This is a genomic window from Mycobacterium sp. E735 (assembly GCF_001666955.1).
Classification (GTDB): Bacteria; Actinomycetota; Actinomycetes; order Mycobacteriales; family Mycobacteriaceae; genus Mycobacterium.
The window spans coordinates 1-41,106 of sequence record NZ_LZIX01000052.1; the positions used below are offsets into that span (position 1 = coordinate 1).

At 68.2% G+C, this 41,106-nt stretch carries 41 protein-coding genes, 3 tRNA genes and 2 pseudogenes; 21 read left to right on the forward strand and 25 right to left on the reverse strand.

Features of this window, described 5'->3' with window-relative positions; translation table 11 throughout:
* Positions 1–15: 15 nt before the first annotated feature.
* The gene (locus A5704_RS29605) at positions 16–4,887 is read left to right on the forward strand and encodes a PPE domain-containing protein (protein ID WP_304442271.1); all 4,872 of its coding nucleotides are present in this window, start codon (positions 16–18) and stop codon (positions 4,885–4,887) included.
* A 19-nt stretch (positions 4,888–4,906) separates the two neighbouring features.
* Here A5704_RS29605 and A5704_RS04120 read toward each other — a convergent pair whose 3' ends face one another.
* The 3 genes from A5704_RS04120 to A5704_RS04130 are packed head-to-tail and all read right to left on the reverse strand — an operon-like array spanning position 4,907 to position 6,879.
* A complete protein-coding gene (locus tag A5704_RS04120) occupies positions 4,907–6,040 on the reverse strand; it encodes a flotillin family protein (RefSeq protein ID WP_067760618.1) in 1,134 nt (377 codons plus the stop codon).
* A gap of 58 nt (positions 6,041–6,098) precedes the next feature.
* Positions 6,099–6,314, reverse strand: coding sequence for a hypothetical protein (locus tag A5704_RS04125; protein WP_082954769.1), 216 nt, complete (start codon positions 6,312–6,314; stop codon positions 6,099–6,101).
* 43 nt (positions 6,315–6,357) lie between these two features.
* Entirely contained in the window at positions 6,358–6,879 is a 522-nt protein-coding gene (locus tag A5704_RS04130) for a 6-carboxytetrahydropterin synthase (RefSeq protein ID WP_067760622.1), read from the reverse strand.
* A gap of 78 nt (positions 6,880–6,957) precedes the next feature.
* On the opposite strand from A5704_RS04130, the gene A5704_RS04135 reads away from it, so the two are divergent.
* Positions 6,958–7,314 (forward strand): DUF732 domain-containing protein, encoded by a 357-nt coding sequence (locus tag A5704_RS04135; RefSeq protein ID WP_067887506.1) that lies wholly within the window; start codon positions 6,958–6,960, stop codon positions 7,312–7,314.
* 9 nt (positions 7,315–7,323) lie between these two features.
* Here A5704_RS04135 and A5704_RS04140 read toward each other — a convergent pair whose 3' ends face one another.
* From A5704_RS04140 to A5704_RS04160, 5 genes are read right to left on the reverse strand one after another with little or no spacing between them, the layout of a single operon-like run.
* Positions 7,324–8,154, reverse strand: coding sequence for an ABC transporter permease (locus tag A5704_RS04140; protein WP_067760626.1), 831 nt, complete (start codon positions 8,152–8,154; stop codon positions 7,324–7,326).
* Positions 8,151–9,092 carry a glycosyltransferase gene (locus A5704_RS04145; RefSeq protein ID WP_067760628.1) on the reverse strand — a complete coding sequence of 314 codons (942 nt, stop codon included), beginning with the start codon at positions 9,090–9,092 and terminating at the stop codon, positions 8,151–8,153. The genes A5704_RS04140 and A5704_RS04145 overlap by 4 nt, the downstream gene beginning before the upstream one ends.
* Complete coding sequence (locus A5704_RS04150; RefSeq protein WP_067268672.1) at positions 9,085–9,912, reverse strand: ABC transporter ATP-binding protein; 828 nt, start codon at positions 9,910–9,912, stop codon at positions 9,085–9,087. Before A5704_RS04150 ends, A5704_RS04145 begins: the two co-directional genes overlap by 8 nt.
* Positions 9,913–9,922: 10 nt before the next feature.
* A complete protein-coding gene (locus A5704_RS04155; RefSeq protein WP_067887509.1) occupies positions 9,923–10,429 on the reverse strand; it encodes a bacterial proteasome activator family protein in 507 nt (168 codons plus the stop codon).
* Positions 10,430–10,450: 21 nt separating this feature from the next.
* Positions 10,451–12,427, reverse strand: coding sequence for a DUF6541 family protein (locus A5704_RS04160; protein WP_067887512.1), 1,977 nt, complete (start codon positions 12,425–12,427; stop codon positions 10,451–10,453).
* A 118-nt stretch (positions 12,428–12,545) separates the two neighbouring features.
* On the opposite strand from A5704_RS04160, the gene A5704_RS04165 reads away from it, so the two are divergent.
* Positions 12,546–13,742: a cysteine desulfurase-like protein gene (locus A5704_RS04165; RefSeq protein WP_067760634.1), complete on the forward strand. Its 1,197-nt coding sequence runs from the start codon at positions 12,546–12,548 to the stop codon at positions 13,740–13,742.
* Between the two features lie 158 nt (positions 13,743–13,900).
* Here the strand turns inward: A5704_RS04165 and A5704_RS04170 are convergent, their stop codons facing one another.
* On the reverse strand, positions 13,901–14,869 hold the full coding sequence (locus A5704_RS04170) for an NAD(P)H-quinone oxidoreductase (protein ID WP_067760695.1): 969 nt from the start codon (positions 14,867–14,869) through the stop codon (positions 13,901–13,903).
* 37 nt (positions 14,870–14,906) lie between these two features.
* Between A5704_RS04170 and A5704_RS04175 the strand changes: the two genes are divergently transcribed.
* Positions 14,907–14,993 (forward strand) — tRNA-Ser (locus A5704_RS04175).
* A gap of 17 nt (positions 14,994–15,010) precedes the next feature.
* On the opposite strand, the gene A5704_RS04180 is transcribed toward A5704_RS04175, so the two are convergent.
* The 4 genes from A5704_RS04180 to A5704_RS04195 are packed head-to-tail and all read right to left on the reverse strand — an operon-like array spanning position 15,011 to position 18,457.
* The gene (locus A5704_RS04180; protein ID WP_067760636.1) at positions 15,011–16,117 is read right to left on the reverse strand and encodes a hypothetical protein; all 1,107 of its coding nucleotides are present in this window, start codon (positions 16,115–16,117) and stop codon (positions 15,011–15,013) included.
* A gap of 36 nt (positions 16,118–16,153) precedes the next feature.
* Positions 16,154–16,345: a hypothetical protein gene (locus A5704_RS04185; protein ID WP_067760639.1), complete on the reverse strand. Its 192-nt coding sequence runs from the start codon at positions 16,343–16,345 to the stop codon at positions 16,154–16,156.
* A 29-nt stretch (positions 16,346–16,374) separates the two neighbouring features.
* Positions 16,375–17,613: a lipase LipE gene (gene lipE / locus A5704_RS04190; RefSeq protein ID WP_067760641.1), complete on the reverse strand. Its 1,239-nt coding sequence runs from the start codon at positions 17,611–17,613 to the stop codon at positions 16,375–16,377.
* 19 nt (positions 17,614–17,632) lie between these two features.
* A complete protein-coding gene (locus A5704_RS04195; RefSeq protein ID WP_067760643.1) occupies positions 17,633–18,457 on the reverse strand; it encodes a crotonase/enoyl-CoA hydratase family protein in 825 nt (274 codons plus the stop codon).
* Positions 18,458–18,480: 23 nt separating this feature from the next.
* Here A5704_RS04195 and A5704_RS04200 point away from each other — a divergent pair, with 23 nt between their 5' ends.
* Positions 18,481–19,065: a TIGR03086 family metal-binding protein gene (locus tag A5704_RS04200; RefSeq protein ID WP_197505064.1), complete on the forward strand. Its 585-nt coding sequence runs from the start codon at positions 18,481–18,483 to the stop codon at positions 19,063–19,065.
* A gap of 86 nt (positions 19,066–19,151) precedes the next feature.
* Here A5704_RS04200 and A5704_RS04205 read toward each other — a convergent pair whose 3' ends face one another.
* On the reverse strand, positions 19,152–19,613 hold the full coding sequence (locus A5704_RS04205) for a DUF4334 domain-containing protein (RefSeq protein WP_067760648.1): 462 nt from the start codon (positions 19,611–19,613) through the stop codon (positions 19,152–19,154).
* 11 nt (positions 19,614–19,624) lie between these two features.
* Entirely contained in the window at positions 19,625–20,692 is a 1,068-nt protein-coding gene (locus A5704_RS04210) for a pyridoxal phosphate-dependent aminotransferase (RefSeq protein WP_067887515.1), read from the reverse strand.
* An 84-nt stretch (positions 20,693–20,776) separates the two neighbouring features.
* Here A5704_RS04210 and A5704_RS04215 point away from each other — a divergent pair.
* The 3 genes from A5704_RS04215 (at position 20,777) to A5704_RS04225 (ending at position 21,668) form a co-directional block, all read left to right on the forward strand.
* Positions 20,777–20,868: transfer RNA gene (locus A5704_RS04215), tRNA-Ser, on the forward strand.
* Positions 20,869–20,898: 30 nt separating this feature from the next.
* Positions 20,899–20,971, forward strand: a tRNA-Arg gene (locus A5704_RS04220).
* Between the two features lie 46 nt (positions 20,972–21,017).
* Positions 21,018–21,668 (forward strand): DUF1345 domain-containing protein, encoded by a 651-nt coding sequence (locus A5704_RS04225; protein ID WP_067887517.1) that lies wholly within the window; start codon positions 21,018–21,020, stop codon positions 21,666–21,668.
* 13 nt (positions 21,669–21,681) lie between these two features.
* On the opposite strand, the gene A5704_RS04230 is transcribed toward A5704_RS04225, so the two are convergent.
* Positions 21,682–22,200 carry a hypothetical protein gene (locus A5704_RS04230; RefSeq protein WP_067887520.1) on the reverse strand — a complete coding sequence of 173 codons (519 nt, stop codon included), beginning with the start codon at positions 22,198–22,200 and terminating at the stop codon, positions 21,682–21,684.
* A gap of 19 nt (positions 22,201–22,219) precedes the next feature.
* Positions 22,220–23,218: a phosphotransferase family protein gene (locus A5704_RS04235; RefSeq protein ID WP_231968777.1), complete on the reverse strand. Its 999-nt coding sequence runs from the start codon at positions 23,216–23,218 to the stop codon at positions 22,220–22,222.
* A 208-nt stretch (positions 23,219–23,426) separates the two neighbouring features.
* On the opposite strand from A5704_RS04235, the gene A5704_RS04240 reads away from it, so the two are divergent.
* From A5704_RS04240 to A5704_RS04255, 6 genes are all read left to right on the forward strand, one after another.
* Positions 23,427–24,365, forward strand: coding sequence for a class I SAM-dependent methyltransferase (locus A5704_RS04240; RefSeq protein ID WP_067760658.1), 939 nt, complete (start codon positions 23,427–23,429; stop codon positions 24,363–24,365).
* A gap of 59 nt (positions 24,366–24,424) precedes the next feature.
* Positions 24,425–24,832 (forward strand): MmcQ/YjbR family DNA-binding protein, encoded by a 408-nt coding sequence (locus A5704_RS04245; RefSeq protein ID WP_067760661.1) that lies wholly within the window; start codon positions 24,425–24,427, stop codon positions 24,830–24,832.
* Between the two features lie 103 nt (positions 24,833–24,935).
* Entirely contained in the window at positions 24,936–25,184 is a 249-nt protein-coding gene (locus A5704_RS27350) for a hypothetical protein (protein ID WP_067779589.1), read from the forward strand.
* 10 nt (positions 25,185–25,194) lie between these two features.
* Complete coding sequence (locus A5704_RS28730) at positions 25,195–25,350, forward strand: DUF6131 family protein (protein ID WP_197498930.1); 156 nt, start codon at positions 25,195–25,197, stop codon at positions 25,348–25,350.
* Positions 25,351–25,501: 151 nt separating this feature from the next.
* Positions 25,502–26,206, forward strand: a complete 705-nt coding sequence (locus A5704_RS04250) for a response regulator transcription factor (RefSeq protein ID WP_067760664.1) — start codon at positions 25,502–25,504, stop codon at positions 26,204–26,206.
* Positions 26,207–26,330: 124 nt separating this feature from the next.
* A complete protein-coding gene (locus A5704_RS04255; RefSeq protein ID WP_197508447.1) occupies positions 26,331–27,827 on the forward strand; it encodes a cell wall metabolism sensor histidine kinase WalK in 1,497 nt (498 codons plus the stop codon).
* Here the strand turns inward: A5704_RS04255 and A5704_RS04260 are convergent.
* Positions 27,820–28,296 carry a lipoprotein LpqH gene (locus A5704_RS04260; protein WP_046185294.1) on the reverse strand — a complete coding sequence of 159 codons (477 nt, stop codon included), beginning with the start codon at positions 28,294–28,296 and terminating at the stop codon, positions 27,820–27,822. The genes A5704_RS04255 and A5704_RS04260 overlap by 8 nt on opposite strands.
* Positions 28,297–28,438: 142 nt before the next feature.
* On the opposite strand from A5704_RS04260, the gene A5704_RS04265 reads away from it, so the two are divergent.
* Complete coding sequence (locus A5704_RS04265) at positions 28,439–30,340, forward strand: alkyl/aryl-sulfatase (RefSeq protein WP_067784125.1); 1,902 nt, start codon at positions 28,439–28,441, stop codon at positions 30,338–30,340.
* 4 nt (positions 30,341–30,344) lie between these two features.
* Here A5704_RS04265 and A5704_RS04270 read toward each other — a convergent pair whose 3' ends face one another.
* The 6 genes from A5704_RS04270 to A5704_RS04295 all read right to left on the reverse strand — a co-directional run bounded on the left by A5704_RS04270 (position 30,345) and on the right by A5704_RS04295 (position 35,884).
* A complete protein-coding gene (locus tag A5704_RS04270) occupies positions 30,345–31,310 on the reverse strand; it encodes an NADPH:quinone oxidoreductase family protein (protein WP_067760668.1) in 966 nt (321 codons plus the stop codon).
* Entirely contained in the window at positions 31,310–31,918 is a 609-nt protein-coding gene (locus A5704_RS04275) for a TetR/AcrR family transcriptional regulator (RefSeq protein ID WP_067760670.1), read from the reverse strand. Before A5704_RS04275 ends, A5704_RS04270 begins: the two co-directional genes overlap by 1 nt.
* On the reverse strand, positions 31,915–33,222 hold the full coding sequence (locus tag A5704_RS04280) for an acyl-CoA dehydrogenase family protein (protein WP_067760672.1): 1,308 nt from the start codon (positions 33,220–33,222) through the stop codon (positions 31,915–31,917). The genes A5704_RS04275 and A5704_RS04280 overlap by 4 nt, the downstream gene beginning before the upstream one ends.
* A 124-nt stretch (positions 33,223–33,346) precedes the next feature.
* A complete protein-coding gene (locus tag A5704_RS04285) occupies positions 33,347–34,111 on the reverse strand; it encodes an SDR family NAD(P)-dependent oxidoreductase (protein WP_067887524.1) in 765 nt (254 codons plus the stop codon).
* A 1-nt stretch (position 34,112) separates the two neighbouring features.
* Positions 34,113–35,159 carry a phosphotransferase family protein gene (locus tag A5704_RS04290; RefSeq protein ID WP_067760678.1) on the reverse strand — a complete coding sequence of 349 codons (1,047 nt, stop codon included), beginning with the start codon at positions 35,157–35,159 and terminating at the stop codon, positions 34,113–34,115.
* A gap of 62 nt (positions 35,160–35,221) precedes the next feature.
* The gene (locus tag A5704_RS04295) at positions 35,222–35,884 is read right to left on the reverse strand and encodes a class I SAM-dependent methyltransferase (RefSeq protein ID WP_067784131.1); all 663 of its coding nucleotides are present in this window, start codon (positions 35,882–35,884) and stop codon (positions 35,222–35,224) included.
* 103 nt (positions 35,885–35,987) lie between these two features.
* Between A5704_RS04295 and A5704_RS04300 the strand changes: the two genes are divergently transcribed.
* Positions 35,988–36,596, forward strand: coding sequence for a histidine phosphatase family protein (locus A5704_RS04300; RefSeq protein ID WP_067760682.1), 609 nt, complete (start codon positions 35,988–35,990; stop codon positions 36,594–36,596).
* A gap of 9 nt (positions 36,597–36,605) precedes the next feature.
* Entirely contained in the window at positions 36,606–37,652 is a 1,047-nt protein-coding gene (locus tag A5704_RS04305; protein WP_067760684.1) for a phosphotransferase family protein, read from the forward strand.
* A 108-nt stretch (positions 37,653–37,760) separates the two neighbouring features.
* On the opposite strand, the gene A5704_RS04310 is transcribed toward A5704_RS04305, so the two are convergent.
* Positions 37,761–38,111 (reverse strand): lipopolysaccharide assembly LapA domain-containing protein, encoded by a 351-nt coding sequence (locus A5704_RS04310; protein ID WP_067760686.1) that lies wholly within the window; start codon positions 38,109–38,111, stop codon positions 37,761–37,763.
* A 100-nt stretch (positions 38,112–38,211) separates the two neighbouring features.
* On the opposite strand from A5704_RS04310, the gene A5704_RS04315 reads away from it, so the two are divergent.
* The 4 genes and pseudogenes from A5704_RS04315 to A5704_RS04330 all read left to right on the forward strand — a co-directional run.
* Entirely contained in the window at positions 38,212–39,159 is a 948-nt protein-coding gene (locus A5704_RS04315) for an ABC transporter substrate-binding protein (RefSeq protein ID WP_067887526.1), read from the forward strand.
* Positions 39,156–40,290: pseudogene (locus tag A5704_RS04320) on the forward strand (ABC transporter ATP-binding protein). The gene A5704_RS04315 and the pseudogene A5704_RS04320 overlap by 4 nt, the downstream one beginning before the upstream one ends.
* The gene (locus A5704_RS04325; protein ID WP_067760693.1) at positions 40,248–40,934 is read left to right on the forward strand and encodes an ABC transporter permease; all 687 of its coding nucleotides are present in this window, start codon (positions 40,248–40,250) and stop codon (positions 40,932–40,934) included. The pseudogene A5704_RS04320 and the gene A5704_RS04325 overlap by 43 nt, the downstream one beginning before the upstream one ends.
* A pseudogene (locus A5704_RS04330) lies at positions 40,931–41,106 on the forward strand (ABC transporter permease); the annotation flags it as partial. The gene A5704_RS04325 and the pseudogene A5704_RS04330, both read left to right, overlap by 4 nt.

Here is a 41,106-nt window from a genome sequence, read left to right on the forward strand (position 1 = left end):
GGCTATTCCTCCGAACTGGCGGGCTTGACCGGGCTTTGGTTCGGGCCGTCGTCGATGGCGATGAATGCCGCGGCCGCACCTTATGTGGCATGGTTGGCCGCCGCTGCCGCCCAGGCCGGGGTGACGGCCACGCAGGCCTTTGCGGCGGCCGCGGCGTATGAGGCGGCATATCTGATGACGGTGCCGCCGCCGCTGATCGCGGAGAACCGGGCGCAACTGATGGCGTTGATCGCGACGAACTTCTTCGGGCAGAACACGCCTGCGATCGCGGCGACCGAGGCCGAGTACATGGAGATGTGGGTCCAAGATGCGGTCGCGATGTATGGGTATGCCGTCGATTCGGCGGCCGCCAGTGCCTTGCAGTCGTATAGCGAGCCGCCGCAGACGACCAACCCGGCGGGCCAGAACGCCCAGGGCGGCGCGGTAGCCCAAAGTGCTGCGAACACCGCGGGATCCCAGACGCAGTCGGTGATTCAGCAGCAGCTGACCTCGATCGCGACCCAGCAGCTGACCCCGACGACGGACACGCAACAACTGACCTCGACCGCGGCAACCCAGCAGCTGAGCTCGGCCGCGGAGAGCCAGCAGCTGGGCATGCCCATCGCGACCCAACAACTCACCCCGACGGTTTCGCAGCAGTCCGTCACGCCGACGTCGACCGCGCAGTCGGTTACGTCGACGGCGACCACGCCGCAGTCGGTTACGCCGACGTCGACCACGCAGTCGGTTACGTCGATGGCGACCACGCCGCAATCGGCTGCGCCCGCGGCGACGTCACAATCGGTCACGCCCACCGCCTCCACGCAATCGGTTGCCCCCGCGGCGACGTCACAGTCGGTCACGCCCGCCGCCACCTCGCCGCAATCGGCCGCCCCGGCGGCGTCCACACAGTCGGTGGCGCCGGCCGCGTCCCAGCCGCCGCTGTCGATCACCCACGTGATCATCAACGGCGTCGATCCGATCGACCTTCAGGGCACGATCCTGAACGGCCAAGTCGTCGAAGTCACCGCGGGCAATCCTGCCGTCACCCTGCCCGGCCAGACGCTGACCGTCGCCAGCGGCGGGCAGCTCATCATCGATGCGAACGCCAGCTACACCGACACCGGCACCCTGGCCATCAGCTCCGGCGGCGTGGTCACCGACAGCGGCACTCTGACCGTCGGCTCCGGCGGCATCCTGACCGACAGTGGCTCTCTGACCGTCAGCTCCGGCGGCGCGCTCACGGTGAGTACGGGCGGCGCCGACACCGGCTTCCTCTCGGTGACCGGCGGCGGCACGCTTACCGTCAACGGCGGCACGGTCACCGTCAACTCCGGCGGTGTCCTGACCGTGGGCACCACCACAGCCAACAGCGGCACCCTCACCATTACCGGCGGCGGCACTGTGTCCGACGGCGGGACGCTCACGGTCAACAGCGGCGGCGCCCTCAACGTCAGCACCGCGACCACCGGGGACACCGGCAGCCTCACGGTGACCGGCGGCGGCAACCTGACCGACACCGGCGGCAGTTTCACGGTCAACAGCGGCGGCACGCTCAACGTCAGCAATGCCACCGTTACCGGTGACACCGGCAGCGTCACTCTGAGCGGCACCACCCTGACCGACGGCGGGACGGTCAACGTCAACAGCGGCGGCACGCTCACCGGCGGTGTGGGATTCAGCGAGGGCGACATCACCGTCACCAGCGGCGGCACCCTGAACGTCAACAGCGGCGGCACTGTTGCCCTCAACTTCGGCGCCCTCACCGTGGACTCCGGCGGCCAGGCCTTCGACGGCGGCGCTATCACCACCGGCGCGCCCGGCACCGCGGGTGGCCTGGAGGTCTACGGCAATCTCACCGTCACCCAGGGCGGCAGCCTCACCCTCAGTTCCAGCTGCGACGCCGATATCTGGACCGGCGGCACCCTCGCCGTCAACCAGGGCGGCCAGGTCACTGCCGCCGGCGGCAATCTCATCTTCAACGGCGGCAGCCTGGTCGACAGCGGCACCGTCACCGTCAACGGCGGACAGTTCGCCGCCGGCGGCGGCACCGTGACCGTCAACAGCACCGGCGTCCTCACCTTTAACGGCGGCCAGTTCGGCCTCAGCACCAGCACCGTCAACGACTCCGGCGCGATCACGCTCAATAGCGGTACCTCCGTGCAGCTCTTGGGCACCAACACCATCACGGTCAATAGCGGCGGCACGTTCACCAACGGCATCACCCTCAACCTTCCGGTCAACACCACCATCAGTGCCAGCGGCGGGACCGTCGAAATCAGCAATGGCGGTGCCCTCACCATCCCGTCCGGCAACACCCTCGCAGTCACCCAAGGCGGCGCGCTCACTGTCGACAGTGGCGGCAGTCTGACCGTCAGCCACGGTGGTGCGGTCACGGTGGGCACGGCCAGCACCAACAGCGGCAGCTTCACGGTCGGCGGCACTGCGTCCGACGCCGGGACGGTCACGGTCGGTCACGGCGGCACGGTCACCGTCGGCACGGGTGGGACCAACACGGGCAGCCTAACCGTGACCGGCGGCGGCACCCTGTCCGACGGCGGAACGGTCACGGTCCACAGCGGCGGCACGCTGACCGTCGGCACGACGACGACCGGGGACACCGGCAGCCTTACCGTCACCGGCGGCGGCAGCCTGTCCGACGGGGGCACTCTCACCATTAATTCCGGCGGCACCCTCAACGTCAGCACCGCGACTACCGGTGACACCGGCGGCCTCACGATTACCGGTGGCGGCACTCTGTCCGACGCGGGGACGGTCACGGTCAACAACGGTGGCACGCTGACCGTGAGCACGGGTGGCACCGACACGGGCAGCCTAACCGTGACCGGCGGCGGCTTCCTGAAAGACTTCGGCACGGTCGCCATCAACACCGGCGGCACTATCACCGATAACACCGGCGGCAGCGTTTTCGTCTATTCCGGTGGCACCTTCACCGACGCCGGCACCCTCAACCTGAATGGTGGTGCCCTGACCCTCTCCGGCGGCACCCTGGACGTGGCCAGCGGCGGGGTTGTCAACGACGCCGGCTCATTCTCGGTGGGCAGTGGCACCGGCACGCTGACCATCGACAATGGCGGCACCTTCACGGTCGAGAACGGCGGCTACCTGCTCAGCAACCCGGGCACCATCACCGACTCCGGCTCGGTGGTTGTCGACAATGGCGGCTATGTGGGCTTCGCCAACAGCAGCTTCAACGTCACCGACGGCGGCTCGTTGACCATTCAGTCCGGCGGCGTGTTCAGCGACAACAGCGCCATGACGGTGACCTCCGGCGGCACGGTGACCGACTCCGGTGCGTTGACGGTCCAGCCGGGCGCCACGCTGACGATCAGCCAGGGTGGTACCGACACCGGCAGCATGACGGTGACCGGCGGCGGCACTCTGTCGGACAGCGGGACGGTCACGGTCGGTCATGGCGGCGCCGTCACCGTGACCGGCGGCGGCAACCTCTACGACGCCGGCGCTGTCACCGTGAACCAAGGCGGCACCCTGACCGTGAGCACGGGTGGCACCGACACTGGCACCCTCACCGTCTACACCGGAGGCTCCGTCACCGACGGCGGCGACGTCATCGTCAACGCCGGCGGCAACCTCTACAACAGTGGGGCTTTGACGGTCACCGACGGCGGCACGCTGACGGTCAACAGCGGCGGCAGCGTGACCGACTACGGCGCCTTGACGGTCAACTCGGGCGGCACGCTCACCGATGCCGGGAATTTCGAGGTCAACGGCGGGACGATGACCATCGACAACGGGGGCACGGTCACCGTCGACAACGGTGGCGTCTTCTCCAACTACGGCACCCTTGTCGATTCCGGCACGCTGACCGTCGACAACGGCGGGCACCTCTACACCATCGATCCGATGACGGTCACCAACGGCGGCACACTGACCGTCGATCAGGGCGGCACGCTGTTCGACTACGGACCCTTGACGGTCGACTCGGGCGGCACCCTGACCGACAACGGCACCCTGACCATCCCTCAAACGGGCAGCCTGAGCGATGCGGGCACCCTGACCGTGGGCCCCGGCAGCACCCTGGATGACTACGGCACCCTGACCGTCAGCAGCGGCGGCACCCTGACCGACTCCGGCAGCATGATCGTCTACTCCGGCGGGACCCTCGCCGACAACGGCACACTCACTGTCAACGACGGCGGCAGCTTGGGGGTCTTCTCGGGCGGGACCCTCACCGACAGCGGCACTCTCACCGTCGATGACGGCAGCTTCCTCGGTAACTTCGGCACCACGACGGTCGATGCGGGCGGCACGCTGACCGTCGAGCACGGCGGCTCACTGGGTAACTTCGGCGGCACGATGGAAGTCAGCAGCGGCGGCACAATCAACGTCAACTCCGGCGGCACGTTCACCGAGGGCGCGGCGCTGACGATCGACCACGGCGGCGCATTGATCGACAACGGCACGCTCACCGTCAGCCCCGGCGGCGTGGTCAACGACGCCGGTGCGTTCTCCATCAACTCCGGTGGTGTGGTCACCATCGACCCCACCGGTGTCATGAGTGTCACCGGCGGGACGTTGACGGTCGACGACGGCTCCTATTTGATCGTCCACACCGGGGCCACCGTGCCGCTGAACCAGGGCGGCGCGCTGATTATCGGGCCCCACGAAATGGTCACCATCGGTCAGGGCGGCTCTTTCACGCCCAACGGCCTCGTCGGCCAGGTAATCATCAGCCCGGCGGTGCCGCCGGGCCCGGTGCCTCCGGAGGCGATCGCCGGCGCGGCCTCACCCGGGCTGTCGGGGACCTCAGGTCTGTCGGGTCTCTCGGGAATCCAGTCTCAACGGGACACCAATGGGATGCTGGACATGGATCTCGACGACCTGTCCAACGTGTTGTCTGACGACCTCACCTTCACCGGCGACTAGTGCTGCAGCACAAGCGAATTCATGAATTACCTGATTCGGAGTTCGTGGTCAGCGGCGGCGCGGCGGTTTCGTCGTCGTAGTAGTCGACGGTGCCCCGCAGGGCGTCGAAGATCGCCCTGCCCTGGGCGACCAGCCCGCTGGCCACCTCGGTGAGTCCCTCGGCGCCGTTGAGCACGGTCACGTTGGCGTTGGCGAGCCCCCGCGCCGCCTTCTCGACGATCTCGGGCAGCTGATCGATCAGCGCCTTGTCCAGGGCGACCCGGTTGTGCGACGCCGCCGCCTCGGCCTGGATCTTCATCTTCTCCGCGTCGGCCACCGCCAGGATCCGCACGCGTTCGGCCTCGGCCTCGGCGGGCTTGACGACCTCGGCGACCAGCTCCTGCTGGCGCAGCTCGGCGGCGCGCTGGGCCAGCTCGGTGCGCATCTGCAGCACCTCGCGCTGGGCCTCGGCCTCGGCGAGCGGGCCGGCCTGGGCCGCCTCGGCCTGAGCCTTGTCGACCTCGGCCTTGTACTGCGCCTTGACGATCGCGGTCTCCCGGGCGAATTCGGCCTGCTTGCGCTGCGACTCCTGCTCGGCTTCGGCGGCCGCCTGGTTGGCCTGTGCCTGGGCGATCTGCGCCTGCTGCTGGATGGCCGCGTTGTGCGGCGCCGACATCGCGTTGATGTAGCCGAGCCCGTCGTCGTCGATGGACTGGATCTGCAACGCGTCGACCGTGAGGCCGATCCGGGCCATCTCCTCCTTGGAGCCGTCGAGGACCTCGGTCGCCAGCTTCTGGCGTTCCCGGATGATCTGCTCGACGGTCATCGAGCCGATGATCGATCGCAGGTGGCCGGCGAAGATGCGCCCGGTCAGCACGGACATCTGGTCCTGTTCGGACAGGAATCGCTGCGCGGCGCTGATGATGCTTTCGGTGTCGTTGCCGACCTTGAAGGCGATCACCGCACGGACGTTGAGCGTGATGCCCTGCTGGGTCACGCATTTCTCGGCGACCTCGGCCTCACACATCGCCAGCGTGAGGAAGCGGGCCTTTCGGAAGAACGGCATGATGAAGGCGCCGTGGCCGGTCACGACGCGGAAGGGGGCGTTGCTCTTGCTTCGGCCGCCGGAGATCAGCATCGCCTCATCGGGGGAGGGCACTTTGTAACCGAGCATCGGAACTCCTTTTGGGTTTCGCTGTTGTATCCCGGGCGATCCGGGTCGTCAATTCAGATCACGCGAGTTCGTGCCAGGGTTCGACGGTTACCGTCCGGGCTCCCCTGACCTCCACCACCAGCACCCGTGCGCCCTTGGGCAAGGGGTCGTCGGACCACGCCAGGAAGGCCTCCTTGGCGCCCCGCACGGTGACCAGCACCGCGCCGGCCCCGCGGTCGCCGCGGGTCGCCACGGTCAACGTCCCCACGCAGCCGATTGCCGAGGCGTCGCTCACGAACGCATACTCCCGCATCGGGATTGCAGGCGTCGGGTTTCGTCTAAACGGGACCCGCGGTGAGGGTAACGACGTTGTTGCGGCTCTCCCGGGCCTTGATCCGGGACACCCAGACGCGGCCACCGGTCGCCCGCGCGACGATGCTTTCCACCGTCTCGAACGTCCATGCGGCCGTTCCCGCCATTGCGGTGTCGTCCATGATCCGCAGGTCGATGACGCCCCGGTCGGCCAGCAGCTCGAACAGGTCGCGTTGCGGGTCGTCGACGGCGATCAGCGTGGTGTGGTCGAACTGGTCCCGCAGCGCCGTCTTGACCTCGTCCAGTGTGACTTCGTCGATCACCGCGTCGGTCCCGGCTTCGGTTTCGGCACAGGCGAATTCGATGTCGAAGGCCCGTTCATAGCCGTGCAGGAAGAAACGCTTGCCTTGGTTGGCCCACGAGCGGTGGCAGCAGGGCAGGTTGTCGAACAACCTGCGCAGGTGGAACCTGGCCGTGCGACCCAGCGGGGCGTCGGCACGGTGGATCGTGGCCACGCGGGCCCCATCGGCGAAAACGGTGTTACGCATGGTGGTCAGCGTCCGGCGCCGGCCTTGCGGGATTCTCCATGGATTCTTGGAGCGCCAACGGCGGCCTATCGTGGTGATATGAACGTCGGTCCGGGAACGAGGTCGACATTCGCCGCGGCCATGCTGGCCGCCGCCGCGCTGCTTTCCGCGGCCCCGGCGGCCGCCGACCCGTCCGACGACGCCTTCCTGGGCGCCCTGGCGGACAACGGGATCGTCGTGAACGACCCGATCACCATGGCGCGCTCGGTCTGCGCGGGGCTCGACAGGAACCAGAAGACGAGCGTCGTGGCGATGAAGGTGATGAAGGACACCAGTCTTTCGGCGCGCCAAGCCGGATTCTTCGTCGGGCTCTCGGTGTCCGCCTACTGCCCGCAGTACAAGGGGCAGACGGACGGTTCGTTGGACTGGCTGAATCCGCTGCCCCCGCTCATGTGAGCTGAGCGGCTAGACCCAGTACGGGACGCGGGCGCGGTACTGCCGCATCGCGAACGCCGCCAGCACCCAGCCGACGGCGGTCAGCGCCGCCACCACGGCCCAGTGCCGCAGCTCCTGGTGGGCGCCCAGCAACGGGGCCCGCACGATGTCGAGATAGTGCAGCAGCGGGTTGAGTTCGACGATGCGCGACCAGCGCCCAGCGCCCTGCTGCCGCAACGTGTCGTCGTTCCAGATGATCGGCGTCATGAAGAACAGCAACTGCACCACCGAGAACAGCAGCGGACCGATGTCGCGATAGCGGGTGGCCAGGATGCCGAAACACAGTGACACCCAAATGCAATTGAGCACGATCAGCCCGAGCGCCGGGATGACCGACAGATCCGCCCACGACCACGGCTTGGGGTAGATGACCGCGATGACGGCGTAGATGACGATGTTGTGCGCGAACAGGATCATCTGCCGCCACACCAGCCGGTAGACGTGCACGGACAGCGGGGTGGGGAGTTGCTTGATCAGTCCCTCGTTGGCCACGAAGACGTCGGCACCCTCCAGGATGGCCGCGTTGATCAGGTTCCAGACGATCAGGCCGAGCGTGACGTACGGCAGGTGCACGGCGAGCTCGAGGTGAAACAGCTTGGAGTACAGGCCGCCCATCGCGACGGCGGTGGTGCCGGTCGCGATGGTGATCCAGAACGGGCCCAGCACCGAGCGGCGGTAGCGCTGCTTGATGTCCTGCCAGCCCAGGTGCAGCCACAGCTCGTGCCGGCGGAAGCCGGCGACCAGGTCGCCGCGGGCGCGGGTGAAGGTCCGCGACTGGGCGGCGGCGTCCAGAAACGTCATCGCGATCCTCCAGGTTCCGACGGTGGCGACCCGCTTCGAGGTTTGCCGAACTGTTCGCGACGGCCCAAGCGCCGCAAGCGAATCCACTCAGCGAGGCCCTTGGGATCGCGGCGGGTCACCACGAAGTACCAGCCGAAGCGAACCCACTCCTGGAGCTGCAGCTTGCGCAGGCCGGGCTGCGACAGAAGGTAGCCGCGGTTGCGGTAGGTGTAGAACCGCTTGGTGGGGTCGTCGGGGTATTGGGTGTGCATGCGTCCGCCCAGGATCGGCCGGAATTCCGCCGAGCCGCAGGGGTGGAGGTAGATCGCGTCCAGGCAGGTGCCGAACGGCAGGCCCGACCGCACCAGCCGGCGATGCATCTCGACTTCGTCGCCGCGGATGAACAGACGCAGGTCGGGAACGCCGATCGCCTCGAGCGTGGCCGCCCGGAACAACGCACCGTTGAACAGAGACGCGATTCCGGGCAGCAGGTCCTGTCCGGCCTCGGTGCGCAATTCGCTTGCCCGCCTGCGCCATACCAGCCCGCGGCGCAACGGAAACGCCAGCCGCTCCGGGTCGTCCATGTTGCACACCATCGGCGACACCTCGGCCAGGGCGTGCTTTTCGGCGCACGCCAGCAAGGTGGCCAGCACGCGCGCGTCCTGCGGCCGCCCGTCGTCGTCGGCCAGCCACACCCAGTCGGCGCCCTGCGCCAACGCATGCAACATGCCCAACGCGAAACCGCCTGCGCCGCCCAGGTTTCGGCGCGAGGGCAGGTAGGTGGTCGGGATCGGCTGGCCGGCCACCAGGTCGCGGACCCGGCCGTCACCGCCCCCGTCGTTGTCGACGACGATGAGGTGGTCGGGTACCCGGGTCTGGCTGCTCAGGGTGCCCAGCGATTTGGCCAGTTCGTCGGGACGCCGGTGGGTGACGACGACGGCGAAGATGGAGTCACTCATCCCCGGACGCTCTTTGTGCCAGCGGATTGTCCGCGGCCGTCTCGGCGAGCACCTCGCGCACGTGCCGGGCCGCGTCCTCGCCCTCGTAGGCGCGCACCACGTCTTCGATGCCGCCGGACATGCGGATAACGCCGTGGTCGATCCACATCGCCGTCTTGCACAGCCGGGCGAGGAATTCGTTGGAATGGCTGGCGAACACCAGGATTCCGGACCGCTCCACCAAACTCTGCAACCTGGATTGCGCCTTCTTCATGAAGTCGGCGTCGACCGCGCCCAAACCCTCGTCGAGCAACAGGATTTCGGGGTCGATGCTGGTGACCACGCCCATGGCCAGCCGCACCCGCATCCCGGTGGAGTACGTGCGCAGCGGCATAGACAGGTAATCACCGAGCTCGGTGAACTCGGCGATCTCGTCCACCTTGGCCATCATCTGCTTGCGGGTCTGCCCCAGGAACAGCCCGCGGATGATGATGTTCTCGTAGCCGGAGATCTCGGGATCCATGCCGACGCCCAGATCGAAGATGGGCGCGACCCGGCCGGTGACCTTCGCCCAGCCGCGGGTGGGTTCATAGATGCCCGAAAGCAGTCGCAGCAGAGTCGATTTGCCCGCGCCGTTATGGCCGACCAGGCCGACACGGTCGCCCAGCTCCAGCGACATGGTGATGTCGCGCAGCGCCTCGACGACGACCACGTTGGAACTGTTGCGGCCGATGGTGCCGCCCGCCTTGCCCAGGAAGGCTTTCTTCAGGGAGCGCGACTTCGCGTCGAAAATGGGGAATTCCACCCACGCGTTGTGCGTCTCGATGTGAGGACCCGCCACCGTGCTTCGCTTAGAGGTATTGGCCGTGTCCGGAGCCGCCCGGCTTGCCGACGCCGGGGGGCAGCGCGCCCTGGCGCATGTTCTCCAGCTGCGCGCGGGCGGCCATCTGCTGGGCGAACAGCGCGGTCTGGATGCCGTGGAACAACCCCTCCAGCCAGCCGACCAACTGGGCCTGGGCGATCCGCAATTCGGCGTCCGAGGGCGCCGTGTCCTCGTTGAACGGCAGGGTGAGGCGGTCGAGCTCCTCGCGCAGTTCGGGCGCCAGGCCTTCTTCCAGTTCGCGGATGCTGGTCGCGTGGATCTCGCGCAGCCGGTTGCGGCTGGCCTCGTCGAGCGGTGCGGCGCGCACCTCCTCGAGCAGTTGCTTGATCATCGTCCCGATGCGCATCACCTTGGCGGGCTGCTCAACCAGATCGGTCAGGGAGCGCTCGTCGGCGTCGTCCTCCGCCACCGCCGTGATCCGCGGGTCGACGCCGCCGATGATCTCGATGCCGTCGTCGTCGTTGCGGGTACTCAATCCTTCACCATCCTTTGCGGACTAAGAGTGCGGCGCCGCGCCGATTCCGCGCCATTCGTAGATTCGGGCTCCACCGTTGTCGTAGATCAGCGCCCACGACTTCGATTTATCCAGTGAGACTAGTCCGTCGGGTACGGCGAAGCCCCGGACCGTCGGCGTGCTGGTGTAGACGTACCGAATATTGAGCGCTTTGATCGCCTCGACCACCCGCGGATCGGCATCGCCCTTGCGGGCGCCGGCCCAGAAGATGTACCGGTTGGGGCCGGGGCCCATCTGCTGCGGGTAGTCGTAATGGGTCCACAGCGGGTGCAGGTCGGCGACGGCGTACATCCACGCCGTGCCGTCGGTGTTGGCGTTGCCGATCACGGTGGTGTGCGCCCCGGGCAGCGTGGCCAGGTACGCCATGGCCATCAGGTCGCGTTGGTCGATCATCACGGAGTCGTACTTGTCGCCGAACAAGACCAGGTGCCGATAGAAGTAGTGCCGCGCGGTGAACACGGTTGTCACCAGCAGCAGGACCGCCGTGGCCGCGGTCCAGGCCGGCGCGGGCAAGGGTTTTAATCGGCGGTCGGCGACCCGCTTGGCCGCGGCAACCACCACCGTCACCACCAGGAATAGGGCGAGCCCCGCCATCGGCATGAGCAGCAGGGTGATTGCGGCCGAGATCCTGCGCGGGTCCTTGTAGAAGAACTCCCCGAACGCGCCGGCTATCGCCCCGACCGGGCCGCCGAGCGGCGTCCCCGCGTCGACGTCGACGACCACCAGCAACGCCCAGAGCGCCAGCGGCCACCAGATCCTCTTGTAGGCGAAGATGATCCCGCCGGCGATCGCCAGCGCCATGAGCCCGTACTGGTACGGGAAGTCGTTGAGGTGACGCGAATGCTGGAAGACGGCGTCCCACACCCCGCGCTTCTTGCTGAGCTTGGTCAGAAACGAGTGCCCGGCGATGATGTCTTCCTGTTGACGGACGCTGATGAACTGCGGCAGCAGAATCAGCCCGGTGGCCACGGTCACAGCGGCGAGCGTCGCCACGTCGGGAATCCGTCCCAGCACCGGATGCCACAACACATCCATCAGCCACCAGGCGACCAGGAACAGGACGACGATGAACCCGCCGGTCAGGTGGACGGACATCAGCCCGACGAACGCCAGCACCGCCAGCGGGATGCGATCGCGATGGCGCAGCGTGGAGGCGATCAGCACGAACGTCGGGACGGCGACACCGTAGGCGGCCAGGTTGGGCATCGCGGCGACGCCGAACTCGACGTAGGGCAGGGCGGTGAACGACACCGACAGCGCGGCGGCGGTCGCGGCCACGCCGGCGGTGCGCCATTCGCCCCAGTGGGGGCGCAGCAGCCGCCAGGTCAGCATCGCCGCGCTGGTCGGAAACAGCCACACCGAGGCCGCCACCGAGCTCAGCGTGTAGCCCGTGGTCGGGGCCGCTCCGGTGAGCTGACAGAACACCGCGGACAGGGCGTGAAACACCGACGGGTAGTACAGCGTCTGATGCGTCTCGACGTTGCGCAGCTCGCCCATGTGCGTCGACGACGCCTGCCCGGTGTCGAGGATGAACCGGATCTCGTTGGCATGCCACACGGCGTCCCAGGTACTCGGGATGGTCTGCCAGTGGGCGGCCAGGCCGCGATAGGCCGCCCACATGATCAGCAGCGCCCCGAGCAGCACCCCGGCCGCCACCATCAGCGCCGGCCAGCGGCCGATCCCGCGGGCCTCGGCCTCGGTGTCGCGGTACCGGCCGAGCAGCAGCTGCAGGACAACCATCACCAGGCACACGGCAACCAGCGTCGCCAGCGCGGTCCAGCCGTTCCAAGGGATTCCGACGGCGCCGAACGGAATGATCGCCAGCGCGACCGCGCCGTAGGTCAGCGCCGGGCCGACCGCGACAGCGATGGGCCAACTCAGCTGACTGATTCGCGCGATGATCGATCCGGGGGCTATCAGCAAGAACAATGCGATCAGCGTTCCGAACCAGAGGCCCACTCGACTAGTATGGCTGGCCGGGTGCCCTGCCTCGGGAAGCCACCGGTTGGCCGGAACGTCTGCAGCACCCGCTACGGTCACAGTTTCGCGGAAATGCGCAAGCTCTAAGGTGGCTGGCATGGCTTACGACGTCGCCCGGGTGCGCGGACTGCATCCGTCGCTGGGTGACGGGTGGGTGCACTTCGACGCGCCGACCGGGATGCTCATCCCCGATTCCGTCGCGACCACCGTTTCCACCGCCTTCCGGCGATCCAGTGCCACCACCGTGGGCGCGCATCCGTCGGCGCAGCGCAGCGCCGCCATCCTCGAGGCCGCGCGGGCGGCGGTCGCCGACCTGTTCAACGTGGACCCGGCCGGCGTCGTGCTGGGGGCCGACCGGGCGATCTTGCTCTCGGCGCTGGCTGAGGCGTCGTCGTCTCGGGCCGGACTGGGCTACGAGGTGATCGTCAGCCGCCTGGACGACGAAGCGAACATCGCCCCGTGGCTGCGCGCGGCGCACCGCTATGGCGCCAAGGTGAAGTGGGCCGAGATCGACATCGAGACCGGCGAGCTGCCGACCTGGCAGTGGGAGGGCCTGATCGGGAAGTCGACCAGGCTGGTGGCCGTCGCCTCCGCGTCCGCCGCGCTGGGCACCGTCACCGACCTGCGGGCGATGACCAAGCTGGTGCACGACGTCGGCGGGCTGGTGGTGGTCGATCATTCCGCCGCTGCGCCGTACCGGTTGCTCGACGTGAAGGAGACCGACGCCGACGTGGTCGCGGTGAACGCCCTGGCGTGGGGCGGCCCGCCGATCGGCGCGGTGGTGTTCCGTGACCCGGCGCTGCTGAGTTCGTTCGGCTCCATCTCCACCGATCCGAAGGCCACTGGCGCGGCGCGGCTCGAGATCGGCGCGCACCAGTTCGGTCTGCTGGCCGGGGTGGTCGCCAGCATCGAGTATCTGGCGGCGCTCGACGAGTCCGCCCGCGGCAGCCGGCGCGAGCGTCTGTCGGTGTCGATGCAATCGGCCGGCTTGTACATGAACCGGATCTTCGATTACCTCATGGTGGCGCTGCGCTCGCTGCCGCTGGTCATGGTGATCGGCCGTCCGGAGGTGCGGATACCGGTGGTCAGCTTCGCCCTGAACGGCGTGCCCGCCGAGCGGGTGGTGCAGCGGCTGGCAGACAACGGGATTCTGGCCGTCACGTGCGAGAACTCCCGCGCGCTCGACGTGTTGGGCGTCAACGACATCGGCGGCGCCGTCACCATCGGGCTGGCGCACTACTCGACGACGGCCGAGGTCGACCAGCTGGTGCGCGCCCTGGCGTCCCTCGGCTAGCCTCGCTTCCCTCCCGGGTTTCCTGCCGGGCTCGCGAGTGCGGCTACGGCTTTCCGTGTGCGCTCATGGCGCGAAATCCGCGGAAACGGCGCCCTCACAGCACACTCGAAGCCCTCAACGCACGCTCGACGGGCCGGGCTGGGTACCGCGACCGCCGGCTAGACCGTGAGCACGACCTTCCCGGTCACCTTGCTCGCGGTCAGCTGTTGATGTGCCTCCCCGGCCTGCTGGATGGGCAGGCGGGCGCCGATGATCGGGCGGACGCGGCCCTCGGCGATCATCGGCCACACCGACCCGATCACCGCCTGCACGATCTCCGTCTTGCTGTTGGGTCCGGTGACCGGCCGGGCGCGCAGCGTGGTGCCGATGACCCGGGCACGCTTCATCAACAGCTTGCCGATATTGAGCTCGCCCTTGATGCCACCCTGCATGCCGATGATGACCAGCTGCCCGTCGGTGGCCAGGGCGTCGATGTTGCGGTCCAGGTAGGCGGCGCCCATGATGTCGAAAATCACGTCGGCGCCGCCGCTTTCCCGGAGCCGCTCGACGAAGTCCTCGTCGCGGTAGTTGATCGTGATCTCGGCGCCCAGCTCGCGGCAGAATTCGAGCTTCTCCGCCGACCCGGCCGTGACGGCCACCCGCGCGCCCAGCGCGCGAGCGACCTGGATCGCGTGGGTCCCGATGCCGCTGGCGCCGCCGTGCATCAGCAGCAGCTGGCCCTTGCCCAAATGGGCCGTCAGCACCAGGTTCGACCACACCGTGCAGGCCACCTCCGGCAGCCCCGCGGCGTCGATGAGGTCGACACGAGAGGGAATCGGCATCACCTGACCGGCGGGCACGGCGACGTACTCGGCGTATCCGCCGCCGGCCAGCAGCGCGCAAACCTCTTGTCCCGCAGACCAATCAGTGACGCCCTCGCCGGCTTCGGCGACGACGCCGGACACCTCCATGCCGATGATTTCGCTGGTCCCCGGCGGGGGCGGATACTTGCCCGCCGCCTGCAGCACGTCCGCCCGGTTCACGCCGGCCGCGGCGACCTTGATCAGCACCTCGCCGGGCCCGGCGGACACGTCGGGCACCTCTTGCCAGGAGAGCTCATCGGGGGATTCGGCGACGATTGCGCGCATGGTGGCCACGCTACCGAGTCCCGCTACCCTTATCTGCGGTGGCGTGGCAGAGCGGCCTAATGCACTCGCCTTGAAAGCGAGAGACGGCTAACACCGTCCGGGGGTTCAAATCCCTCCGCCACCGCGCATGTCAGTCGTGGGCTAATGCAGCGTCGGCGCGTAGCGAAGCAGGGCACCGACACCGTTGGCCGGGGCGATCCGCTCGTCGGTGCGCACCAGCGCCGCGCCGACGGAGATCGCGAACACCGGCAGGGCCTCGTCGGCGCGCAGCGTCTTCGCCGGGGCCGCACCCTGTTCGGACAGCACGTTTTCGTTGGGGGCCACTGTCGTCAGGTCCGCGTCGGCGACGACGGTGGCGTCACCGATGTCACCGACGATCAACGTGTCGACCGCGCCCTGGCGCAGGGCCGAGCAGACCGCGTCCAGCCCCTCGGCGGCCAGCCCGGACTGCCGGCCCACCTCGGCGGTGAAACGCTCGGCGGCGGCGTCGATCACGTCCAGATGCCGCCGCAGGCACGAGGCTTCGATGGCCCGCTGCAACTCGTCGGCGTCATGGCCGCTGTGGCGCGCGCCGACCTGCAACTGCTCGGCGTGCCGGCTGATCCGCTCGGGCAGTTCGGCGAGCAGGTCCGACCGCGAGCTGACCTCGCCGACGATCAGGACGAGGTCGAGGTTCGCCGCGTCGGCGAGTTCCCCGATCCGGTCGGCCACCGCGCGCATGTTCTTGCGGGCGGCCTCGTCGGTGCGCAGCTGAGGATCCCCGTAACCGGCGGTTTCCGCCCCGCTCGCGTGGTGGACGGGGAACCCGCCACCGTCGACGGTCTCGGAGCGTAGCGCGCCGCCGACCTTGCGGGTGATGTCGGCGCCCGTGTGGTCGACCTCCACCAACAGATAGTCGGGTTGATGGAAGCCGTGCTCGACAATCGGCATGACGTAAGGCAATTCGGAGACCCGCACGATCTGCTGCGACGGTGGCCGCAGCAGGTGTTCGTTCAGCAGCACGCCGTCGGCGCCGGCCACAACGGCGCGGCCGCTGCGCCCGATCGGCGGCCGCAGGTCCATCACCGCGCGCCCGATCTCGTCGACCACCTCCTCGGCGGCGCCCCGCGTTTCGAGGTCCTCCTTCACCGCCCGCCACTTAAGCTCGAGCTGAGCCTCGGCGTCGTGGGTGTCATGCGAGTCGTCGAAGTAGACCGATGCGAACGGCCCTGAGGCGTCGAGCAACTTGCGGAAGCGGTCAGAGTCCATGCCCTTTCGGGTGCCCCGCCCATCGGGACGCAAACACTAGTAGCTGCGATCGCCTTCGCTGTTGTCGAAGAAGCGCCACTCGCCGTCGGCCTCGACCTCCATGCGCCAGCCCAGTTCGTTGCCCTCGACCGCCTCGTCGGCGAACCACGCGTGCGCTTTGTCGGCGCTTTCGATGTCCTTGGTCGCGACGACGTCGCCCTTGGGGTTGAGCACTCGGTAGGTAGCCATTCGGGCAGTGTTCCCACCCGGGGGCGCCCTCAATCGGTGGGGATTTCGGCGGTGATCGTGTCCAGCAAGGCGGTGTAGCGCTTCGCTTCCGGGTCACGTCCGGGTTTGCCGCTGCTGACGACGCCGGCCGCGAGACCCCGCGCCGGGTCGGCCCAGATCGCGATGTTGACCAGCCCGAGATTGCCGAATGCGTTGGGGGCGTTGCGGCCGAACGGTCCCCAACGGTCGGTCCCGAGGATGAAGCCGGTGCCCCACCGGGCGGGCTGCAGCCCCACCGCGAAATCCGGTCGCAGCCGCCGGCATTGCTTGATGGCGCCGTACATCGTCTCGGGGCTGATCACCCGGACCCCGTCGAGATTGCCTCCGCGACGCCAGATTTCGGCGAACCGCGACATCTCGTGCGCGGTCGAGACGGTGTTGGACGACGGGATGATGGTGGTGAGGAACAACGGCGTGTTCGTGATCGGAATCATCTCGTGCACGGTTCCGCCGATCGCCTTGCGGAAGATCTGGGCGACCACCGGCGGCAACGGACGCCCGGTCGCGTGACTCGGCGCGACCAACGGCAGGTCTTCCTGGGAGACGCCGAAGTTGGTCCAGCGAAAACCGAGCGGGTCGAGAATCTCGGTGGCGAGGATCTCGCGAATCTCCTTGCCGGTGGCCGCAAAAACGAGCTCGCGCACCAGCGGGCCCCAGGTCAGCGCGTGATAGATGTGCACCAGGCCCGGCCGGTACAGCGGGCGCAGCTCGCCCAGCTTCTGCTGCGCGTACTCGTGGTCGTCGGCCCGTTTGACGTCGGGTTTGGCGCCGGTGGGGAACGGCAGCCCCGCGCTGTGCGTCATGACGTGCCGGATGGTGATGCGGTCCTTGCCGTGACTGGTGAACGTGGGGATGTAGTCGCACACCCGGTCGTCGAGGGAGAAGACACCGCGCTCCACGAGCATGTGGATCACGGTCGCCGCCATCCCCTTGGCCGCCGAGTACACGCAGAACGGCGTGTCGGGTGTCACGGGGATCTTTTCGGCGTCGGGCGGGTCGCTCGGGGCATTGCCCCAGCCGTGGCCGATCGCGCGGTTGAGCACGACGCGTCCGTGCCGGCGGATGCACAGCTGGATGGCGGGGTGAAGGCCGCCCTGGTACCAGTGCCGGGCGGCCGCCCAGATGCGGTCGACGGCGACGCTGTCGATTTCGGAGTGGTCTTCCTCACCGATCGCCGTCACGGCGTCCAAGTCAGCCGGGAGGCGGATCTTGCCGTCAGGTGTCGTCACCTCAGCGAGGGTACGTGCCTCACTCGCCGGTGAACTGCGGCGGCCGCTTCTCGAATGTCGCCGCGATGCCCTCGGTCAGGTCCTTCGAGGGCAGGAAGGCGGCGTTCCAGGCGGCGACGTAGCGCAGGCTCTCCGAGACCGCGGCGACGCGCTGCTGATCGAGAACGTCCTTGACGCCGTGGACGGTCAGCGGCGGGTTGGCCGCGATTTCCGCGGCGGTGGCGTGCGCCGCGGCCAGGGTCGCCTCGGGGTCGTCGTACACGTCGTTGACCAGGCCGATCTTCTCGGCCCGGGCTGCGTCGATGTCCTTACCGGTCAGCGCGAGTTCGCGCAGATGCCCGTCGCTCAGGATGTAGGGGAGGCGGGCCAGGCTGCCGACGTCGGCGACGATGGCCAGCTTGACCTCGCGCACCGAGAACTTGGCGTCGGCGCTCGCGTAGCGGATGTCGACCGCGGAGATCAGGTCGACCCCACCGCCGATGCACCAGCCGTGCACCGAGGCGATGGTCGGGGTGCGGCAATCCGCGACCGCGGTGATCGCGCCCTGCATCCGCTTGACCTCGCGATGGAAGACCGCTCGCGGGCCGGCCAGCGCGTCCCCGGACAGCAGCGGGGTGAACGAGCCGCCCATCGCGGGCACGTCCAGGCCGTAGCTGAAGTTCTTGCCCGAACCGGTCAGCACGATCGCGCGTACCTCGGGGTCGGCGTCGAGCGCCGCGAACAGCTCCGGCATCTCGGACCAGAACGCCGGGCCCATCGCGTTGCCCTTGCCCGGCCCGATCAGCGTCACCTGCGCGACGTTGTCTTTCGTCTCCACCGTGACGGATTCGTATGCTTGCGCCATATCGAGACCGTAGCGTGGCAAATATGGCTCCTGATTTGCGGCCCGGCCCCGATTCCCCGCCCACCGACGAACTGCACAGCGCCGAGGACACGTTGGGGGTGCTGCAGCGGGTGTTGCACACGATCGCGGCCGACGACCTGAGCCGCCAGACGCCGTGCGCGGAGTTCGACGTCGCGCGGCTGACCGGTCATCTGCTGGGCTCGATCACGGCGCTGGGCGGCATGGTCGACGCGGAGATTCCCGACCGCGACGAAAGCGATTCCGTGGAAGGGCAGGTGGTCACCGCGGCCCGGCCGACGCTGGACGCCTGGCACCGTCACGGCCTGGACGGGACGGTCCCGTTCGGCAAGGGCGAGATGCCCGCCAAGAACGCGTGTGCCGTCTTGTCGATCGAATTCCTGGTCCACGCCTGGGATTACGCCGTCGCCGTGGGACACGAGATCAACGCGCCCGAGCCTTTGTCCGAGTATGTCTTGGGGCTGGCGCGCGAGGTCATCAAGCCGGAGTTCCGCGGCGGCGCCGGGTTCGACGACCCGGTCGACGTGCCCGAGGATGCGGGCGCGCTCGAGCAGTTAGTCGCGTTCACCGGCCGCAACCCGGCCCGTTGACTCCTGGCTTGTGGGCCCTAAATGTGCGGCCAGCCGCACCTTGGTCGATGAATGTGCGGCCAGCCGCAAACTCGAAGGCCGAGCCGTTAGACCCGTTCGAGGTAGAAGTAGTAATAGCGGCCGTTGTCGCGGACGCCCTTGCCGTTCATGATGCCCATCACGGCGTCGTCGTCGATCTTCTTGAAGTGGTCGTGCACGGGCTGGCCGTCGTAAACCATGGTCGCGGTGACCTCACCGCGGAACTCTTCGAGCCACAGGCTGGCCTCGCCTTTGCCCATCTCCACGTTCGAGAACTTATTGCCGTCGGCGTCGAGGCAGACGAGCGGCTGAACGTCGCGGGCCGACTTGAACGTCTTGCCGAACCAGCCGGCCTTCTCCAGCTGGCCGTTCATCCGGTGACCGGTGCGGAACTCGCCGCCCTTCCACTCGCCCAGCATCCCGTCGATCGTCGCCGGCTCGAGGCCGGCCCAGAAGTCGTCGAGCTCGGTGTCGGGAATCTCGCCGCCGCGCTCCTTGAACTCGGTGAACAGTTTGCGCGCCAAGTCCAATGGACCACTCCTTACGGTTCGATGCGGGAAATCCACTCGCAGGCGAATTGCAACAGGACGTCATTCTCCTCCACCGCGCCGATGGTGACGCGCACCCCCTCGCCCGCGAACGGCCGCACCACCAGGCGCGCGTCGGCGGCCTGCTCGGTGAAGTCCGCGGTCCGGGCGCCCAGCGGCAGCCAGACGAAGTTGGCCTGCGACGTCGGCAGCGTGAACCCGGCGTCGCGCAGCGCCGCGCTGACGCGGGTGCGCTCGGCGACCAGCGCGTCGGTGCGGGCCGCCAGTTCGCCGGCTGCCTCCAGCGAGGCGATCGCCGCCGCCTGTCCGACGTTGGTCACGGCGAACGGCATGACGACCTTGTCCAGCGCGGTGATCAGGTCGGGGTGGCCGACCGCGTACCCGACGCGCAGGCCCGCCAGTCCGTAGGCCTTCGAAAACGTCCGCAGCACAACGACATTGCTGCGGGACAGGGCCAGCTCCAAGCTATTGGGCAGCATGCCGTCGCGGATGTATTCGACGTAGGCCTCGTCGATGGCGATCAGGATGTGCGGGGGCACAGCCTCGACGAAGCGGGCCAGGTCGCCGGGGTCGACGACCGTCGATGTCGGATTGTTCGGGTTGCACACGAAGATCAGCCGGGTGCGGTCGGTGATCGCGGCGAGCATCACGTCGAGGTCGTGGGTGTGGTCGGTCAGCGGCACCTTGACCGCCGTCGCACCGGACACCTGAACGATCGGCAGGTAGCACTCGAAGCTGCGCCAGCCCATCATCACCTCGTCGCCGGCGGCGGCGGTGATTTGCACCAGCTGCTGGCACAGGGTGACCGAACCGCTGCCGACCGCAATGTGCTCGGGCGCGACGTCGGATCCCAGGTGCATGGCCAACGCGGCCTTGAGGTCCACACAGGCGTTGTCCGGGTAGCGGTTGACGACGGCAACCGCGCGCTCGATCGCCGCGTGCACGCTGGGCAGCGGGCCGTGCACGGTCTCGTTGCTGGCCAGTTTGATGGAGCCGGGCACGTTCTTGCCGGGCACATAGACTGGCAGTCCGGCCAGTTCGGGACGCAAGCGAGCAGTCACTTCGACAGTTTATGTCGCAAATGTGTACGCTATGGCCGGTTCCGCGAGACCGGGAAGGGGTCGGGTACCCTCAAACAGTCCAAGGGAGGCGTGCCAGAGCGGCCGAATGGGGCTCACTGCTAATGAGTTGTCCCCCTCAAAGGGGACCGGAGGTTCAAATCCTCTCGCCTCCGCCAAGGAACACGACGCAAGACAATTGAAGACTGGCGCCCGTAGCTCAACGGATAGAGCATCTGACTACGGATCAGAAGGTTAGGGGTTCGAATCCCTTCGGGCGCGCTCTTGAAACATCGGTTCGGCTGCCTCATCTGCTTAAGTCGACGGTGTGACGTCCTACGTGCGCCTTGTCCGTGACACCGTCGCGGTGCGGCTCCTAATCGCGGTGCTCGCCGGAACGGCGGTCGCCGTCGCGATCGGTGAGGCCGTCGGGTGGAGGTTCGCCCTCCTCGGCTGGGTGGTCGCCTCAGCGGTTTACGTCGCGTGGAGCTGGCTGATCATCGCCCCGATGGATGCCGAACGCACGGCTCGGCATGCCACCCGCGAGGATGCGACGCGGTTGCTGGCAGACGTGGTCGTCGTCTCCGCGAGCCTGGGAAGTCTCGGAGGGGTCGGATACGTCGTCGCCGCGGGCACGCATTCGGGCGGCGAGTCCCTCGCGGCGGCCGGCGTCGGCGTGCTGGCCGTGGCGGCGTCGTGGTTCGCCGTGCACACGCTCTTCACCGCGCATTACGCGCGCCTCTACTACTCAGACGAGGTGGGCGGCATCGATTTTCACGACGCACACCCGCCGCGCTACCTCGACTTCGCCTACGTCGCGTTCACGGTCGGCATGACCTTTCAGGTTTCCGACACCGAGATCAACGCCTCTCGGGTGCGGGTAACCGTCTTGCGCCATGCGCTGCTGTCGTACCTCTTCGGCGCGGTAATCCTGGCGGTCACCATCAACCTGGTCGCCGGGTTGAGCGCCAAACTATGACGAGGGCTCGCCGCTAGCGCCCGCCGAACGGACCCCCGAAGGGGCCGCGGCGCGGCGGTACGGTCACGGTCTGCGTGACGGTGCTGGTCTCGGTGCTCGGCGACACCGTGACCGTGCTCGGCGGCTCCGTCGTCGTGGGCGTGGGGGTGTCGGTGCTCGGTGGCGGCGCCGTCTCGGTGACGGTCTCGGTCGGCGCGCCACCGCCGCCACCTCCGCCACCGCCGTGGTGCCGGGGCGGCTCTGTCGTCGTGGTGGGCACGGTGGTGGACGGAATGGTGGTCGTCGTGGTCGTGGTCGTGGTCGTCGTCGCGGGGCTGTGCGCGGGCGAACCGCCGACCAGCTTGACCACTGCGAACGCCACCAGGGCCAGCATGATCACCCCGATCGCGCCCGCCGCTACCAGCGCCGCCGGACGGCGATACCACGGCGTCGGCGGCTCGGGCTCGGGCGCCGGCTCGTCGTAATACCCGCCATACCGCGCGGCCTGGGTGGGCTCGGAGTAGTAGTCGGGTTCCTCGGGATAGGGCGGCACGAAGGGTGATGTTAGTGGATTAGCGCTCACCCTCGATGAGGCCCAGCGCGCGCTCGAACAGGTGGACCGTGGCGGCGTGCAACTGGTCGCCGACCTCTTTTTCGGCCTTGCCCGCGCAGGCCCGCGCGAGCGTCCCCTCGATGACGATGCCCAGCTTGAAGCAGGCCAGCACGGTGTACCAGGTGATATGCGACAGGTCGCGGGTGGTGTTGGCCGCGTAGCGCTCGAACAGCTCGCCGGTGCTGGCCAACCCGCCCTGGCCGCCCAGGGCGTGGCTGAACACGCTGGACCCATCGGGCTGGCGCCACGTGGCCAGCAGCCAGCCCAGGTCCAGCAGCGGGTCGCCGATCGTGCACATCTCCCAGTCGACGATCGCCACCACGTCCGGCCCGGTGTTGGAGAACATCACGTTGGCGGCGTGGTAGTCGCCGTGCATGATGCCCGGCGTCCAGGTGGTCGGCCGGTGGCGTTCCAGCCAGCCGGCAACGTCGTCGATCCCGGGGATGTCGGGCCCCGGATAGCCGTCGTACTCGCTGTAGGAGTCCAGCTCGGAAAGCCAGCGCGGCACCTGCCGTTCGAGGAAGCCCTCTGGCTTGCCGAAATCGGCCAGGCCCACCGCGACGTGATCGACGGCGCCCAACCGGGCCAGCGCATCGGCCATCGAGAGGCCCATGCCGTGGCGTACGGCCGGATCGCCCGCATGCAGGGGTGGCAGTCCTTCGCCGGCGTTGAAGCCGTCGACCGGGTCCATCAGGTAGAAGACGGCATCACCCAGCACGCCGGTGTCCTCGCAGGCGGCGATCAGGTGCGGGTGCGGGACATCGGAACCGGCCAGCGCGGCAAGCACTTTCGTCTCCCGCAGGATCACGCTGTTGCTGCGCGGACGCAGGTGGCGCGGCCCGCGCCGCAGCACGTAAGGGCGCCCGGCCCGGGTGAACCGCAGCATGACGTTCTGCGTGCCGCCGGTGACGGGGGAGACGTCCTCCAACGGGCCCTCGCCGAGTTCCTGTTCGGACATCCACGCCGCTACGGCGTCCAGGCTCACGCCATCCACGCGCGGCCCTTACCGATCGGGGCGAACACTTCCGTCATGCCAGCGCTCCTCTGCGACCCTGTGGGGCGTCTGGGAAAAAGCCTAGGTGACCGTTTGCAAGCGGCTTCGGGCGGCGCGGGCTGGAACAATAGTGTGCGCAACTAACTGACTCCCCCTTGGAAGGGAACTGGCGATGCCGCGTACCGACAACGATTCCTGGGACATCACCCAAAGCGTGGGAGCCACCGCGCTGGGCGTCGCCGCGGCGCGGGCCGCCGAGACCGAGAGCGCAGACCCGCTCATCGACGACCCGTTCGCGCGCGTGTTCGTGGACGCCGCGGGCGAGGGAATGTGGAGCATCTACGCCGATCCCAAGCTATTGGCAAAGGCCGTTGAACTCGAGCCGGAGGTGCGCTCGCGCATCCAGCTGATGATCGACTTCATGGCCACGCGGACAGCGTTTTTCGACGAGTTCTTCCTGGGCGCGGCCAACTCCGGTGTGCGGCAGGTGGTGATTTTGGCCGCCGGCCTGGATGCCCGCACCTGGCGGTTGCCCTGGCCCGACGGCACCGTCGTCTACGAGCTGGACCAGCCCAAGGTCCTGGAATTCAAGTCCAACACCCTGCGCGAGCACGGGGCCGAGCCGAAGGCGCGGCTGGTGAACGTGGCGATCGATCTGCGGCAGGACTGGCCGAAGGCGCTGCAGGAAGCGGGCTTTGACCCGTCGAGGCCGGCCGCGTGGTCGGCCGAGGGCCTCGTGCGCTACCTGCCGGCGCAGGCCCAGGACCTGTTGTTCGAGCGCATTCATGCGTTGAGTGCGGCCGGAAGCTGGCTGGCCTCCAACGTCCCGGCTGCCGGTTTCACCGAACCCGAGGTCGTCCGGCGTCAGCGCGAGGACATGCAGCGGATGCGGGCCGCGGCCGCCAAACTGGTGGACTCCGAGATCACCGACTTCGACGACCTCTGGTACGCCGAAGAGCGCACCCCGGTCGATGGGTGGCTGCGCGAGCACGGCTGGGAGGTCAGCACCGCGACGTTCGCCGAGTTGATGGCCCGCTATAACCGGAGCATTCCGCACGACGCAGAGGCCACGATGCCGCCCACGCTCTACGTTTCCGCGCAGCGGCGCTGATCGTCAGGGCGCTCGACCGCTGAATCGCTCACGCCCGCAAGGCCGCTACGCTCGCCGGTGTGGTTGACCGACCCGCACGAGTGGGCGACGTGCACGAGATCGCCGGATCGATGCCGCACGTCCAGCGCCTGGAGGGGCCGAAGGGCAACGCCATCTATCAGGTCGGCGGCAAGTCATTCGTGTTCTTCCGGACGCCGCAGCCCGACGCCACCGATCCGGACACCGGTGAGCGCTATGCCGACGTGATCATGCTCTGGGTGGAGTCGGAGAGCGACAAGCTGGCGCTGACCCAGGATCCCGATTCCCCGTTCTTCACCACCGACCATTTCGACGGGCATCCGTCGGTGCTGGTGCGGGCTGCCCGATTGCCGGAAATTGGCAAGACGGAACTGGCCGAGCTGATCCAGGATGCGTGGCTTTCCCGCGCGTCGAAGAGGCGGGCCTCGGCATGGCTCGCCGGGCGTTAGTGCGGCGGGCTCCGCTGGCGCACCGCCGAATTCGCCCACGCGGAATGTTTAGACACAAGTCGAATGGGTAACTATCGTCCACGAGAAATTTTTCTCGACCACATTGGAGGTCACCATGCGTGGCAGCGGAATCATCGGCACGATTGCCCTGGTATGGCTGCTCATCGGGGTTTTTGCGGCATGGCAACGCGATTACTTCAAGGGTGACTCAACCAGTTGTGTCACGGCGGGAAACATCGCGTTGACCGTCATCGCGGGGCCTTTGAATTACGGGGGCGTCAACCCGAAAGTCAAGGACTGCCATGTTCCGCAGCCCAGTTCAATGCCTGCTGTCCTAGTGCCCCTTACCTAAAGGAGTCGTCATGATTGTCCTCGGCGTAATCCTGCTTATTCTCGGCTTTGTATTCAGCATCCCATTGCTGTGGGAGATCGGCGTCGTCGTGCTCGTCATCGGCGCAGTGTTGTGGATCATGGGCTCGATTGGCCGCCCGGTCGCCGGCCGGCGCTACTGGTATTAGCCACTTCGCCGGGAAACGGGATCGCGCGACTGCCGAGCAGTCGCGCGATCCCGTTCACAGGGCACACAAAGCTAGGCCATAGCGGCGGCTCAGCGCGGTGCGCATACTGGAACCTGTGACTCAGCCGCGAGCCTCCGTCGAGCGGGTCGTTATGTGTCGTGCCGATGGCAATCCGATCAATGTGTTGGTCGTGGACGACGAGTCGGTGCTGGCCGAGATGGTCTCGATGGCGTTGCGCTACGAGGGCTGGAACATCGCGACGGCCGGCGACGGGGCATCGGCTATCGCCGCCGCCCGTGCCCAGCGCCCGGACGTGGTCGTGCTCGATGTGATGCTTCCCGACATGAGCGGGCTCGACGTCCTACACAAGCTGCGCGAGGAAAACCCCCAGCTGCCGGTGTTGCTGTTGACGGCCAAGGACGCCGTGGAGGACCGCATCGCGGGGTTGACCGCCGGCGGCGACGACTATGTCACCAAACCGTTCAGCATCGAAGAAGTGGTGCTGCGCCTGCGGGCCCTGCTGCGGCGCACCGGGGTGACGACGCTGGACAGCGGCGCGCAACTGGTGGTCGGCGATCTGGTCCTCGACGAGGACAGCCACGAGGTCACCCGCGGCGGCGAGCCGATCTCGTTGACCTCCACCGAGTTCGAGTTGCTGCGGTTCATGATGCGCAACTCCAAGCGGGTGCTCAGCAAGGCCCAGATCCTCGACCGGGTGTGGAGTTATGACTTCGGCGGCCGGTCCAACATCGTCGAGCTGTACATCTCGTATCTGCGCAAGAAGATCGACAGCGGTCGCGAGCCCATGATCCACACGCTGCGTGGCGCGGGTTATGTCCTCAAGCCCGCGCGCTAGGAGCGATCGCGAGCGCGGCGAAGCCGGGCGAAGCGGGTCGCGACCGTTGGCTGGGAGCGATCGCGAGCGCGGCGAAGCCGGGCGAAGCGGGTCGCGACGGTTGTTCAGCAGCGGGTCGCGACCGTTGGCCAGTTCACGGCGGGCCTGGTCCCTGCGGCTGCGGCTGCTGGTCGGGCAGATCGTCGTGTTGGCCATCGTGTGCGTCGGCATCACTGCGGTGACCGAGCTGGCGCTCAATCACCACCTGGTGAAGCAGCTCGACGGACAACTCGCCGGCACGTCTTTCCGCTCGGCGCTGATGTACCCCGAGCCGAACCGCCCGCGGCACGAACACTCTTACTACCCGCGGCCGGGTCCTGGCCCGCGGTTTCTGGACGCCCCCGGTCAGCCGGCGGGCATGGTGGCCGCGGTGGTCAACCACGGCAAAACCGTCGACGCCGGCTACCTCACCAGCAGCGGCACCCGGGCCGCGCTGAGCCCGGCCGCCCAGTCTCAGTTGGAGCAGATCGCGGGCAGCCGCGCTCCGGTCACCCTGAACCTGGACGGGCTCGGCCGGTATCGGGTGGTCGCCGCCCCGAGCCGCAACGGGGGTGACACCATCGTGACCGGCCTCTCGATGGCCAACGTCGACGCCACTTTGATCCGGATGCTGATCATTTTCGCGATCGTCACCGCGGTCGCGCTGGCCGCCGCGACGATCGCCGGGGTCATCATCATCCGGCGGGCGCTGGCGCCGTTGCGCCGGGTCGCGCAGACCGCTAGCCGGGTGGCCGACCTGCCGCTGGATCGCGGTGAGGTCGAGCTGCCGCTCCGCGTGCGTGAATCCGACGCGAACCCGTACACCGAGGTGGGCCAGCTGGGGTCAGCCCTCAACCGGATGCTCGATCACATTGCGGCCGCCTTGTCGGCCCGGCAGGCCAGCGAGACCCGTGTCCGCCAGTTCGTCGCCGATGCCAGCCACGAACTGCGCACGCCGCTCGCCGCGATCCGCGGCTACACCGAACTCACCCAGCGGATGGGCGACGACCGGGAGGCGGTGGCGCACGCGATGAGCCGGGTGGCCTCCGAGACGGAACGGATGACGCGACTGGTCGAGGACCTGCTGCTGCTGGCCCGGCTGGACTCCGGCAGGCCGCTGGAACGCGAACCGGTCGATCTGTCGCGGGTGGCGGTCGACGCCGTCAACGACGCGCATGTCGCCGGACCGGACCATCAGTGGGAACTCGACCTGCCCGAGGAACCCGTGATCATCACCGGCGATGCGGCCCGCCTGCACCAGGTGCTGGCGAACCTGCTCGCCAACGCCCGCCTGCACACCGGCGCGGGCACCGTCGTGACAACGCGGTTGAGCACCGAGCCGGCGCACACCGTGCTGCGGGTCATCGACAACGGCCCCGGGATCCCGGCGGCGCTTCAATCCGAAGTGTTCGAGCGCTTCGCCCGCGGCGACACCTCGCGGTCCCGCAAGGGCGGAAGCACCGGGCTGGGCCTGGCGATCGTGTCCGCGGTGGTCAAGGCGCACAACGGGACTATCACCGTGGACAGCTCACCCGGCCATACCGAGTTCACGGTGCGGTTGCCACTCAACGGGTGGCAACCGCCCGCATCCTCGATTAGCTAGAGCAGTTGACGTCGATTTCGAACGGCTTGTTCACCGGCTGCATCGGGTTGGCCATGTCGACGCCGGTGGCCGTGCCGGTGATCTTGTAGCTGTTGCCGTTCTTCTCGGCCGAGGCGTTACCCTGGCCGGTCCCGGAGGTGTAGCCGAGCGTCACACCGTTGACGTTGCCCAGTCCAACCGACTTCACCTGGGGCGGGTTGGCGTCAGTGAGCACGGCGGCGATTCCGGTCGCGGCACCACCGATGGCGATGTTGACGTTGCCGCCGGCGGTCGTGCACACCACCGAGCCGCTCACGTTCTGGTCCTTGCCGTCGATGAGGACCTTGGTTCCGCTGGCAGCGCCCGCCGAGGTGTTCACCGCGGAGCTGGTGCCAGAACCGCCTGAACTCGACTTATTGCTGGAACAGCCGGAAATGCCGGCGGCCAGAATTGCTGCTCCGGCCACCGCGACCATCAGTCCACGCTTCACGTGTTCTCCTTTGCCCGAAAGTTGCGACCCTCGGCATTGAGGGCCGTGTGGGCAGTATGAGGGTTAACTGGACCGAAGATCTAGAGTTCCGGGTAATTGTTTCTGTGTTCGTTAGTCACTTGACAAGAACCTCTAGTACGGAATGGCGCGCCAATGGCAATGTATTGGCGTGCAGCGCAAACCCCCCACCGCAGTCATCGAGGCGGCGCATCGCGCACACGCCCTGCCATTCGATGACGACACCGACTTTCACAACGCCGACCGCGGATTCATCGCCGCCCTGTCCCCGTGCGTCATCAAGGCGGCCGACGGCCGCGTGGTGTGGGACAACGACGCCTACTCGTTCCTCGGCGGCGCGGCGCCGACATCGGTGCATCCCAGTCTCTGGCGGCAGTCGACGCTGGCCGCCAAACAGGGACTCTACGAAGTGGTTCCGGGGATCTATCAGGTCCGTGGTCTCGACATCTCGAATGTCACGTTGGTCGAGACCGACACCGGGATCATCGTCATCGACCCGCTGGTGTCCACCGAGGTCGCCGCGGCCGCGCTGGCGCTGTATCGCACCCACCGCGGGGGCGACCGGCCCGTCGTCGCGGTGATCTACACCCACAGCCATGTCGACCACTTCGGCGGCGTGCTGGGCGTCACCTCGCAGGCGGACGTGGACGCCGGCGCCGTGGCCGTGTTGGCGCCGGACGGTTTTGTCGAGCATGCGGTGCAGGAGAACGTGTACGCCGGCCCGGCCATGACGCGGCGGGCGACGTACATGTACGGCAGCATGCTGCCCCGCGGTCCGCGCGACCAGGTGGGCTGCGGGCTGGGCCAGGCCCCGTCGACCGGCGAAGTGGCGATCATCGTGCCGACCATCGACATTCGCGAGACCGGTGAGACGCACACCATCGACGGGGTGGAGATCGAGTTTCAGATGGCGCCCGGCACCGAGGCGCCGGCCGAAATGCATTTCTACTTCCCGCGGTTCCGCGCGCTGTGCATGGCGGAGAACGCCACCCACAACCTGCACAACCTGTTGACCCTGCGGGGAGCACTGGTGCGCGATCCGCACGCCTGGTCCGGCTATCTCACCGAGGCGATCGACACCTTCGCCGACCGCGCCGACGTGGTGTTCGCCTCCCATCACTGGCCGACCTGGGGCAGGGACAGCATCGTCGAGTTCCTGTCGCTGCAGCGCGACATGTACGCCTATCTGCACGACCAGACGCTGCGGCTGCTCAACCAGGGCTACACCGGGATCGAGATCGCCGAGATGTTCCGGATGCCGCCGGCGCTCGAACGTGCGTGGCACACCCACGGCTATTACGGGTCGGTCAGCCACAACGTGAAGGCCGTGTATCAGCGCTACATGGGCTGGTTCGACGGCAACCCGGCGCGGTTGTGGCCGCATCCCCCGGAGGCGCTCGCGCCGCGCTACGTCGAGGCGATCGGTGGGATCGACCGGGTTGTCGGCCTGGCCCAGTCAGCCTTTGACTCCGGCGACTTCCGTTGGGCGGCAACGCTACTGGATCATGCGATCTTCACCGACAGCGCACACGAGGGCGCCCGCACGCTTTACGCCGACACCCTCGAGCAGCTGGCCTATGGGGCCGAGAACGCGACGTGGCGCAACTTCTTCCTCAGTGGCGCAACGGAATTGCGGGGCGGTAACTTCGGCACCGCGGCGCAGGTCGCCTCGCCCACCATGCTCTCCCAGTTGACGCCCGAGCAGATCTTCGACAGCCTCGCGATCCGGGTCGACGGCCCGCGCAGCTGGGATCTCGACCTCGCCATCGATCTCGCCTTCGCCGATCTTGCCACCAACTACCGGCTCACCCTGCGCAACGGCGTGCTGGTCTACCGCAAAGTGGCGGCCGATCCGGCGACGGCATCGGTCACGGTTCAACTGGACAGCAAGTTTCGGCTGCTGTCCGCGGCGATGGGTGATTTCTCCTCGCCCGGGTTGCAGATATCCGGCAACCAGGCAGCGCTCCAGGCCCTGCTCGGTGTGCTCGATCAGCCCGACCCGAGCTTCGACATCGTCACGCCGTGACAAGTCAGATGTCGATGACGACCTTGCCCAACACCTTCCGGTCGGCCACATGCCGCAACGCCGCCGCCGTTTCGGCCAGCGGGAACCGTGCTCCGATGTACGGCCGGATCGTGCCGGCGGCGAACATCTCCGATAGTTCGCGCAAGTCCCGGGCGGACTCCTCGGGGTGGTCGGTCGCGAAGGTGCGGATCTCCATGCCGCGGACGCAGATGTCCTTGAGCAGAACGAGGTTCAGCGGGATCGCCGGGATCGTCCCCGCGGCGTAGCCCAGGGTGACGAAGGTGCCGCCACGCGCCAGCCCGCGCAGCGCCGGCTCCGCGTACGGCCCGCCGACGGGGTCGAGCACCGCCCGGGCGCTGTCGCCGGTCAACTCGCGGATGCGCGACTTGAGGTCCTCCCGGTCGTAGTCGACGGTCGCCTCGGCGCCGCGACGCCGGCACAGCTCGAGTTTCTCGGGGCTCGATGCGGCGGCCAGCACCCGTGCCTTCATGGCGACGGCCAGGTCCACCGCGGCCAGCCCGACGCCGCCCGCGGCGCCCAGCACGACGACCCAATCCCCTTCTGTCACCGCGGCGGTCGAGCGCAGCGCGTGATAGGCGGTGCGGTAGGTCACCCCGAAGGCGGCGGCCGACCCGAAGTCGACGTCCTCGGGGATCAGCGCGGCCTGGTTCGCGTCCAGCAGCGCCTGTTCGGCGAACGCCCCAAAAGTGGTGCCGGACACCCGCTGTCCAGGCTCGAAACGGGCGCCCGCACCGGCGGCGATCACCTCGCCGGCGACCTCATTGCCCGGGATGAACGGCGGCGGAATCTTGACCTGATACTTGCCGGCGATGAACAGCACGTCGGGGAAGTTGACCGCCGCGGCGTGCACCCGCACCAGCAGCTGCCCGGGGCCTGGCACCGGCTCGTCCACGTCCTCGAGTACCAGATCTTCCGGAGTGCCGTAGGAACGACAGACAACGGCGCGCATCAAACCCCCAGACCGCGTAGGCAGAACTCCACCAGGTGTGCAATGTCGGGCGGACCCGGCCGGTCGCCTGACCCCAGGTAGCGGCGCATCGTCGCGACGGTGCAGCTGAACACGGCCTCGACATCGCGCTCGACATCCTTGCTGCCCAGCGCCGCAACGGGTTCGACGAGGAGATCCCGCAGCGGCCGCATCATCTCCTGATCCGCCGCGCGCCAGTTCGCACCGGCCGACATCTGGCCGGCGGCCGCCCGGCTCATGCTGATCAGCTGCGGGTCGGCCACCTGCGCGAGCGTGCCCTCGATCCAGCGGGCGACCTGGTCGCGGGGCTCGCGCTCCTTGGCCATCTGGTGCTCGAGGTAGGACACGACGATGGCGACCCCGCGCTCCATGACGGCCAGGATCAGGTCGTCCTTGCCGGCGAAATAGCGGTAGAACGCCTTGTTCGACGAGCCGGCCTCGGCGACGATGTCACTCACCCGCGGCGGTTCGGGCGCAACCCGTTCCATGACGCGGACGGCGGCGGCCAGGATCCGCTCCACCTCTTCGGTCGCCTCCCGCTGCCGCTCGTCGAGCGCCCGCTCGACGGCCGCCGTCACCCTGCTGCTCACGGCTTATCGGGCAGCGCCGGAACCCGATCGATCCGGTCGCCGTACTTGGTGCGCGCGGCCTCCCGGCGGATGTCGAGCAGTTCGCTCGGCCACTCAGCGTCCTCGGCCTCGTATCCCTTGAGTAGCAGCCGGGCCAGGTTGACCTTGTGGGCTTCGGTCGGTCCGTCTGCCAGGCCCAGTGCCACCCCGCCGAGCAGCACGTTGACCAGTGGCAGCTGATCGGTGGTGCCGAGTGCACCGTGCACCTGGATCGCGCGCAGCCCAATCGATTTCAGCACTTGCGACGCCAGGATCTTGCAGGCGCCGATTTCGGCGCGGGCCGCGTGCTCCCCGGCGGTGTCGATAAGCCATGCCGCGTGCAGCACCGCCAGCCGGAAGGGCATCAGCTCGGTGTAGGAGTCGGCGATGAACGCCTGCACCAATTGCTTGTCCGCCAGCGAACTGCCCTGGGTGAAGCGGCTTTTCGCGCGCCGGGCCATCATCTCCACCGCCCGTTGGGCGACCCCGATCGAGCGCATCGCGTGATGCAGCCGCCCGCCGGCCAGCCGGGTCTGCAGGATCATGAAGCCCTGACCGGGTTCGCCCAGCATCGCGTCCGCCGGCACCCGCACCCCGTCGTAGTGGACCAGCGAGTGCCCGGGCTCGTGCGGTAGCGCGCCGACCAGGTGATGGGTGGCCTCGATGGTGAGGCCTTCGGTGTCGGCGGGTACCAGGAACGTCGAGGCGCCGCGGTGCACGGGCACGTCCGGGTCGGTGATCGCGACGACGATGAAGAAGGAGGCGACGGAGGCGTTGGAAGAGAAGTACTTTCGACCGGTGATCACCCAGTCGTCGCCGTCGCGGAAGGCGCGGGTCCGGAAGACGCGCGGATCCGCGCCGCCCTGCGGCTCGGTCATCGAGAAGCACGAGAAGATCTCCCCGGACAGCAGCCCGGCGAGGTAGCGGTCCTTTTGGCCCTGGGTTCCGAAGCGGGCGATGATCTCGGCGTTGCCGGTATCGGGCGCCTGCGTGCCGAACACGATCGGCGCCCACGGGCTGCGGCCCAGAATCTCGTTGATCAAGGTCAGCTTGACCGCGCCGAATCCCTGCCCGCCCAGTTCGGGGCCCAGATGCGGCGCCCACAGGCCTTGGTCGCGAACCTGCTGCTTGAGCGGATCGACGATGCGGCGGCGCTCGTCGTCGAGCGGCAGGAACTCGCAGCCGGGGAAGAGCACCTCGAGGGGTTCCACCTCGTGGCGGACGAACTCTCGGACCCAGTCGATTTTCTCCTGAAACTCCGGTTCGGTGGAGAAGTCCCAAGACATTCGAATCTCCTACTCTCTCATCGGCGGCGACCCGCCGGACTCGGCGGCGCCGCGCTCGCGATCGCCGCGCTCATCGGCGGCGACCCGCCGCGCCCGGCGGCGCCGCGCTCGCGATCGCCGCGCGTTAGGGAATTCCACCGTCGGCGCGCAGGATCGAGCCGGTGGTGAAGCTGGACGCGTCGGACGCCAGAAACAAAGCGGCACCGACGATTTCGCCCGGATCTCCGGCGCGCTGCAGCGCGAGGTGCCCGAACGGCTTGCCGGGCGCCGCGTCGAGGTTCCACGCCTTGCTCACGTCGGTCAGGAACGGGCCGGCCATCAGGGTGTTGACCCGCACCGACGGCCCGAACGCCTTCGCCAGCGCCTCGGTCATGGCGTTGAGCCCGGCCTTGGCTGCGGCGTAGGGGACGATGTCGGGCGTCGGTCGCAACGAGCCGGCCGTGCTCACGTTGATGATCGACCCGCGGCCGGCCGCCACCATCCGCTCGCCCACCAAGGCCGACAACCGGAACGGGCCCTTGAGGTTCAGGTTGACCACCGCGTCGAACAGTTTCTCGGTGACGTCGGTCAGCTTGTCGTACAGCGGTGACATGCCGGCGTTGTTGATCAGCGTGTCGACCTTGCCGAACCGGTCGTAGGTTGCCTCGACCAATCCGTCGAGCTGATCCCAGCGACCGACGTGGACCTGATACGGCAGGGCCGAGCGCCCGGTTTCGGCCTCGATTTCCTTGGCCGTGGCCATGCAGTTGTCCATGTTGCGGCTCGCGACCACGACGTCGGCGCCGCAGCGGGCCGCCGCGAAGGCCATCTCGCGCCCCAGCCCGCGACTACCGCCGGTGACCAGCACGACCCGATCGGTGAGATCGAAAAGCCGTTCGGCGTAACCCATTTCAGCTGCCCCCGGACGGCAGTGACCGCGCGAGGTCGGCGGCTGTGGCGATCAGTTGCGGGATCATCGCCCCGAAGGCGTCCTGGATCTTGGGATCGACCTTCCCGGTGCGCACCCCCGCAGCGTAAGTCTTTTCCAGCACGATGCCGAGTTTCCAGTTGGCCAGTACCAGGTAATAGTCGATGTTGTCGGTGGACAGGCCGCTGATCGCCTCGTAGTGCCCCAACAACTCGCTGCGCGTGGGCATGCCGGCCATGTCCAAATAGAACCCGTCGGCCCGGGGCTCTTCGCCGTCGTAGCCCAGCAGGCACCACGCCAGATCGAGCAGCGGGTCGCCGACGGTGGTCATCTCCCAGTCCACGATCGCGGCCAGTCGCGCCGGCTCCCCGTGCGCGAACATCACGTTGGCGAACTGGTAGTCGCCGTGCATGATTCCCGGCCGGTAGTGCGAGGGCCGGTTGTTGCGCAGCCAGTCGGCGGCCTCGTCGAGCCCGGGAAGGTCGCGCACCTTGTACGCGTCGAGGAAGGTCAGCCAGCGATCGACCTGCCGCTCGTGGAACCCGTCCGGCCGACCGAAGCCGTCGAGGCCCTGGGCCCGCCAGTCCACCCGGCCCAGCTTGGCGGCGCCCTCGACCAACTGGAAGGCCAGGCCGCGCCGGGCCGTCAAGTCGGTGTCGAACGGCGGCTGCCAGCCGCCGTCCATCGGACTCCACCCATCGATGGCCTGCATGACGTAGAACGGCATGCCCAGCACGGTGCCGGTCTCGTCGGCGGCGATCAGCGCCGCGTGCGGGACGTCGGTGCCGGACAGCGCTCGCACCAAGCGGATCTCGCGGAGCAAGCCGTCGATGCGGGCGGCGTCGGCGCGGGTGCCTGGCATCCGCAACACCATCCGCTGGCCACCGCGGACGAGTAGGCACAGAGTGTTCTGGGAACCGCCCTTCAGTTGCTCTACGCGCGGTTCTTCACCGTTCCCCGGCGCGCCGTTCGCATCGAGCCAGCGGGCAAGCACGGCCGCATCCAGCCCGGACTGATCTACCGTCGTCATCCGCACACTCCACACTCCGTGCGGAGAATAGCATTCTCTGGCGCCCGCGCCTCGCTTTCGGCTCAGTCCTGCTTGCGTGCGCTGACCAGGAATCCGGGGGCCAGGAAGTGGCCCTCGCCGTCGCGATCGAGGTGTGCCAGCGGGCCGTCGGAGGACTCGGGCGCGTTGCCGTACACGTGCGCCGGCCGCAGATCGTCGATCCGCCAGAGCGTCGAGACGGCCTCGCGCAACTCCTCCTCGTCGAAGCCCCGCGGCCCGCCGCCCTGGTTGGCGTCGCCCAGGGCCCCGGCGGCGAAGGCCAGGATGTAGAGCGCCGCTCCCGGGGCGGCCGACCGGAGGATCGACTGCAGGTAGTCCTGGCGCTTCTCCGGCGGCAGCGCGTGAAACAGCCCGCTGTCCAGGATGGTGTTGAAGCGGCCGTCGTAGCCGCGGAAATTCGTGACATCGGCCTGCGCGAAGGTCGCCGTGGCCAGGCCGCGTTCCGCCGCCGCCACCGAAGCGGCCTCGATCGCGGTCGCGCTGCTGTCCAGGCCGACGACGGTGAAGCCGCGCTCGGCCAGCGCCAGCGACAGGGCGGCGTGGCCGCACCCGGCGTCCAGCACGTCGCTGCGGATTCTGCCTTCGTCGATCAGCCTCGCCAGCTCGGGCTGCGGCCGGCCGATGCTCCACGGCGGTGGCGTGTCCTGCCGGTACGCGGTGTCCCAATCCATGCTCGGCTCGGTCATTTTTCCTCCTCGAGATCGGCCTTCCCTGAGCCCTATTTTGCGGGGGCGAGTCCGCATGCTTTGAATGAACACGTCGCGCTGAACCACAGACAGGAAGACACCCATGCAATTGCTTCTGGTCCGGCACGCGCTGCCGCTGCGCAGCGAACACGGCGAGGGCTCAGACCCGGACCTGTCGGACGAGGGATTGGCTCAGATCGAGCGACTACCCAAGGCGCTGGACAGGTTTCCCATTTCCCGGGTGGTGAGCAGCCCGCAGCGGCGCGCCATCCAGACCGCCGAGCCGGTCGCGGCGGCGCGCGAGCTGACCGTCGAAATCGACGACCGATTCGCCGAATACGACCGCGACCTTCCGCTCTACATCCCCGTCGAGCAGATCCGCGAGGAGATGCCTGAAGAGTGGGCGCGGCTGGCGCAGGGGCACCTGCCCAGCGCGGTCGACGAGGACGCGTTTCTCGCCCGGGTGCGCGCGGCCGTCGACGACCTCGTCGCCTCCGTCGCCCCCGAGGACACCGTTGCGGTGTTCAGCCACGGCGGAGTGATCAACGTGCTGTTGCACCAGATCCTGGGCACGTCCCGGCTGTTGTCGTTCCCCGTCGACTACGCCTCGGTCACCCGGCTACTGTTCTCGCGATCAGGTGAGGCGACGGTCGCTGGGGTCAACGGTGTCGAGCACGTGTGGGACCTGCTGCCACGAAATCAGAGGTGGTAAACAAGTCCGGTGACCTCAGCTGACCAACTCGAAGGCCTCGACCTGGCCTCGCTGGACTCCTACCTGCGTTCGCTGGGCATCGGGCGTGACGGCGAGTTGCGCGCGGACTTCATCTCCGGCGGCCGCTCCAATCTGACGTTCCGCGTCTACGACGACGCGACCAGCTGGCTGGTGCGGCGCCCGCCGCTACACGGCCTGACCCCGTCGGCGCATGACATGGCCCGCGAGTACCGGGTGGTCGCCGCGCTGCGTGACACCCCGGTTCCGGTGGCGCGCGCGATCGCGCTGTGCCAGGACGAGTCGGTGCTGGGGGCGCCGTTCCAGATAGTCGAATTCGTTGCCGGCCAGGTGGTGCGCCGCCGCGCCCAGCTCGAAGCGTTCAGCCACACCGTCATCGAGGGCTGTGTCGACTCGCTGATCCGGGTCCTCGTCGACCTCCACTCCGTTGACCCCGCGGCCGTGGGGCTGGCCGACTTCGGCAAGCCCAACGGTTATCTCGAGCGGCAGGTGCGGCGGTGGGGTTCGCAATGGGCGCTGGTGCGGCTGCCCGACGACCGCCGCGACGCCGACGTCGAGCGCCTGCACTCCGGTCTGCAGGACGCCATCCCGCAGCAGAGCCGGACCTCGATCGTGCACGGCGACTACCGGATCGACAACACGATCCTGGACGCCGACGACCCGACGAAGGTTCGCGCCGTCGTCGACTGGGAGCTGTCCACCCTCGGGGACCCGCTCTCCGACGCGGCGCTGATGTGCGTGTACCGAGACCCCGCGCTGGACCTGATCGTCAACGCGCAGGCCGCCTGGACGTCACCGCTGTTGCCGACGGCCGACGAGCTGGCCGATCGCTATTCGCTGGTCGCCGGTCTGCCGCTGGCGCATTGGGAGTTTTACATGGCGCTGGCTTACTTCAAGCTCGCCATCATCGCCGCCGGGATCGACTTCCGCAGGCGGATGTCGGATCAGGCTCGCGGGATGGACTCCGACCACATGCCGGAGGTCGTCGCGCCCCTGATTTCGCGCGGGCTGGCCGAGCTGGCCAAGCTGCCGGGCTGAGTGTGCGACCACGGCTTCGAGTGTGAGGTGACGGCGCGAAATCGCCCGTTTTCCCGCCCGGGGCGCGCGGCCGAAGCCCAGGACGCATAAGCGATGGCGCGCTGCCGCCTACCGCGACGCGGCGGCGTGGTGCTTCTTGGCGGCGCGGCGCAGCTGCAGGATGCGCGCGGTGCCGACGGCCACCGTGATCAGGCCGCCGACCACGGCGGCGAGCAAAATGGCCACCCCCAGGGGCAGGCTCCAATGCCAGCCCAAGAACTGGAACGGCGTGGAGGTCGTGTTCTGGGTGATGAAAATCAGCAACAAGATCAGGATCAGGAACCCGGCGATCAGGGACGACCACAGCGCACCGGCGCGGGTGAACCCGATGGCAGGCTCCTTAGGCGCCGCGCCGGACTTGGGCGCCGCGGCGGGCTTGGCGGGTGGCTGGGTGGGCGAGGCAGGGTTGGGGCTGCTCATAGGGTCATCTTTGTCCGATCCGGCGCAGAATGAAACCACGCAGCGCAGCCGGCCCGCTTCGTCCCGGCACGGGGCGGGTTCTGACGTTACTGTCGGCGGTATGAGGATGCCGTCGCGCGCGCTCCGCGCGATCGTGCAAGCGGCGGTGTTGGTCACGGCGATCGGCGTTCTCGCGGCGTGCAGCAGCCCCGACCCGCTCGGCGCGGAGGTCCGCAGCCCGAAATCGATCGTGGTGGGATCCGCCGATTTCCCGGAATCGCAGATCATCGCCGAGATATACGCACAAGCGTTGCAGGCCAACGGCTTCGAGGTCGGCCGGCGGATGGGGATCGGCAGCCGGGAGACCTACATACCCGCGCTCAAAGACCATTCCATCGACCTGGTGCCCGAGTACATCGGCAACCTGCTGCTCTACTTCGAGCCCGAGTCGACGGCGACCATGCTCGACGCCGTCGAGCTGGAGCTCGACCGCAAACTTCCCGGCGACCTCGCCGTCCTCACCCCGTCGCCTGCCGCCGACACCGACACCGTGACCGTGACCGACTCCACCGCTAATTCGTGGAAGCTGAAGACAATCGCCGACCTGGCGGCACATTCGCCGGACGTGAGATTCGGGGCGCCCTCCGCGTTCGCCAACCGCCCGGCCGGCCTGCCGGGGCTGCGGCAGAAATACGGGCTCGACATCGGGCCCGGTAACTTCGTCGCCATCAACGACGGCGGCGGCGCGGTGACGGTGCGCGCCCTGCTGGAAGGAAGGGTGAACGCCGCCAACATCTTCACCACGTCACCGGCCATCCCGCAGAACCGTCTGGTGGTGCTGGAGGATCCGGAGCACAACTTCATCGCCGGCAACATTGTGCCGCTGGTCAATTCGCAGAAGAAGTCGGACCGGCTCAAGCAGGTGCTGGACGCCGTGTCGGCGAAGCTGACCACCGCCGGGGTGGCGGGGCTCAATGCCGCGGTGGCGGGAAACTCTGGTATCGACCCCGACCAGGCCGCGCGGAACTGGTTGCGGAACAACGGCTTTGACCATCCGGTGGGCCAATGATCGTTTTCGACAACGTCAGCAAGGCATTCGCCGACGGGACCACCGCGGTGGACCAGCTCAGTCTGGTGATCCCCACCGGGAAGTTGACCGTCTTCGTCGGTTCGTCGGGCAGCGGCAAGACCACCGCGCTGCGCATGGTCAACCGCATGATCGAGCCGACGTCCGGCACCATCACCGTGGACGGGGTGGACGTGTCCACGCTCGACCCGGTGAGGCTGCGCCTCGGGATCGGCTACGTGATGCAGCACGCCGGACTGATGCCGCACCTGCGGGTGATCGACAACGTCGCAACGGTTCCGGTGCTGAAGGGACAGTCGCGGCGGGCGGCCCGTGCCGCCGCCTACGGGGTGCTCGAACGCGTCGGACTGGACATCAAGCTGGCCACCCGCTACCCCGCGCAGCTGTCCGGCGGTGAGCAACAACGCGTCGGCGTGGCGCGTGCACTGGCCGCCGACCCGCCGATTTTGTTGATGGACGAGCCGTTCTCGGCGGTCGACCCGGTGGTACGCCTTGACCTGCAAAACGAAATCCTGCGTCTGCAAAGCGAATTGCGCAAGACGATTGTGTTCGTCACGCACGACATCGACGAAGCGCTCAAGCTGGCCGACCGGGTGGCCGTCTTCCGGGCCGGCACGCTGCAGCAGTACGACGAACCCGCGCGCTTGCTGTCGCGGCCTGCCAACGACTTCGTCGCGAGGTTCATCGGCCTTGGCCGCGGCTATCGCTGGTTGCAACTCATCGACGCGGCCGGCCTGCCGCTGCACGGCGTGCGGTGCATCCCCGCGGCCAATCTTCCCGAGACCGTCGCCGACGAGTGGGCGGTGGTGGTGGACGGCGCGCACGCACCGATGGGGTGGATCGACGGCGACGGCCTGCGCCGGCATCGGGCCGGCGCGTCGCTTTCGGACAGCATGAGCGGCGTCGGCTCGCTGTTTCGTCCCGGGGGGAATCTCAGCCACGCGCTCGATGCGGCGCTGTCCTCACCGTCGGGCGTGGGCGTCGCCGTGGACGACGGCGGCAGGGTGATCGGCGGCGTGCTGGCCGGTGACGTGCTGGCCGCGGCGGAAGCCCGGCGGCGGGGGTGACGCATGCACTACCTGCTCACCCACCTCGACGATGCCTGGGCCTTGACGATCATTCACCTGCGGCTGTCGTTGGTGCCGGTGCTGATCGGATTGGTGATCGCCGTCCCCCTGGGCGCGGCGGTGCAGCGCGCGCCGGTTGCGCGCCGGCTGACGACGGCGACCGCGAGCGTCGTGTTCACCATCCCGTCACTGGCTCTGTTCGTGGTCTTGCCGATGATCATCGGGACCCGCATCCTCGACGAGGCCAACGTGCTGGTCGCACTGACCGCCTACACCGCGGCGCTGCTGGTGCGGGCGGTCCTCGAGGCGCTCGACGCGGTGCCGGCGCAGGTGCGCGACGCCGCCACCGCGGTCGGCTACCCGCCGCTGAGCCGCTTGCTGAAAGTTGAACTGCCGCTGTCCATTCCGGTCCTGGTGGCCGGGTTGCGGGTGGTGGTGGTCACCAACATCGCGATGGTCTCGGTGGGCTCGGTGATCGGCATCGGCGGCCTGGGCACGTGGTTCACCGAGGGCTATCAGACCAACAAGAGCGACCAGATCCTGGCCGGCATCATCGCGCTCTTCGCGCTGGCGGTCGTCATCGACGCCCTGATCATGGTGGCGGGCCGGCTGATCACGCCGTGGGAACGCGCCGGGCGGCCGCCGCGCCGGCGGTCGGTGGTCGCCCCGATCGTGGGGGGCGCGCGATGAACTTCGTGGCGCGGGCCGTCTCCTTTCTGCTGACCGCCGACAACTGGACGGGTCCGGTCGGGCTCGCGGCGCGCATCCTGGAGCATCTGGAGTACACCGCCGTCGCGGTCGGCGCCTCGGCCCTGATCGCCGTCCCCGTCGGGCTCGTCATCGGGCACACCGGTCGGGGCAC

Bases quoted from the DNA above. Each gene is read 5' to 3' on its own strand.
- A5704_RS04120 (WP_067760618.1), bottom strand. From the start codon at position 6,040: ATGCTCGGTTACAAAGTGCCCTCCCCCGATGAGGCGATGCTGATCTCC.
- A5704_RS04130 (WP_067760622.1), bottom strand. From the start codon at position 6,879: ATGCGTAACACCGTTTTCGCCGATGGGGCCCGCGTGGCCACGATCCAC.
- A5704_RS04135 (WP_067887506.1), top strand. From the start codon at position 6,958: ATGAACGTCGGTCCGGGAACGAGGTCGACATTCGCCGCGGCCATGCTG.
- A5704_RS04140 (WP_067760626.1), bottom strand. From the start codon at position 8,154: ATGACGTTTCTGGACGCCGCCGCCCAGTCGCGGACCTTCACCCGCGCC.
- A5704_RS04145 (WP_067760628.1), bottom strand. From the start codon at position 9,092: ATGAGTGACTCCATCTTCGCCGTCGTCGTCACCCACCGGCGTCCCGAC.
- A5704_RS04165 (WP_067760634.1), top strand. From the start codon at position 12,546: ATGGCTTACGACGTCGCCCGGGTGCGCGGACTGCATCCGTCGCTGGGT.
- A5704_RS04170 (WP_067760695.1), bottom strand. From the start codon at position 14,869: ATGCGCGCAATCGTCGCCGAATCCCCCGATGAGCTCTCCTGGCAAGAG.
- A5704_RS04180 (WP_067760636.1), bottom strand. From the start codon at position 16,117: ATGGACTCTGACCGCTTCCGCAAGTTGCTCGACGCCTCAGGGCCGTTC.
- A5704_RS04185 (WP_067760639.1), bottom strand. From the start codon at position 16,345: ATGGCTACCTACCGAGTGCTCAACCCCAAGGGCGACGTCGTCGCGACC.
- A5704_RS04195 (WP_067760643.1), bottom strand. From the start codon at position 18,457: ATGGCGCAAGCATACGAATCCGTCACGGTGGAGACGAAAGACAACGTC.
- A5704_RS04200 (WP_197505064.1), top strand. From the start codon at position 18,481: ATGGCTCCTGATTTGCGGCCCGGCCCCGATTCCCCGCCCACCGACGAA.
- A5704_RS04235 (WP_231968777.1), bottom strand. From the start codon at position 23,218: ATGTCCGAACAGGAACTCGGCGAGGGCCCGTTGGAGGACGTCTCCCCC.
- A5704_RS04240 (WP_067760658.1), top strand. From the start codon at position 23,427: ATGCCGCGTACCGACAACGATTCCTGGGACATCACCCAAAGCGTGGGA.
- A5704_RS28730 (WP_197498930.1), top strand. From the start codon at position 25,195: ATGATTGTCCTCGGCGTAATCCTGCTTATTCTCGGCTTTGTATTCAGC.
- A5704_RS04250 (WP_067760664.1), top strand. From the start codon at position 25,502: ATGTGTCGTGCCGATGGCAATCCGATCAATGTGTTGGTCGTGGACGAC.
- A5704_RS04265 (WP_067784125.1), top strand. From the start codon at position 28,439: ATGGCGCGCCAATGGCAATGTATTGGCGTGCAGCGCAAACCCCCCACC.
- A5704_RS04270 (WP_067760668.1), bottom strand. From the start codon at position 31,310: ATGCGCGCCGTTGTCTGTCGTTCCTACGGCACTCCGGAAGATCTGGTA.
- A5704_RS04280 (WP_067760672.1), bottom strand. From the start codon at position 33,222: ATGTCTTGGGACTTCTCCACCGAACCGGAGTTTCAGGAGAAAATCGAC.
- A5704_RS04285 (WP_067887524.1), bottom strand. From the start codon at position 34,111: ATGGGTTACGCCGAACGGCTTTTCGATCTCACCGATCGGGTCGTGCTG.
- A5704_RS04290 (WP_067760678.1), bottom strand. From the start codon at position 35,159: ATGACGACGGTAGATCAGTCCGGGCTGGATGCGGCCGTGCTTGCCCGC.
- A5704_RS04295 (WP_067784131.1), bottom strand. From the start codon at position 35,884: ATGACCGAGCCGAGCATGGATTGGGACACCGCGTACCGGCAGGACACG.
- A5704_RS04300 (WP_067760682.1), top strand. From the start codon at position 35,988: ATGCAATTGCTTCTGGTCCGGCACGCGCTGCCGCTGCGCAGCGAACAC.
- A5704_RS04310 (WP_067760686.1), bottom strand. From the start codon at position 38,111: ATGAGCAGCCCCAACCCTGCCTCGCCCACCCAGCCACCCGCCAAGCCC.
- A5704_RS04315 (WP_067887526.1), top strand. From the start codon at position 38,212: ATGAGGATGCCGTCGCGCGCGCTCCGCGCGATCGTGCAAGCGGCGGTG.
- A5704_RS04325 (WP_067760693.1), top strand. From the start codon at position 40,248: ATGCACTACCTGCTCACCCACCTCGACGATGCCTGGGCCTTGACGATC.